The sequence below is a fragment of the Nocardia sp. NBC_01377 genome (assembly GCF_045040005.1).
GTDB lineage: Bacteria > Actinomycetota > Actinomycetes > Mycobacteriales > Mycobacteriaceae > Nocardia > Nocardia noduli.
In genome coordinates this window covers 400,930-458,600 of record NZ_CP109567.1, presented here as the reverse complement: position 1 = coordinate 458,600, position 57,671 = coordinate 400,930, and the positions used below count along the sequence as shown (strand labels likewise).

Below are 57,671 nucleotides of genomic sequence, written 5' to 3'. Positions count from 1 at the left end.
AGCAATTACGCCAGTTTCCGCATCAATCCACGGTCCACAAGACGGCGGACGTGACTCCTAATATTTCCCGGTACTGGTCCACCCGTGAGCAGAAGCCCGCACTCCAAGTTTCGTTCGAGTGCAGCACCAGTCACGTTGGCGCTGCCAATGAGAGCGGACGTTTCGTCGACCACCAGCACCTTCGCGTGCAGAGACGCTCCTGCTGGGCGTTCGCCGGCCGGCCAGCTGAGACGTTGTGCCACAAGCCCGGGGAACGCTGCACCTGTGCCCGAGAAGTGCACGTTGTCGGCGTGACGTTCAAGCAGGAGCGTGATGGCCACATTTCGGTCGCTGGCGCGTGTCAGTGCCGCAGCGACCGAAGGTTCGGTGTGTACGGCATACCCGACAAGCAGTATTTCGGTTACTGCTTGGTCGATGAGGTCGACCACGACGGCTGAGGTCAGCCTGCTGGTTGCCAGGCCGCTGTCAGGACCAGTCCAGACGACATCGATCGCAGCGACTCGCGGATCGGCCTCGAGTGCACCGAGCATGGCGCCGGCGGCGAGATCACAGTCCTTGGCCGACAACGCCGCTGCCATCAGGCGCTGGCAGGCATCGCGGACAGCGACACCCGCCGAACCGGCCGAGTACTTCTGCAGTGCCGCTGGGCCCCCACGCACCGCGATCGCGAGCCGACGCACGTCCTGCGCCGGCAGCTCACGGCTCAGCTGCACCGCCAGGCGAATGACATCTGCCGTGGTCATGGCTGAAACGCAAGCCCGTCGCCAGTCAGGTCGACGATTACCGCGCGGTCGAGCCACCGATTGTTGGATTCGCAGCTGGTCTCGGAGGCGAACAGGCAGGCGTGACAGGCCGCGGCATGCAAGGTCTCCGACGGATCGACCGGCACGTGCTCCGCGCACAGCGGGTCGGAGGAGCAGCGGCGGGCGTCGGCGAACGCCTGATCCAGCAGGCGTTTGAGGTGCACGGGCTTGCCCAGGGCTACAAGGCCGCCGAGGGTTCCTTCGCTGTCGCTGGCCGCAGTCGAGAGCAGGATTCCGGTGGCGGGCTCGGTGGGTGTGCCGACGTAGAGCCGTTCACGGATGCTCGATGAGCCGTAACCGCACTCCAGCGACACCTGACGGATCAGGAGGTGGCTGAGAGTGTGCAACAGGATGAAGCGTGCCACCGGAAAGTCGTTGTCGACGGGCCGGTCTCGGTTGGCTGACCACCGAACGAACGCGGTTCGCAGCGCCATGATGCGGGGGTGGTCGGCCACCCGGGTCTCCCATTCGCGCACCTTCGCTTCGTGGAGCTGCAGGAAGACCCCTTCGCCGCGCTGTTCGAATGCCGGAACCCATGTCGGATTCGTTCGGCTCAGGCTCAGCCGATTGGCGGGGTCGAGCTCGCGCCGGTCTGGCGCAGTGACTCGGGTGAACCCCAGCAGCGCCTGAACCTCACGCAGCCGGCTGACCAGGACGACCTGGTCGATGAGGTTCTTATACCCGGTGGGCGTTTCGGATGGCGTGGCACGGAAGTCGTCGTCTTCACGTTCGGTGGTGGGGCGCGACAGCAGTCGCCACTCGGCCGCAAGCAGATCAGTTTCGGCCTCCTCAGTACTCGGACCACCGGATGCGCGCAGATCTTCGATGGCGGCCCACACCTCTTCCGCTGAGACCCCACGCAGCCCGCGCAGTGAGTCGATTCCGTTGATGATCATCTGCACCAGGGTCGAGTTGGGCTGTTGCCCAAGCAATTCCCAGTTTGCGGTAACGAGATCGGTCACGGTCTGGCCCTGAGGTAGATGCAGGGCGCTGGCGGTGACGCTGAACCACAGGTTGGAGGCACCCAGTACGGTGAGCTTCAGCGGTCGCCCGCAGGGCTCGAAGCGCTGCAGATGGGGGTGGCGCCCTCGGCACGCCGGCAGGCTTTCCCACCCATCACGGCCCGCCGCATCGGCGATGTTGCGGGACGCCGAGCATTCGAGGCAGCGCACCGTGACACGCGGGCCCAGGGTGCTTGAGCTGTCGCGCATGGTCAGCTTGGGGCCGAGGCACGGATGCTCCTGCCCATGGTGCACGAAGGTGACGTAGGGGAATTCGTCGAGGTGACCCGCTTCGCAGACGGTCAGGAATCGGGCGGGCAGGCAAGCGCGCTTGCGGGCATCTCGATTTTGCGTTTGCTGCTGGCACGTGGTGTGCACCCACTTGGCGAGGTCGGGCCGCCGGCCGCTGCGGTGCACGAGTTCGAACTGGCCGGGGGGGTCGATCGGTCCCAGGCGGTGGCAGCGTGGGCACCGCAGCCAGCGGGGGAACGGTGAGACCGGGACTCCGGTGCGGGTCCAGGGATCATCGCTGTCTTGCGGGTCCCAGGGTGCTGTCCGCAAGACCTTGATCTGCGGTCCAAGGGTGGTGCGGACCTTCTCCAACAGTCGCGGCTCGTCGATGGCTTCGGCGCGTTCAAGGGCCCAGGTATCTGTGCTCCGCACGACCACGCTCATGCTGGGCAGGTCGACCACAGACCCGACGCCGCCGCTGGTGATGAGGTGACTCGGCCGGGCACCGCCGACTCGCGTGGGCTGCCCCTTCTTCGACGGGGTGCGTGCGGGGATGGTCATCGCGGGGGCTCCGGGGAACGGTCGTAGGTCCAGGTTGGTGCGTCGTCGGTGCTGTTGTCGCGCTTGTCGAGCTGCAGGAGAACCTCGGGTTCTACCTCGCGCAGACTCATCGGCGCTGTCCAGCGTTCCCAGGTGCCGTCATCGGGCTTCTTCAGCAGGCCGGTGATGTCGGCGCCCTTGTCGTAGCCGAGTACGCCGGTCTGCAGGTGGGATCGAAGGTACTGCCAGTTGTCGAGTCGGTTCTGCACCTGTTGACCAACGATCTCGACCTGTGCCTGGTCGTGGGTCACGCGACCGGCCCGAGTCTTGAACGCGTCCAGCAGTTTAGCTGCGGCCGCTCCGCTCAACGGGACGATTCCCGCCGCTGTGTTCGACAAGGCGCTGGGGCCGGTCTGCCGCACCGCTGCGGCCAGCACAGCGCTGAGCCCACGGTCGAGTGCCCGATCGCTGAACGGTGTGGTGGTGAGCCCTTCGACCCGCATCCCGAACGTCGCGTGGTCGTAGGAGAAGCTCTCGTAGTGGGCGAGGTCACGCGGTCGGCTCCACTGGTAGAGCGTGATCACCAGACCGGGGCGCGACCTGTCTCGCCCCACTCGGGAAGTCGCCTGGATGTACTCCGCAGTGCTCTTAGGTTGCCCGGTCACCATCATCAGCCCGAGTCGCTGGACGTCGACACCGACCTGCAGCATCGAGGTCGCCAGCAGCACGTCGAGCGCAGGGACCCGATCGCCCATCTCGGCGCGGATGGCGTCCCGCTCGGGACCACGTAGGGCCTGCAAGGCCGCACTGGTGTCGAAGCGGCTGTCGAAGGGGCGCTCAAGGTCGGCCAGCGTGGTGGCGATCTTGCTGCTGGGCATGCGACTCGTCAGCTCGCTGATCATGGGGCGGCGCCGCCGTGTCGCGACGGCGAGGGACGCGAGCCGGTCCGCGATGTCGTCCTCGACGAGTCGGCGCATACCCGCGAGTTCACGGGTGGAAGTGAAGTAGTCGACCAGAGTCATGTACGGGTCGGCGGCGTCACCGTGGCGGTCGTAGAGGAACTGGGCGTGCTCCATGATCGCTGCAGCCACTCGGATCTCGATGGCCTTGAACCGTTCCCCTGTGGCGCAGATTCCTCTGTAACGTCGGCTCGGCGTGGCCGCGGAGGGGTGCTTGACGGTGGAGAAGAAGGTCTCGCCGGCATCGAGTACCTGAGGGGGGAAGATCGCCAGGTCTCGCGCGAAGACTTGCTCGACCTGGTCCCGTGCCCGCCGCACGGTAGCGGTCGACGCCACCAGCACCGGCCGCACCGTCTGTCCGTCCTGCACTCGGCTGCACAGCTGGTCGATCGCCGTCTCGTAGAGGCCCACCATCGAGCCCAGCGCGTCTGAGATCAGGTGCAGCTCGTCCTGAATGATCAAGTCCGGTGGTCGCAGCCGCATCGCCGGCTGCGGCGTGGTCTTCGGCAGGACGCCGCTACGCTGGTGTGTTCCTGTACACCACTTCGCGTCCGGGTCCATCCAGCCGTGCCGGGGGCAGCGCTGGTCGACGATGCCGAACATGGAGCCTGTTGAGGCCTTCCACGGTAGCTGCGCGAACTTGTCGACTGTCCCGATGATCAATGCTGGTGTCAGCCGGTAGATCTCCTCGTCGGTGACCAGCACCGGCAGGCCCTCGTTGGGGGAGCGGCGTCGGCTGAAGACACAGTTGCCCTCGGGGTCGCTGCAGAAGATGAGCACGCGTCGGCGTTTGTCGTCCGTGCTCAGGTCGCGACCGGCCGAAAGCCTCGAGCCGCACCACGGGCAGGAGGCCAGTTGCAGCGGTCCACCCAGTGCGTCGTCGACTCCGCGGCTGTCCTCGATCGATCGGCGGGCCTCCTCGAAGCTGTTGGGGGTCACCGAGCTGCCGACCCACAGCCCGATGCGGAATGGTGTGCTGCCCCAACGGCCGTCGCCGGACTCGACTCGCTCCCGCCGAAGCTCCTCGCACGCGCAGATCAATGCCGCTGCGCGTTGGAACTGCTGTGCGGTGAGCAAGCGGAGTGTGTACCGCATCAGGACCGCGACGCCGTCGCTTCCGTCGCGGGCGTTGCTGCCCTCGCCGACGACGCCCTGCAGGCGCCGCAGCGCCAGGGTGAACGCGGTAAGCCCTAGGTACGCCTCGGTCTTTCCGCCGCCGGTGGGGAAAAACAACAGTTGCGCCTCTCCCACCTCGTCACGGTGGGCATCGGGATGCTGCGGGTCCGTGAGACCGGGCAGGCACAGCAGGACGAACGCGAGCTGGAACGGCCGCCAACTGCGCTGGCCTGGCACGTCGTAACGCCGCAGGAGATCCCCGAGTTCGGCCCCCGGCGTGTTCGTCCGGGCTCGGGTGACCTCGCTGCGCACGCGCTGCAATGCCATGGCCTGGTTGGCGAACCGGAAAGCTTCCCGTGCGGTGGCGTCGTTGCCGAGTAGGTCGACTGCTCGGTCCAGCCGGTCGGCGAGGGTGTACGCCAAACGGAGCGCGTGGGCGCCAGCCGGTTCGTACCGTGCGATCTCGTTGTCCTGCAGCCGATCCTGCTGCTTGGTGAGCCAGACGCGGTAGCCGGTGGCGAGAGGACGAAGGGCGCGGACCAGGTCGTCTCGAGCCAGCTCGGGACTGCCCAGTCTGGCCATGTCGAGTATCAGGCCGGGCATCGAGGCCGTCGAGCCTGCCACCGTCAGTGGCACGTCGGCGGCCGGAAAGCTCGTCGTCCGCAATCGCCAAGCCCGCCGGTCCTCGTCGTGAACGTCGGCGTCCACCGCGCATTGGCGACCGTGGGCGTACTCACGGTGATTGCGGTAAAGCAGCGCCAGGTGCAGTCGTTCACTGTCGTGCGCCGCGGGCGGAGCACTGAGTTCGGGGTCGTTGTGGCCGAGGAAGATCGCCGACGTTCCGTCGAGGGCCGTGACGGTCAATGAGGTCTGGTACGTGCGGTTCAGGTCAGGGTTTCCGGTGGACACGCCCTGGTCGTTGATCAACGCGAGGTCGACTACCCGGACGCCCTCCCGCTCACGGACGGTCGCGCGCAGCACCACCTGTTCCTGGTCGCGGTCCACCACCACTGGAGTTTCGTTGGCAGCGAGTAGGTCGAGTTCGACGGTCCCGCCGGCGGGGGTGCGCCGCCACACCGTCCGCGGTCGGCCCTGCTCGGTGACCTGGATCTCCGACTGGGCCGGGGCGTAACGGCCCCACAACGCAGTCACGACGATCCGCTTGACCTCGAGGGGGACTCGGAATGACAGTCCGAGCGCGGACGCGGCCATCGTCCCGGTGCGCGTCACTTGACCGGTCTCGAGGTCGTCGCCTTGTACCTCGCTGGCGCCGGTCATTTCACGGTCGACGAGGTCTGGGTCGTCCCCGTCCTCGGCCTGCGGATTTGACGGCGGCTCGCTCGGCCGGGTTCGGGGGACGAGCCGACCGACCAGGTAGCGCTCCGCCGGAGCCGTCCCTGGCGGCAACTCTTCCTGTTGGCCATCGCGCGGGCCGCGGAGGTCACGCTCAAGTCGGTCCTCTAGGGCAGCCCGCACGTCGTACGAAGTCAATGGCGCAGCGTCAGTGGTCATAGAAAACTGACGCTACCGGCCTAGACCGACAATCCCCGGCGCACACCACGCATGCGGTGCCTCCGTCCACCCCTCGCCCATCGCATGCGCGGTCGTTCTCCCACACATCACCGCGCCACGGCCCGGGCTGCTGCGTTCGTTCGGTGTCACGTTCATGCCTGGATCACGTCGGGAGGTGAATAGCCTGCGCGGCGATGGTTTTCCTCAAGCAGAAGGTCGAGCAGCTCAAACCGCGCCTGGGGGCTGACGGTCCAGCGGATGCCGATCTTCGTCTGGTGGTGACCGACCTCGAGATTGAGGTCCCAGCCGTAGGCGGTCATCACAGCCTGGTCGATGTCGGTATGCAGATCGCGCAGCGCGACCACCTCCGGGTCGCGGTCGGTCGGTTCGTGCACATGGTTGTAGGTCGTCGTCAGCCCCCACCCGCGCGCGAGCATGAGCGAGCGCCGTTCCTCGTTCAGACGCTTTCCGAGCATTTCGAGTTCAGGTGTTGCAGGTGGCCGCGGCAGGGTGAGAAACACATCTGACGGGGCATAACGAATCCTTGTTTCCAGCGTCGAGGTGTATCGAACCACCCAAGTCGTATGAATGCTCGACGACAGGACTGCAAGACTGGCGTAGTCATCGAGCGCAAAGACACCACAGGCGTGGGAGAAGACCGGTCCAGTCGGGATCCGCACAGGCATCACCACGCTGCCATGCAGCGAGATGGCCAGGACGTGGTCGAGTTTTGCGGCCTCACGATACAAACCAACGCGACGATCCGCATACTGCCACCAGTTGAGTCGGTGGACGTCTCGCTTCTTCTTATCGCGCTCTGGCTTGACCAGCCGCTCAACGATCTCCAACGCGTCGGGGAGATCTTTCGCCCGCTCAAGGGACCAGTCTCGGAAGTTAATGATCCAGCGGCTGGCCGAGCAGTCCGGCCGCTGGTTGAGATCCTTGCCGATGACGTAGGGCTGGAGGACGTCGGCGTTGTTCGGGTCATGGTCGATGAGCGAAAGCGCCTGGTCCTCCGTCATGGTGAAGCCGAGTCCAAGAACATAGGAGCCGATAAAGGCAAGATTATCGTTCTCCGGCAGCGGTTGGGGCCGCCCACGGACGCGTCCAACTGGTTCGAGGTCCGGACCGATTTCCGGCACCTCTTCACCAGCCAGCCAGCGCACGCCATCGGGCGCGACGGGCGCGCGGGTGGCCCAGATGTCGATGATCTCGAGGTTGGCGCTGGCACTGGGCCAGCGATGGCTCGGCCGGCCGCGGCGGATCACAAGGCCGCGTCCGACTGTCTGAGCGAGACCGATCACCAGGGTTTCGCCCTGAACGAGGGTGTTCGTGGCGATGTAGCCGAGCTGCCCGCGGGAGGAGAGGAGCCGCTCGGCGCGAAGGACGAACCGAGCGGCGAGATCGGCGCTGCCCTTGATGCCGCGACCATCCCAGCGTTGGAGCCAGCCTAGGTAGTCGTCGCCGAGCGCGCCGCTGATCTTCTTGCCGCCGAGAAAGGGCGGGTTGCCGATGATGGCGTCGAAGCCGCGGGCTTCGGTGTCGGCGAAGACCTCGGGGAAGGCGAGAGGCCAGTGCAGTGGCGTACGCGGCACTACACCATCGGGCCGTCCCGCCTGGATTGCTTCAATATGCTCCTTGAGCCCAGTCTTATAGTCCGGTGCCGCATTGCCGACACTGATCGACAGCGCCGCGAACTTGGCGTCTGACTTCTTGGCGGGGAGCTTCATTGCGAGTAGACCCACCCCAGTGACGGCGTCGGCGACGGTGCCGAGCTGTGTCGTGAGCGTGCGAGCCTCGGCGAGCAGGGTGCTCTTGAACGCAACGTCTCGACCTGTAGTCACGGGCTGTGCGGTGATTCGTCGACGCAGGTCGGCGGCCTGGGCAAGCTGGTCCTCCCAGCTGTCGGCATAGCCCAATTCGGCCGGACCCCCGTCCGGATGCGCGTGCAGCGTGGTGAGCTGCGTCAACGATGCGAGCCCGAGCAGGCTGTCACCGGCGACCAGCCGGTCGTCGAGGAACCCGAAGGGCCGCTCGCGGTCCATCGTCACCAACCACAAGGACAGCTTGGCCATCTCGACGGCAAGCGGGTTGATATCTACGCCGTAGAGGCAGTGTTCGGTAACCAGTCGGCGCGCCTCAAGCGCGATCTGCTCGACCTCCGCATCCGCCGCGAGCCGGGCCTGGCCACTATGCCGTGCGACAAGCAGCGCCTCTGGTCGGCCCTCGGCCACCCACGCTTCGACGAGCCGGTCGGCCAGGTAGCGGCAGGCGGCCACCAGGAATGCACCGGAGCCCATCGCGATGTCGGCCACCCGCAGCTCCAGCAACTCCGTGGAGGGCCTGATGCGCCAGGTCGATCGGTCAGCGGTCTCCAACGGTCCCGGCCGATAGGCCAGTGGTTCGAGCGCATTACTGGCGACCTCCTCGGCGAGTGCCCGAGGGGTGTAGTGGGCCCCAGTGCTGGCGCGGCGGGCGCTCGGAGCGATCAACCGTCGGCCGGGCAGGGTCACCGACGGGCGATCGAGTTCGTCCCAGCGCAGCACACCGGCGTAGGGCTCGACCATTGAGGCGAGTTCCTCTTCACCGTTCAGGGCACGCAGAAGTCCTGATCGACGTTCGATCGGAAGGGGCTGTTCGAACGCCGCAGCGACGTTCTTCTCAGATAATCCGGTGCGAGCTTCTACCCAATTGGACATGGTCTTGCCGACCGGTATCTTCAATTGTTCGATCGCGTCGCTCAAGGTGACCTCCGCGGGCTTCTTGCCTTTGGGCCAGATAGATGGCCGGACCAGCGACAGCATGACCTCCGACGCGGTACGGACCTCCAGCTCCAGGAGGCCTTCGTAGACGTACCCGATTTGCTCAACGTCGAGGGCGCGGAAGGTCAATCGGCGTCGCTCGCCGCCGACCTCGACGTACTGCACCGCCCGCAGCAGCCGCAGCACAGTCCGATCGTCGACTGCGGGCGGCCTCGCGCCAGGGAGGTCATCGGCGGAGTGGCCTTCGAGCCAGGGGTAGCGGTCGGGGTCGAACAGTCCGCCGCCGTAGGCCGGCAGGCGGAGGTCTTCGTGTGCGACGCCGTAGTGCAGGGCGCGACTGACGGCGAGCAGCCGGTGCCAGGCGCCGGTGCGGTGCTCGAGGGCTTGCGCCCCGACGAGAGCTTCTGCGGCCTCAAGTTGCTCGACTAGGCGGCTGACGCTGTAGGCGGCGACGTAGACGTCGTCGTCGCTTGGCAGCAGCCGTCGTTCCTCGGCGAAGAGCAGGAAGACGATGCGCATCATGAGGGTGACAACCCCGTCGTATAGGTCGTCGTCACCGACCCCGTCGAGCACACCGCTCTCGGAATCGAGTTGATCGAGCGTCCTCACCAGCAGCTCGACAGCATCCCGGACCTGGCGGCCGAGGGTTTCGGTGACCTCTTCCTGCGCGCCGAGACTTTCCTTCAGCAGCTCGGGCAACCTGTCCTCGGCAGCGACACCGAGAAAACGGGGGCGATCGAGGAGGGCAACGAAGGCGCGCAGTGATTCCGGTTCCTCGGCCCACAGGCTGGCGTCCCACACCGCAGCGCCCATGGTGCCGCCGACCGGCGCCCACACCACCGCCCACCAACGGCCGTCGGTGACGAGGCCGATCGGCACGTCTCGGGCGCGCAGCAGCACGGCGAGGCGCTCGACGGGGCTGGCCGACCAGCCGTGAGCGGTGGTTCGGGCAAAGGGATGGGTGCCCCAGTCGGTGATCATGCCCAGCAATCGCCACGGCGAATCCGAGGCGTTGGTAGCAGCGGCGTCGTCTTCAGCGTCGCTGTCTTCCTCGTCTGCGGGCTCGTCGTCCGCCTCGATGAGGTCGTCGCCGCCGGGTTCGGCGTAGAACCCGAAGTCGGGCCGCAGAAGCAGGCCGTGCTCGGGGACGGGTTCGCTCAGCGAGGCGGGTAGATCGGTATCCACCCGCAGGTGATCTGCCCAGTCCAGTGCGTGATCGAGGACGGTGCGGATCGCCGTGTGCCGGGTGGCCCCTCGGGTAGCGAGCGCCTCTGCAACAGTGGACCGAACCTTGCTACGGAGGCGAGGGGCGACCTCGTACAGCCCGTTCGGAAATACACGGTTCACCACCGGCAGGGTGAGGAACGGGCCGGAGGTCTGCAGCAACTCGAGCCAACCGTGCCGACGTCGGGCGGCCTCGTCCGCGCTATAGCGGCGTCTGCGTCGTACAGCCATCACAATCCTTCCGGAACGGCGAGCACCACAGCGAACGGGAAGACCAACGCGCGGACGTCACCGTAGCGGCGCTCCAGCGACGCGATCTCGCGCTCACATGCCTCGTCGAGGGTGTCAAGGCGGTCCTGCCATGCTCGGCGGTCGCGTTCGAACTGCTGTGTTTCGGCTTGGTCGAAGCCGTCGAGGGTCAGCTGCACAGCGGTTGGTCCCTCCAAGGCGCCGGTCAATGTCGCACGCAGCTGGTCGAAGACGGCGGCGGTATGCGTGCGGGCGCGGTCGAGTTGGAGTGCAAGGTCGGCCGCGCGGGAGTCCTTCTGCACCTGCGCACGAAGGTTGATGTCCTCGACGAGGCGGGGGGTGATCTCGTCCCAGTGAGCCGCGAGCCGCTCCCGGGCGGCGGCGGGAGCGGGCTGGCAAGCGTCCGGTTCGAGCGCGGCCTCCACGGCGGTGCGCAGCGCACCGTAAGCCTTCTGCTCCAGGTCCATGCGCTTGCTGCGGCCGGCCTCGGGCAGCTCGCGGCCCGCCAGGACAATCTCCTCGTGGAGGCGGCCGCCGTCGGCGCCGACGACCACCAGCCGGGCGACGACCATGACGACCGGTCCGCGAAGGGCAACTTCCGGTGGGGGCGTAAATCGCACTCCGGTGACCCGGTGCAGATCCGTGCGGCCTCCCCACATGGCGCTGCGCAGCAGGCGGGTGGACTGCGCGACCAAGGGGTGTCCGAGGTGTCCGAGCACCACGTCGTCGCGTCCGCGCGCCACTTCGGCGTCGAAGGTCAGCGGACGTGGCTGTCCGGACAGAGGGTCCGCGAGGTCGGTGACGGTGCGCTCCCAGCCGGCCCGCAGGTCCGGTGGCGCGATCTCGCCTGGCGCACTGTCGGTTATGGGCGGCTGCAACGCCAGTGTTAGCGCGGTGTCGACAACACGGCGGACGTTGGCAGGCGCAACGTGTAGCCGCTCGATGGACCGGTCGAGCTGGCCTCGAAGGCGTTGCGCTTGCTTGCGTAGGTCTTGCTCCGCCTTCAACACGGTGGTGCTGGTCTTCGGGGTCACCGTGAGCGGATCGACGAAGACTGGTCGACCGAGCATGCGAGCCTCGACGGCTCCCGCGAGCACCGGGTTGACGCTGCCGAGGTCGCGGCGTTCCGCAGCCACCTTTTTCGCGACGCGGGAGAGGAACTCGAGGTCACCGTCGTAGGAGCCCGCCGCTGCGGACTGCCAGCCGGCACCGACGAAGTGCGCGACATCGACCTCGGTGTCCTGTCCGTAGCGGTCGACCCGGCCGATCCGCTGTTCGAGACGGTTGGGGTTGAAGGGGATGTCGTAGTGGATCACCGTGTGGCAGTGACGCTGTAGGTCGATGCCCTCGCTGGCGGCGTCGGTGGCGAGGAGGATCCGCAGCGGGTCGCGATCAGGTGCGGCCTGGAAGGCGTCCTTGAGATACTCGCGTTTTTCGGTGTCCATGCCGCCGTGCAGGAGCCCGAGCCGGTCGCCGCCGAGCCCGCGGGCGGCGAGGATCCCAGCCAGCCACACCTGGGTGTCGCGGTACTCGGTGAACACGATGACTCGAGTCATGCTGCCCTGCGGGCAGAGCCGTGTCAGTTCGGCGATGAGTGCGTCGGCTTTGCTGTCGGCGGGCTCGGCGCGTCGCTTCGCCCAGGTGCTCAGCTGCTCAAGCAGATCGACTTGGGTGCCCTCAAGGCCGCCCGTGGCGTTCGCGGCGCGCGTGAGCAGGTCCTGTTCGGCCTCCTCGGGGTCGGGTTCGTCCTCCCAGGCGAGGGCATCGACGAGCCAGTCGGGCATCTCATCGTCGACGACGGGGCCATCGGAGCGGGCGACCGTGTCGCGATGCGCCTGCAGCGTACGAGCAAAGGCGGCCGGGGAAGAGAACAGTCGCTTCTTCAGCAACAGGCTGATGAGGTCGCCCGCTCGCACGGCGGTGGTACCCGGAATGCGCTGCCTGCTGTGCGTGTAGGAGGTCAGCAGGTCGTGCCCGGCGCGCTCGTCATCGGTGTAGGTGACCTCGATCGCCCGCGCATTCCGGCCGGGGAACCGCCTGCTTCCGTCGGGGTTCTGCAATTCGTCCTTGAGGCGACGCACCATCACCTGCTGAACCACGGCGGGGTCCGGCTCGACACCACGGGCGAAACGCTGCGGATCCAACATCTCCAGCAGTGCTTGCCAGGATTCGGGGTAGCCGTTGTGCGGGGTCGCGGACAGAAAGAGCCGGTGCTGGGCAAAGTCACCCACACGACGGACCGCCTGGGTTTGCAGGCTGTCAATGGCATACTTCTTCCCGCTGGCGGGGGCAGGCGGGGCACAGTGGTGCGCCTCGTCCACGACCAATATGTCGAAGAAGCCTGGATGCCGGGCATCCGGGGTGAGGACCTCGTCGAGCAGGCGTTGGACCCGCGGGGTCCGCAACCACGGCAAACTGACAATCGTCCGCGGGAACACCGAGAACGGGTTCGCCTCGAGCCCGTGGCTTCGGCGTAACGCCTTCAATGCTGCGGCGTCGAGGATGGTGAAGTCGAGACCGAACTTCTCCAACAGCTCTTCGCGCCACTTTCCGGTCAACGGCGCCGGGCAGACCACCAGGACGCGGCGGGCGCGGTTGCGGAGCAACATCTCTTGGATGACGAGACCGGCCTCGATGGTCTTGCCGAGCCCGACATCGTCGGCGATGAGCAAATTAACGCGAGGCATGCTCAGTGCCTTCGCGACCGGCTCAAGCTGGTAATCCTCGATTGTGATGCCGGCACGGAACGGTGCCTGGAGCGTCTGGTCATCGGCGCTGGCGATGGTGCCCCAACGCACCGCGTCGAGAAACGCACCCAGCACCTGAGGGTCGTCCCACCCCGTCGCAGTCACGCTCGGCAACCGGGTCTCGGGCAACACTTCTCGGCCTGGCTCGACCTCCCATACCACTGTGAGCTCGTCGCCGAGGTCGTCGTCGCTCACACTCGTCAGCGTGACCAGGGTCCGTCCAGGCAAGTCGATTGCCAGCTCATCGCGAGGCTGGGTGCTGGTGTTGCGGCGGTTGACGATCCACTGCTGACCGCGAACCCGAACGAGCTCTCCGACCTCAGGCGCGGTATCGACGACGGACGTTTCCTGAGGCATACACAGACCATAGTGGGCCTGGTTCGGCCCGAGGGCCGCGACTACAGATCGATTCCGAGCCGAACAGCGCGGTCCGACAGCACCTGAACCGCAAGCCAACTCAGCAGTGGTCTCATCGCGGTGCGGTTGACGAGTGTGATTGATGCACGACTTGTGACATCGAGCGGTCGACACGGGGTGACAGAAGCCGGGCTGGTGTCCACGCCCGGCCTCAGACATCCGACGTCAGCCACACTCAGGCGGCGCGGCTGGCGGCCGTGGCCTTTCGAAGTGCAGCGCGTCTACGGGTTTCGGCTTTCGCCCGCTCTCCTCGGCGGAGCTCGGCGTCTTCAATCCTGATCCATCCTTGGGTTTCGAGCCAACGCTGTTGTGCGTGAGCATCCCAGGCGTTGAAGAACAGCGGCAGACCTCTGGCATCGGTTGCCAGTTCGGCGAGTTCTGGCCAGGACGGGCTGCAATTGTGGAGGCGCCGGTGGATTCCGATGTGGTGGGCAACTAGATAGCCGACGATCGATGCTGGCGCCTTGGATACGTGATCCCCGTGGAATCGAGTGTGAAACCGCCGCCCGGTGCACAACGAATGTGGGCTCCGGTTGTACGCGATCCATCCCGCTCGCTCGAGGATTGTGAACATCGGACCTCGTGCGATGCTGAACTCGGGCACACAGCCGTCTGCCAGTACCCACCAGGTGGTCAAAGCCTCGGATCGCCAGGTCTCCTGCCATGTCGGCCCTACGCCATAGCGCGCCCAGTGCAAGGCGATGACCTCCGAGACGAGCTCGCCGAACCCGTCTGGCTCAGCTCGAATAACCGATGTCAGTCGCTTCGTTTCCGCCAGTATTAGTGCTTTGCCCTCGACCGAGGCGTGAAGCATGGGCGGCCCGGTGACGGCTTTGGTTACCGCGTCAGGCGTGGGCACCTGCCCGGCTTCGAGTATCCACAGCACCAGCTCGGCCTTCTCGCCCGTGCACGTGGTGAGATCCAACGGTTCTCGCTTGCTGAAACCGCATCGTGCTGGGTCGACTGCACGCGACAACCTGTATGCGGCTTCGACGTCGGGTGCCTTCGGCGCTCGGCCGGGTCGCTGCTGGCTTGGAGTCCTCTGAAACGGTCTTTGTTGCAGCGCAACTTGAGACTTCCCTCCACGAGGGCCTCGGCCTTCGGTGGACCGACAGCCGAGCACGGCGTCTCGAGCGGAGGAGCAGAGAGATCGTTTCTTCCATGAGCCGTGCCGATCTTGTCGCCGCGGCGCTGGTCTACGACTTTCCCGACCCAAGGGAATTATCGGTCGTCTTCGACCTCACGGGGCTCTACTTCAGGACTGCCGACGGTACTCGCCAGGTCACCGTCTATCCCTGGGTAGTCCGCACCATGGCGCTGGCGCTGTATCCGGGCTTCGACGCAACGCTCGCTGCTGCGGGTGTCGAGGCGCCGGAGGTTGTGGCGCGATGGAAGAAGCGGTACAAGTGGCGAATTCTGCGGACCCTTGTCGAAGCTCGACGTGTGCGGGTGTACCAGGGACCTCCTCAACCATGGAAGCACCTGACTCCCGGATCACCGATCGATTCTCAAACGACGTCTAGCCTGCGTCCACCGCCGGCAGAGGCCCGGCTGTGGCCGCGCTAATACTTCAGCGGCTGTGCGGTTGCTCGAAATCTCGATGCGGCTCAGCGAACTGGCTGCCGAATGAGGCGCCAAATCGGCGGCTACTCGGGCGACAGCGGTAGTTCAACGCAGGCGATGAAGCTGCCGCACCGCACTCCGAGTCGAATGCCGGATCATCGTGCTGGGTCTAACGTTACGAATCAGTGTGACCAGTGCGGTTGATCAGCGATGTCGCCCGTGCCTTGGACTACGCCCACGCTCAGGGAGTCCTGCATCGCGATGTCAAACCGCATAACACCCTCATCGAGGACTTCCACGGCCAAGAGCGCGCCGTGCTGACCGACTTCGGGATCGCCCGCGCACTCGACGACACCATCACAGCCTCGGCGGTCAACATCACCTTCGCCTACGCCGCCCCGGAACGATTCACTGACGCACTCGGCGTCGACCATCGCGCTGACGTGTATTCGCTGGGCTGCACCCTATTTCAACTCCTGACCGGCCGCACACCCTTCACCACAGGCAGCCCGGCGGCCGTGATCTATGACCACCTGCACTCCCCGCCGCCTTCCCCGCGCGAACTTCGACCGATTCGATGACGTTTCACACCTACCAGCGCCACTCAATGTCGAGACCATCCCGCAAGTCGGCAGCGAGTGGCTCCGCCGATGGCCATGGACGAACTTCACGAGCGACGGTTTGGTGGGCGGCGCCACAGCCATGGATCGGGTCTCGTTCTCGGCAAGACGGGTCTGCACGCTGATGTTCGTGATGATGCCATCGCCAGGGTTATCGAGCGCTCGACGAAGTTGCGCCGTCTGTTGCTATCTGAATGACGCCTACGGCGACGGCGGCGGCTAAGCGGCTGATGCCGAAGGAGGTACCGACGCAATCGATCCAGCTCAAGAGGGACTCACCGGGCATCGGCCTGGGGCAGAACGAAATCGGCAGCCCAGAAGCGACAGCAGGAGATCTGTTGCCGAGGTGGCACACGCCGACCGATCCTGCCAGGCGCAACGCTAGTGAAATCTTCGCTGTCCTAGTGAAATCTCAAGTGAAATCTAGAGCGACTCAGTGAAATCTAGAATGAAGGCTCACACACCCTGACAGCGGGTTCGGGCTCGTCCGCCCTATTGTGTTGATTAGTAGCCACCCGATGCACCATTTTTTGCTACTAATCGGTGCTCGAGTTTGTCGGTCAGTGCTGTCATGCTGGGGGAGACGAACAGCATGGAGGTGGCTGGGCGATGGCGGATGCCGAGATGGTGTTCTCGCTCGACAGGTCAGGATTGGCCGCGGGTGAGGACGGGTGGGTGCAGCAGCGGCAATGGTTCGCGCGCTGGCTCGAGGGCAGGCTGTTCGCGCGCCGGTCGGTGGAGACCTATGTCGAGCGCACTGGTGCGTTCGCTCGATGGCTGTGGGCGAATCCCGACCACGGGCGGGAATTGGACACCGCGCTCGGTCGTGACGCGGCGGTCGCGGCGTTCGTGTCGCAACTGCGCGCGACCTCGACGGTGAATGTTTCGTTGGCGGCGTTGAACCTGTACTTCACCTGGCAGGGCTTGGATGAGCCCACGGTGGATTCGGTGAGCGTGGTACGGCGTGTCCTGGAGCCGTTGACCCCGGCGCAGCGCAGCCGTTGTCTGGATGTGGCGGCGCTGCGACGTTCGCGTGACTACGCGTTGTTCGTGATGGCGTTGTCGACCGGGCTCCGGGAATCGGAGCTGGCCGGATTGGAACTCGAGAAGGTGGAGCTGACCGCGCACGAGGGAACGGTGCGGGCGCCGGGTCCTGGTGGGGTGGAGCGGGTGTTGCCGTTGGACGAGAGCGCGCGGCGGGTGCAGTTGTGTTGGCTGGCCGAGCGGGGTCGGCTGCTGGGCACCACGCAGCGTCGTGGGTATTTCCTGCGCGCCGGGCTCGGTGGGACGATCTCGCCGCGGCGGGTGGATGGGATCGTGCGCTCGATCGGCGCGGAGGCGGGTGTGGCGGATCTGTCGCCGGGCAGAGTGCGGAATACCTTCGAGCAGGAGCTGCTCGATCAGGGCCGCGACGAGGGGGAGATCGACGATCTGATGGGACGTATTCGCACGGACTCGGTGCGAGCTCGCGCGCTACACGCCACCGCAGCGCCCGGCGCGGCTGCCAAGCGACCGGCATCGCCGCAGCGCGGGCGTGGCCGTCGGGTACCTGTAGTCGTCGGAGATCAGCTGTCGATCGAGTTCTGAACGCCTGCATTGGAATTGATAGTTAGGCGATTTTGAGCCGTATCAGCCGGTGGTCGAGGATCTGTGGGCGCGTGCGGCGGCGCGTTCGTTGTAGGTCGCTTCGTCGATCTTGCCGGTTATCCAGTCGACGAGGTCGGAGACCAGGTCGCGGTCGGGTTCCATGCCGTCGAGGGCGTGGCTGCCCAAGGTTTGGTCCAATGCCTGCTGTTGGGCGGGGGTGAGCTCGGCGTAGAGCTCGGGGTACGACTGTTGCCATTTGGTCGAGCGTTGGTCGGGCATGCGGCTCCGGTGCGGGCAGGTACCTCGAGGGGTGCCGGGTGGCTGGGTCACCCTCGAGTCTGCCTTGTGCGGGGCGTGGTGGACCAGCATGGGGAGGGCTCGCTGTGTCGGAAGGTTCGGCATGGCGGTGTCGCGGTCGGTGTCGGGTCGAGCACGTGTGGTGTTCACAGCGGGGTCCGGGCGTGATGGTGGGAGGGATCGAGTGGGTTTCGTCGGGTTCCGTTCCAGGCCAATGACAGGCAGGCGTCGGCGAGCAGGTCGAGGCTGTCGGGTACGTGCCGGAAGCTGGGGAAGTCGTTGATGTCGACGATGGTCGGGCCGTCTGGTCCCATGACGATGTCGATGCCGTACAGGTCGAGACCGTAGATGTCGCCGACGCGGTGTGCGAGGTCGCTGATCTCGGCGGTCAGGGGTACCGGGCGGTCGACTGTGGTGTGGGTGGACAGCGGTGAACTGCGTTCGGTACCGAACAGGCGTCCGTTGATGGCGTAGACCTTCAGGTCCACGCCGCGGTTGGGGATGTAGGGCTGGCCCAGGAGCAGATTTTCGCTGGTGTGGTGGGTGCGAAGGTTGTCGAGGTCTTCGGGTCCGTTGACCAGATGGACGAAGTGTCCGTCGCTGCCGTCAGCGGGTTTGACGACGAGCGGGAAGTGGTGTGCGGGGACGGTGGCGAAGGTCGCGGCGTCGGTGGCGGCCCAGGTGGGCGGGACGGGCAGCTGGTGGTGTCGGGCGAGTAGGTGTGCGCGGGCTTTGTCCCGGACGCCGCGGATGGCGCGCGCGTCGTTGATGGTGGTCAGTCCGGCGTGCGCGGCGGCTTCCAGGAGCCCGAGGCCGGGGCCGCCCGCGACTGTTTTCAGGATCCAGGCGTCGTGGTTGCCGCTGGTGATGAGGTCGGCGAGATCGAGCAGTTGTGCACCCGGGGCGACGATGTCGACGTGGTGTCCTCGGTGGCGCAGGCGGTCTGCCAAGGCCGTCGGCAGGCTGTGGTCTCGGTAGCGTTGCTCGAGCAGCAGGCACAGTCTCACGGTCACGGCGGGGGACTCCTCAGAGTGTGGATGGTGGCGAGCCGGACCCGGGTGGTGTCCGGCGGCGGGTGGGCGAGTTGGGCGTTGTGCAGGCGTTGCGGGGTGTGCCAGTCGGTGAGGATCAGCACGTAGAGCGCGTGCAGCGCCGCGGCCGCCGTGGCGGGCAACGGGGTCATCGTGTGTGCCCAGGGGTCGGTGACGAGAGGGTGTGGTGTGGTCTGGGATGGGTTTGTCCCGTTGCGGGGCGGGCGGCGGCCGGGAGTCAGCCACAGGTAGGCGGATCCGGCGTAGACGCGGGTGTCGGGCAGGCTCAGCACGGTGGCGTGGGCGGTGTCGGTGGTGGCGGTGTCGGGGATGGTCGGGGCGAGATGTACATGCAGGAACCACACCGGGTTTCGTGTAGCGGGTGGGTGCAGGCAGTCGTAGCCGAGGCTGATCGAACCGGTGACAGGTCCTTGGACACGGAGGACGGGATCACCGCGGATGTCGAACAGGGTTGTGGTGGACAGGGTTTGTGGTTCGGAGGGGGACATGGGTCTGAGGGGAGGAATCGGTGCGCACACGGCACCCGTCGATCGGTGGGAGCCGGAGACACTCAGCCGGAGGCTGCCGGGCCGATGGTGTAGTCGACGTCGATGCGGAAGAGGTCGTCCCACTGGCGGACTGCCTGGGGCGCGGCGGGGTCGTCGCTGAGAAAGGCGAGCCTGGTGCGGGTCGACCCGGGAAGGATCGCTTGCAGGGCGCGGGGAGCCAAGCCCGGTGAGACCGTCCAATGGTGGGGCTCGTCGACGTCGACGGCTCGACCGTGCTCCCGCGTCTGGGCCTGATAGCGGGCGGTCACGGTGACTGCGGGCAAGGCCGGGGCGGGCTCGGTGTATTGCCAGTGTCCTCCGGTGATGGCGGCGACGAATTGGTGTCGGCGTGCGCAGCGGGGCCAGATCCCATCGGAGGCGTCTTTGGCCCACAGCAGCGCGACCGCGGCCGACCATGCCTGAGTTTGGGTGAGGTTTCCGGATTCGGCGGCGGTGAGGGTCGCGTTGAGCTGCCACCACAGCGGGTAGTTGGGTTCGCTGCTGCCCGGGGCCATGTGGCGGACGCTGGGGATCTGGGTGGCCATCTGGTCGAGCAGGGTCCGCAGTTCCCGTAGCGCGGGAGCGGCCTCGAAGCTTTCGGTGTTGCGCAGCGATTCGAGGATGGTCGCGTTCAGAGCGACCAGGAACGATCTATCCGGGACGGACTCGGTCACGGCGATGTCGACGGTGCGGGTCAGCGACAGGGAGATGGCAGACCAGCTGTGCTGCTGCTCGCGCCAACGCAACGCAATCGGCACGATGACCTCGATAGCGGCGTCGATCAACGTGAGGTACCCGGTGAGGACGCCGGCGCCGACCGTGGTGGTGACGAGGTCGTGGGCGGCCCGGCGGGCGAGGTCGCGACGCACCTGTGTCAGGCAGGTCAGGCAGGTGAGGCCGGCGCCGGAGGAGGCGTAGATCGGTCGGGCCTCGATGGCAGGGAGCTCGCACAAGGTGCGGCGCCCGGAGTAGGTCGCGTGACAGTCGCTGCCGGTCTCGGACCAGCACAGTTGCATGGGTTCGTCCTTTGATCGGGTCTCCTGGGTGGGGTACTCGCCGAGTCCGCTCCCCGAGGTCGCGGCGGTAGATAGAGATGGCGCGCGCCAACGTCAGGGTTGTTGTCGCGGTGATCAGTCGGCGTCGTGGAGGGAGATCCTGCGCATGAACGGACCCGGCGTCGGATCGTCGAGCGGCAGGCGAAGTACGAGCGCGGCGGGGCTATCGGCGCGGGTTCGCGCGACGCGTTCGGCCCACCGGGTCAGCCAGTGCGCGGCGCGGCGCGCTGTGGGCGCTGTGGCCAGCGCGTGGGCGATGGCTTGCGGGGGCAGGAATTCGTGGACACCTGCGGTGGTGAGTACGACGTGCGTGGGCCGCCGCCAGAGGTCTGCGGCCCGGCACCAGTGCCGGTTCTCGGGTGCGTCGTTGCCGGCCAGCGACGGTGACCCGGTTTCGGTGAGGTGGTGATCGGTGGTGTGCTGGAGCAGTTCGCCGGTGCCGAAATACAGCCAGGCCCGGGAATTTCCGAGCCAGCCGAGGTGGACGTCACCGCTTGGCGTGACGAGCGCTACGACGAGGTCGGCGTCGGGGCGACGGTGTCCGCACTCACGGTCTTGGAAGGCCGACAGCGCGTGTTGTTGTGTCCCGGTCGCGAATTCGTTGTGCAGGGGCAAGGCGACTCTCGCCAGTTCGAACAGATACGCGGGGTCGTCGCGGTGGTCGAACGCGGCCCCGTACGCGGTGACCGCGCGAACGCCGGCTTGGGCGATGACCTCGGATCCCTCACCCGAGTTCGACGCGGCCGCCACGGCCGCGACCACGTACGCGTCGCCGGGGCCGTAGCGGTGTCCGGTGGCGCCGCGCTGGGCGGGGTGGGGGTCGGGCAGGGGAGCGGCACCGACATCGAATTCTGTACGGGAGCCGCGATAGTTTTGGCGGACCGAAGACATGAGTGTGCTCCTCCCGTAACGGGATCGATGACATGCGGGTGACCCGGTGGCAGTGTCGGCGGGTAGGCCCGCGCGGGGTGTGAGTCGCGGATCGTTGTGCGGCAGTGCTGTTCTGGTTCGGTCGTGACCGGGTGCGATCTAGTCGATGTGGGCTCCGGCGTCGGCGAGGCAGGCGCGCATGAGCCACGCGGTCTCGGTGCCGAGGGCGATCTCGAGCAGGTGGCACAGGATCGCGGTGAATGCCGCGCCGTGGCCCGGTTCGCTCGCGAAAGGTTGCAGGTGATGGGCTAGTTCGTGCAGGATCACCAGTTCCCGCAACTGGGCGCGGTTGTGCAGGGGAATGGCGATGGTCGCGGTGGCGGGCTCGTAGTGCGCGCGGGTCGGGCCGCGGCGGTCGCGGACGGTAACCGCGACCGCGGCACGGTCGTATCGGGCGCGGACCGCGGGCAGGGCCAGGACGGTGTCGGCGTAGGTCTTGATCGACTCGAGCGACACCACACGCCGCTCCTCGGGCAGGGTGAGGCGGGATCCGAAGATCTCGACTTGGCGGCCCGGTGTCCGGGCGGCCAGGTCGAAAATGGACCGCACCATCTGCTCGGCGGCGTAGACCCGGCTGCGCTGTGTGTCGCGGGTGGCGTGGCGGGTCATGAACGCAGCCGCGGGTGTGGTGCGGGGAGGGCGGGCTGGTCGGTGAGGCGGGCACGCTGCCCGGCTTGGCGCCCGGCGATGGCCGCCTTGGGTGCGGGGCGCCGACGCCGCCGTTTGTCGGGATTCCAGCTGCCTCGTGCGCGACTGTTTCGTTGGTAGAAGTCGGTGACTTCGATCTGTTTGTCGCGCAGCACCAGCGCTGCGGAGGGCCCGGATGCGCTGGCGTCGGTGGTGGTGGCGATCATGTGTGCGCGGGTGGCGTCGCGGGCCGTGGTGAGGCGTTCGCCGATTTTGTCCGCGAACGCGTTCTGGAACGCGATCCGTGCGGTGGTCCCGTGGACGGGTGTCCCGATCTTGGGTTTGGTGCGGTGTAGGCGTGAGCGCAGGTAGGCGCGTGAGGCTCGCACCATCTGCGTGAGCAGGCGGGTATAGAGCAGTTCGACTGTGGCGATGTCGGTTTCCATGCCGAAGGCCATCACCCAGGTCGAATCGTGGGCGATGTCCACACGTACGTCGTTGGCGCCGGAGATCGCGAGGAACAACTGCACGTAGGTGGCCAGGCCTCGGGTGCCGCGTTCACCGATGGTGATCTGACGTGCGATCGGTGTGCTGCGGGTGGGGCCGGTGTCGGTGGCTCGTGCCAGGGCGAGGTCGATCGAGTGGCGCGTGGCGAGTTCCTGCGCGCGGGTGAGGAACACGTGTGCTTCGTGGGGGTTGTCGGTGCCCTCGGACTGGCGCAGCAGCGCGGCGATGCGTTGCAGGTGGCGGTCGGAGGTCGTCACGGTCGCTCACCGCCGAACATCGCCGAGGTGATGAGGAGCAGTTTCAGCGGGTCGGTGCCGCTGGCGGGGTCCGCGGAGGCACGGATCCGGCGGACCCGATGCAGCAGTGACGGTGTGTGCACGTCGATGCCGGTGATCTCGGGGTTTGTGTCGGTCGCGGCGATGGTGAGGACGCGGTATTCGGTCAGCGGTAAATGGATGGCGTACCAGGCTTCGATCGGTCGCGGTGGCTGTGGTTCACGCGGTGGTGTCCGTGACCAGTGTCGGCAGTCGCATCGGGGATCGTCGCATTCGGTGCTCCGTACCTCCGGATGTGGGTTGTATCGGTGGATCCGTCCGGCCAGCACCGGGCAGGCCTGTGTGGTGTATTCGGCGCAGGCGGGATGGAGGCCGGGCTCGGAAGCGACTCCGAGGGCGTAGTCGTCGGGGCGTAGGAAGACCACGACCTGGTCGGTGAGCGGGGCGCCGCAGACCTGGCACAGTCGGCGGTTGAGGATTTTGTGCAGGCGCCGTGCGTCGATGCGGCCCCATACCGGCCGATAGGAGCGATCGCGGTGGGCCAAGGTGATGTAGGGCACGGTCATCCCGTGTGACTGGGGTGCGTCAGTGAGAGCGGCAGGAATAGCGAGGCGCTCGCTCGCGGGTGGCGGGGTGCGGTCGGGCAACGGGACTCCGTGGGCAACGGCGGTGACCAGGTCACCGGAATCGATCTCGATTCCGCCGTTGGGAGGGGCGGGGATCGACTGGGAGGAGAGCAGTCGTCTACTCGAGGTGGTGGCGTTCTGCGGCGGCGCGGCGGATTGTCACGCCGCCTGATGGCTTCGGTCCCTGTGGTCGACCGCAGGCGATGGCTGCCGATGTCGATCGGATGGGTCGTGTGCGTGGGGTGGCTATGGTGGTGGCGTGAGCTCTGGAACGGGTGAATTGCCGCGAGTGTCAGCGGGATCGAGGTCGCAGGTTGCCGCGGAGGTGCTGGGGGCGACATCGGATCACGAGCTCGTGGATGAGGTCTGTGACTTCGCCGCGGTGCCACGCCCGAACGGGCCAGTAGCGCGGGATCTGTTGAGTCAATGGCAGGTTCGGTTGGATCAGGTCCCGTTCGGGGCTCTGGCCACGGTGTCGGATCTGTGGGATGTGGCCTCGCAGAACGACGCCGACCCACCTATTTCGGATGCGGTGGTCGCGGCGCTGTTCGATATCAGTGGGCCGATCGCGCGATTGGGACCGGACCGGACCCGCGACGCGGTCGGACAGTTGGGTGTGGCTCGCGCGACGGTCGAGCTGGCGTGGCGGATGGCTTCTGCCGAGAGTGCGTTGAGGTTCGACGGTGATACCCGACCGTGGCTCGGCATCGAAGAGCTGGTCGCGGTCCTGACCGGCCGTCCGGCCCTGCAGTGGGGCTCGCGCGAGATGTCGGTGATGACGGTCGCGCTGCAATTGCATCTGGCACTGATCGGTGATGCTTTGCTGCGCATCAGCGAATGGCCCGCGCCGGCACTGTCGTGGCACCAGCACCAGGACGTGCTGGTCGCCTCGCAAGAACTGCTGACCTCACCAGACCCGCTGCGGGCGTTGGTCCGGGTCGTCGACGACCCGGACCGCGAACTGCTTGTCGCGTTGTTTCCCGCAGAAGCGCCGCGGCCCCGGCACTGGTGGGACTGGGAGGTAGGCCAGAGGACCAGCACAGGTTTCGTGTCGGCCGCGAACGGTCGGGAGCCATCGCTGCTCGCTGCGCGATTCGCCGCGCAGGGCTGGATCGCCGAGATATCGGGCCGGGCCGACGCGTTCTAGCCGGTGGCCTCCGGCGAGGGCTCCCCGTCGGTGAACAGGTCCTTGTATCTGAGGGTGAGTACAGCCCCGCCCGGAGTTTCTCCGTAGGTCATGAACTCTGTCGTGAGAATCTTTCTGGCCAAGGTCTCGACTTGCCCGATCGCGGTGTCGGCATTGCTGCCGTGCAGAACGCGGATGTGCGGGACCAGATGAGCTATCCACACCTCGAGTGGGGCCGGATCTTCAAGGGTGATGGTGATATTGGTGGGACCGAGGGTGTAGGAGAGCATCGGAGCTTCCCGGTGGCTGGTTGGGAGGTTCGCCGCGTTCGGGGCGGACGCGGCGAAGAAGCAGAACTCTCGAATGCCCGACGGGTGGCCGCCGTTCGACGGCGTGGGTGCGGGACTTGGGTGGCGGGCGGCAGGAAGGATCGACCCCTGTTCGGGTCGGTGTCGGTGCCTGCAATTCGTCGGAGTCGGGATCATTCGAGGTGGGTTCGGGCGCGTTCGACAGCATCGCGCAGCGCCTGATCGCGCAGAGGGTGCCGGTCGGCGAGTTCGACGGCGGTGGTAGCGACCGAGACGATGTCCCAGGCATCCAATGCCCGCAGAGTCTCCGGTGAGGCGTGGGCGAATTCGACCAGCCGGTGCAGGGTTTCGACCTGGGAACTGCTCAGGATGTCGTCGACGTCGCCGTATTCGCGGTACAGCTCGGCTGCGGCGGTGATGAGCAAGCCCAAGTCGGCGACGAGCGCCGCGGCGGTATCGCGGGGCGCGGAGTTCGCGGTGTGCCAGCCGTCGGTGAACAGGCTCATGATCTGTGCTGCTCCACCACCCACGGGCAGTCCCCGCAGCGCCTCGCTCACTCGGATATCGGTGGCCGGGATCAGGGGTTGTCCCCCCGCGTGTGCCTCGCGGCCGATCCGATGCCAGTCGACAGGATCGCCGTGAGGCGTCCATGCCGGGCCCGCGTGGTGGGTGCACGGGCAGTCGAATGCGCCGCAACGGACCGGATCGGTGCCGATCGCGTGTTCTGCGGTATGCCCGCACACGCACAGCGGAGTCGGTGAATGATCGTGCGGGATCGGTGTGTCGGCGCCGAGGCGGCTGCTGGCGTCGGACCACTGTCGTGGTGGCATCTTGCCGGTCAACCACGCGGGTTGCTCTGCGGTGATCGGTACGGCGCAGGTGGCGCACAGGGGCGGGGGTTGGTGTGGGTTCGCGATGATGGTGGTGTCCCTCGGTGAGGTCGGTCAGCGTGCCGATTGGCGCACTCGCCACCAGCTCGGGCCCAGCGCGGTGGCGAGGGCGGTGAGCTGGTCGACGAACGCTTCGGCGGACGGGCCCTCGACGGTAATCGTGGTGTAGTCGCCTCCGCCGCCGATGGAGCGTGCGTGGGCGCCGTCGGCGCCGCGCCATGCCACGGCCCGCAACCGGTCCAGGCGGGCGGTTTCGTCGTCGGTTTCGGGATAGCCGTGTTCGATGGTGAGGTGGCGTTCGCCGCGCATGACGGCCTCCGCTTCGCCGAGCAGGGCCGCGGCGGCTAGCCGGTGCAGCAGTTCCTCGATCGGTGTGCGGGGTCCTTCGCCTTCAGGGCAGGTCATAGACGGTCACCGCGATCCCGCGCCGACACAGATGGGTGTCGATGAGCGGTGCGATCTCCTCCCAGCGGCCTCCGGCGAGACCGGCGCCGATACGGGGCATATGAACCGAGGCACCCGCCGCGATCGCGTGTTCGGCGAGGGTGGCCAGACACCGGGCGACGGCGTCGTAACGGATCGGCGGTGTAGAGGTTCGGTTGTTGGCGATGCCGTGCTGGCCGATCATGTTGACCAACCGAGACGTTCTCCTCGACCGGGACGAGCTGTATCTCGCCGAGCTCGAACGGTTGCTCGCGAGATCTGTGCCACTGCCGGTAGGCGCGTTCGGGTCCTGGCCAGCGGTCGCTGACCGCGACAACGAAACCGCGACCCCACCGACCGGCGTCGTTGCACAGATGAACCACCAGGAGTGGTCCTTCGCCTTCGGGGGCGGTGGCGTCACCGGTCGTGTATCGGATCTCGGTGCCGGGCATGTGTTTCTCCTCGATCGATCGGATGCGGCCCGAGGTGTCGTACCGGTCAGGTGCCGTCGGTGCCGCAATCACTGCACAGTAGAAGGTTTCCGTCGAGGTACCAGTCCCCGCGCACGCAGACGCAGTCCTTCGGTTCGCGGGGCCACTGACGGCCCGCGAACACCGCTCGCCCGACCTGAATACGACCGCCGGTAACGCAGTCTCGGGCCGGTGCGACCGTCCAATGGCCGCCGATGCCGGAAATATCGGGGAGTTCGTTGACCAGAGTGCTCATGGCCGGAACCTTTCTGAGGGAAGCGGGGGGCAGGACCGACCTGACCACAGGGACAGGCGTAGACCGAGATCGCTGGCGTTGACCGCGTGCGTCCCCCCGGGTGACGGTGAGCGGGCATTCCCTACCCGAATTAGTCAGTCCTGCAACAGTTGCTGACGGATGACCGTGCGTCAGGTCGAACCTGTGCCCGCGGACCGGAGTGCTGAGGGGTAGGCGCGGTGGTGAGCGCGCAACGGGGACCTTGACGGCGGGCCGAGGGCAGCGGGTGGACACGCTCCGGTCTCAGCTTGAGATTTAACCTCTGAGCTGGGGTAGGTCGCCCCGGTTGATCATGGGTGAAGCCCTTGGTTGATGATTCATCTTGCTACAGAACGAATCTCATGAACCAAGGGCTTCGATGAACAGTGTGCACGATCCTGGTCGCGAGGGTGCGGCCGGGGAGTTGTCGGCGTTTCGGCAGGAGTTGTACCGGTGTGCGAGCGCGCGAGCGGATGCGTTGTTCGAGCTGTGTGAGGCGGTGTTGTGCGCGGACGGGCCGGTGACCACGCTGGTCGGGTTGTCTCTGGTGGCCGAGCATCGCCGTGGTCATGGCGGTATGTACGACGCGCTGGCGGCGGGCCGGCTCGATGTCACCAGGCTGCGGCGGGCGGTGACCGGATTGCCGGTCCCGTGTGAGCGCGGCGGCCGGATCAGGCTGGCGGTGGATGTGTCACCGTGGCTGCGGCCCGACGCTATGACCAGTGCCGACCGTTGTTTCTGTCATACCTATGGGCGCGGCAAGGGCAACGCGCAGCTGATCCCGGGCTGGCCGTACTCGTTCGTCGCCGCGCTCGAGTCCGGGGCGTCGAGCTGGTGCGCGCTGCTGGACGCGCAGCGTATCGGCCGTGACGAGGACCTCACCGCGGTGACCGCCGCCCAGGTCCGCGACGTGGTTGCCCGGCTGCGCGCGGCCGGGCATCATCGGCCCGGGGATCGCGACATCGTGATCGTGTTCGACGCCGGCTACGATATCTGCCGCTTGGCGTGGCTGTTGGCGGATCTGCCGGTTGAGCTGGTAGGTAGGGTGCGGTCGGATCGGGTGTTCTGCTTCCCCGCCGCCGCGCGGGCCCGCACGGGCCGCCCGCCGCGCCACGGCCCGGTGTTCACCCTCGCCGACCCGGCGACCCATCCCGAGCCCGCGGTCACGACCAGCACCGACACCCTTCGCTACGGCACCGCCCGCACCACTGCCTGGCACCGGTTGCATCCCCGGCTCACCCACCGCGGCCCCTGGGCCGACCTCGACGGTCCGCCACCGATCATCGAGGGCGCCCTGATCCGGTTGACCGTGGATCGGCTACCCGGCGACCGAAACCCGAAACCGGTGTGGCTGTGGACATCCCGTGCCGAAAGCGCCGCAGCGGACGTGGACCGCTACTGGCAGGCGTTCCTGCGCCGCTTCGACATCGAGCACACCTTCCGGTTCCTGAAACAAACCCTCGGCTGGACCCGGCCCCGGGTCCGTACCGCCGCCCAGGGCGACCGCTGGACCTGGCTGATCCTCACCGCCCACACCCAGCTGCGGCTCGCACGCGGCCTCACCACCGACCTGCGCCGCCCCTGGGAGAAACCCGTCACCGACCCGCACCGGCTCACCCCCGCCCGCGTCCGTCGCGGGTTTCGCCACCTCCGCCGGAAAACCCCCAATCCGGCCAGCGCGCCGAAACCCTCACGCCCCGGCCCCGGCCGCCCGAAAGGCAGCAAGAACCGGCACATCGCGCCACATCCAGAGGTCGGCAAAACCCGTGTGGCCCCGGCTACGCCGGGGCCACAACCTTAAATCTCAAGCTCAGTGGGACTCGTGATCGGTGCCGTGACCGGGTGCCGGATTGTGCATCGAGGTCGGTGCGGCGAATTCGGTGTCGGCGTCGGCACCGATGTGGGGCTGAAATGGACGACCAGCCACCACACCACTGCCACAACAGCCACGATCGTGACGACGGCCAGCACAGGGCACCGTTGCGGACGAGTGCGACCAGTTCGGGTGCGTTGACCTTGCGCCAGCGGCCTTGGGCGGCCTCGATCAGCTTGTAGGCCATGGCGATTCCGGCTGCACGAGAGCCTGGCCCCTTGGTGACCTTCGTGCGTAACCGCACGGTGGCGAAGGTGGATTCGATCGGGTTCGTGGTCCGCAGGTGGATCCAGTGCTCGGCCGGATATTTGAAGAACTCGAGCAGCACGTCGAGATCGTCGGTGATCTTCTTGACGGCTTTCGGGTATTTTGCGCCGTAGTCGATTTCGAAGGCTTTCACCGCGATTTGCGCTTTGTCGATATCCTCGGCGTTGTATATTTCTTTCATCGCCGAGATCGCAGCGGGATGCGCCGATTTCGGTATTGCGGCAAGGACATTCGCACTCTTGTGAACCTGTAACGTAATAACGTGTTGTGTTGGGTTGCAATGTATTTGGGTGTGCTATGGCGGTGGTGAGTGGAGTTCGTGGGCTGGTCGAGCGGTGGGCGGTGTTGTCTCCGCATCTGAACGAGCGGCAGCGGCGTTTGATGTTGGGCAGCGAAGCGCGGGCGTTGGGCCATGGCGGGGTGCGTGCGGTAGCGCGGGCGGTCGGCGTCAGCGAAACCACTGTCCGCAGAGGGATTTTCGAGTTGGAAGCCGGCGGGTCGCCGTTGTCCGGCGGGCGGGTGCGTCTGCCCGGAGGTGGCCGCAAACGGGTCGAGGAGACCGACCCGGGGGTTCGGGAGGCGTTGATGGCGCTGGTCGAGCCGGACGAGCGGGGTGACCCCTGCTCACCGTTGCGGTGGACGACGAAATCGCTGCGCAATCTCGCCGACGAGTTGACCGGACGGGGGTATCCGGTCTCGGCGATGACGGTCGGGCGGTTGTTGAAGGCCGAGGGCTTCAGCCTGCAAGGCGTCGCCAAGACCCTCGAAGGCGCCCAGCACCCGGACCGGGACGCCCAGTTCCGCTACATCAACGAGCAGGTGAAACGGCACGACCGCGAGCGGGCCGGTGATCAGCGTCGATACCAAGAAACGCGAGCAGATCGGGCGACTGCCGATGCCTGGACGCGAGTGGCGTCCCAAGGGTGACCCGGTGCGGGTCGAGGACCATCATTTCTTCTTCTCCGGTCCCGAGGTCGCCCAAGCCATCCCCTACGGGGTCTATGACCTCACCCGCAACACCGGCTGGGTCAACGTCGGCGTCGACCACGACACGAGCGTGTTCGCGGTGGAATCGATCCGCCGCTGGTGGACCGCGCACGGGAAACGCGACTATCCGAACGCGAAGAGCCTGTTGATCACCGCGGACTGCGGCGGCTCCAACGGCTACCGCCGCCAAGTCTGGAAGAGCGAACTGGCGGCGTTGGCCGCCGAGACCGGTCTGGCGATCACGGTCTGTCACTTCCCGCCGGGCACGTCGAAATGGAACAAGATCGAGCACCGAATGTTCTCCCACATCACCCACAACTGGCGCGGTCGCCCGCTGACCAGCCACGAGGTCGTCGTGCAAACGATCGCCTCCACCACCACCCGCACCGGACTGCGCATCGAGGCCGCACTCGACACAGGTGACTACCCGATCGGGATCGCTGTCAGCAAGCAGCGATTCGCCGCGCTGCCGCTACAACACCACGAGATTCACAGCTCATGGAATTACACGCTGCATCCCGAGGCCGACACTTCATCCTCGGGTGAGGGCGAGCCCGCGCAGGGCTCGACGGCGGCTCACCGACGCCGGCGGATGCTTCGGCGTCTCGACGATCCGCGACTGACCGGCCTGAACCCCGACCAACTCGCGCGGCTCTGCGAAATCCTGGCTCCCCGGCAGGCCGCACGCTCACAGGAGCGCTACAGCGAGCAGCGTGGTGGCCGGGCACGCCGCGCTACCGGCGCCCAACGCGTCAAGCCGCTTTTCGACGACTCGGCCCGCGTCCTGCTCACCCTCCTCTACCAGCGGCAGGTGTGTTCGCTGAACCTCCTGGGCGACTTGTTGGAAGTCACCGGCGTCTGCATCGGAGACCTCGTCAAACAAACCCGCCGAATCCTCGAAGACCACGACCACCCGTCCGGGACCGCCGCGGTCCGCTTCACCACCACCGCCGACCTGCTCGACTTCCTCGAACACGACACCACCCCGCGACGAACCGCGATCATCGACAAGTTGTCGGCACCGACCTTGACCGGCATGACCCGCGCACAACTGGAGGTCCTCGTCCGGGATCTGCACGCCCGCCAACTCGCCCGGACCGAGCGGCTGACCCACCAACGCCGCGGTGGACAACGCCAACAAGGCGCCCGCGGCGGGGTGTTCCCTCAGAAGATCGGAAACGCCGAACGCGTCGTCCTGACCATCCTCTACCAACGCCGACTCTGCACGATCGAAGTCCTCGCCGACGCCCTCGGCGACGTCAGCAGATCCGCCATCGGCAATGCGATCCGCGAAACCCGCCCCCTCCTCGAGCACCTCGGACACGCATTCACACCCGCCGACACCCGGTTCCGCACAGCACCGCAACTGCTCGCCGCCGCCGACACACCGACAGGTTGATTCTTTACAGGTTCTGTGGAACCAGCAGCGCTGCTCGTGGGTGGTCGGGAACACATCGCGTAGCGCTTTCCAGAATCCGAGGGCGCCGTCGCCGACCGCGAGCACGGGAGCGGTCATGCCGCGGCGGCGGCAATCACGCAACAGATCGGCCCACGACTCGGTCGATTCACGGTAGCCGTCGGCCAGCGCAACGAGCTCTTTGCGGCCGTCGGCGCGGACTCCGATCATCACCAGCAGGCACAGTTTCTCCTGCTCGAGCCGGACCTTGGTATGGATGCCGTCGACCCACAAGTACACGAAGTCGGTACCCGAGAGCTCGCGTGCGGCGAAGCCGCGGGCTTCGTCCTGCCACTGGCCGGTCAACCGGGTGATCGACGCTGGTGAGAGCCCGGCACCGGAGCCCAGGAACTGTTCCAGGGCTGGACCGAAGTCCCCGGTGGACAGCCCGTGCAGATACAGCAGCGGCAGTACCTCGGCGACCTGCGGCGACTTGCGCGCCCACGCGGGCAGGATCGCCGAGGAAAACCGCTGCCGCTCAACGGATTCCGGGTCTACCCGCTTGTCGTTGACCCGCGGTGCCTTCACCGTCACCGCACCCGCCGCGGTGAGGACCTCCCGTTCGGCGTGGTACCCGTTGCGGACCACCAGGCGGTGGCCGTTCTCGTCGAGTTGATCGGCGAACTGAGCGACATAGGCGGCGACCTCGGCCTTCAACGCGGCGGCGAGCATCTGCCGGGCACCGTCACGGACGATCTCATCGAGCAACGACCGGGGCGAACCGGCCTCCTCGCCAGCAGTGACGACGTTCTGAACTACCGTGAGCACGGACGTACCTTCCCGACCGGCGTTGGCGCGCCGGCATGATCAAGACTTCGGACTGATAGATCATCCGGGAAGGTGCGTCCTCCCCGTCATCCACAGGTCTTGATCATTTCTCTAAAACCGCTGGAGCCATATCCATGAGCTCTGAGCCAGGCTGATCGGCAGGTCCAGAGGTTGAGTCATCTGGCGGCACCCAACGGACTCTATACCGGCGGTCGGCCTGCCTCTATAGCATGCCGACAAAGAGTCGAACCCATGCTATGGAGTCGAGCCTGTACGGTCACAACAGATCCCGCCCGTCCGCGCGGAACTCCGGTTTGATCGACGGCTTGCGGCTGTCCGCGTACCCCTTCGAACTTGCCATGGTTGCAGTCCTCGACCGACTGAGGAATGGCGCAGTCAACTGTGCACCAACGGTATTTGAATCCTGGGAACATTCCCCGTTCGAGTACTCGAGCGTAGAGGTCACCTCCCGTGCGCGCCACCGTGCGGTGGCGAGGCCCGAGCCCGTAGCTGTGGGCGTGCTCGGCGGCCAAGGCGGTGGTCCCTTCCCACTGGGCGCGGCCCATATCGGCGTGCACGGTCCACACCCGATCGAGTACGCCCGCCGCGTTCGCGGCCTCGACGATGACGTCGAGGCTCGCCTGGCTGTCCTTCCCGCCGCTTCTTCTGCCAGTACGAGTGGAACCGAGGGCCAGCTTTCTGTGGGATTATTGCAGGCCACTTCGGTAGTTCCGGCGCGGGGGCGTCAACAGCCCTGTTGTATACGGATCTTCGGTAGATCGTTGATAGGGCAGAGGTTTTCGGGCCTATTGCACGGCTTGCTCAACGAGCGCGGGGCGTTGCGGCGCACGATCCACTCTTGGCCCCGGCAAGGGTGCCTGCCCGCTGCTGGCGTGTGGCACCGTGTTTGAAAGCATTGCCTCGCAGTGAGATCGGTCGCGCCCAGGTGTGGTCCTGGCGCGTGCTGCGCAAAATCCGTTGCTGCTCCTACAAGACCGGTGCGCTGGTCAAGGCCATACATGTCCTACATGACCGCGAACTCCGGGCAGCCGCACGAGGATGAAAAAGGCTCACTGTGGCTGTGGTCAGCATCGCTTCGAGGACGGCTATCCGATGGGAAGCTGCCACCAACAGCAGGTACGATGACCCCGTTATCGGTGAATCTCAAAGCAGGGGGGGCCTTGTCGGAACCTACAGAATCGTCCACGGACTTTGCCGTCGTACCCGCCGAGGTATCCGATGCAGGTCTCTTCGTGCAAATGACTGCCGAATCCTTGATAGGCGGACTTCTGTCTCTGGACGCCGACATAACAACTCTGCTCGAATCCTGGAAAGGAACGTCGGCTGAGGCCTACCGAGTCGGATGGGATGAGGTCAAGCAGGGAGCAGATACGGTAATGAATTCACTCTCGGCGATGGCCGAACTACTGGGAGTGACCAGCCGCACTCTGACAGAGCAGGACAGCGCAAGAGCTCAGCAGACAAGCTCACTAGATCTGCCATAGAGGGGGAAGAGATGGACAATACTCAGCCATTTCGGGTAAAACTGACAGAGCTGGATGATATAGCAGGGCGACTGAACAGCTTCGTCGGATTCCTGTCCGACAGCATGGCCGGACTGGAACAAAGAATCGGTCAGGTACAACAGAATTGGAACGGCGCAGCTGCGGATGCGCAAGCCGATGCATTCCGTCAGTGGATGGTCGGCGCCACAGATGTCTCCGAAGGGATTGCGGCAATGAAGAAGGCCGCTGTCGATGCTCAGGATCGTTACAGCGCCGCAGCAGCAGCCAACCTCCGCATGCTCGGCCGAACGTGAGGCACGAGGGTGACCGAGTTCAATGTCGATCCACTCGTATACGTGTCGACCGCAAGTAATCTCAATACCTATGCGGTCGATTTTCACAAGGCATTCGTCAGTGCGATGGAGCAGCTGGCCGATATCAGCGAGATGGGAGGAACGGTTGGCGCATGCAAGGACTGGACGAAGTCCTATGACACCACAGCCATCGACGTATATGCACTGTCCAGCAACCTGATTCAAGCGATCGACAATTATGCCGACATCCTGCAGGAGGCCGGCTACAACTACGCCCTTGCCGACTATGAAAAAGGCACCGGGCGACCCGAGCCGGGGAAGCCGACTCCTTTCCCCTTCGCATGGAGTACGTGCCCGATGCCACCGCCTTCCGCGGGCGGTCCCGGAAATGGCCTGCTGGACGATGGCTTCGAGCTGGCCAGTAAAGCTGGTGTACCCATACCCGACGGCGATCCCGACAAGCTCGCCAAAGCGGCTGCCGCATGGGACTCTCTTGCGAAAAATGGGGCTGTAGCGGGGCTGGCTGCCAAGTTGGAAAGTGCGGCCCAGAGCTTCGAGTCGGTAACCGCACCCGAAGCTTCTTTCATCGATGAAGACATTCGTGAGATGAAGGCGGCCGCCGAGGATGTCGTAACAATATTTTCTGATATCGCACAGTCATGTCGAGAGCAGAAGTCTGCCATCGATGAGATGCGAGCAAAGCTCATAGACTTGTTGGAGGATCTCGCAAAAGATATCGCGGCCGAAGTCGCAGTTACACTGGTCTGCTCGGCAGTCGCGGGCGCATTGTCTGCAGGTTTCGGGGCAGCCGCCGTAGCCGCACTGCGAGCGGGCAAGATCGTCCAGAAGGTCCAGAGATATGCGAGTCGGATCAGCGACATAATTTCCGCCGCCAAGCTCGCGATCAAAGTCAAGACACAGAAGTCCATATCGACAATTCGCGACAAGTTGCAGCGCATTGTCGATCTCGTCAAACGACGCGCCGACGATGCAGGCAAGAAGACCGATGATGACGTCGACGTCAACGTACCCAAGGGTGTTCCGAGGTTCAACACGACCGAGATGGACAGCCACTACGTGGGCGAAGAAGTTCCCGGAAACTCGATTTGGCCCGGCTCCAACGTCAAGTACCTGACCGACGAGGAGCGTGCGGCATATCAACTCACCGTCAAGGACGGCAAGATCTACGACGCCAATGGAAATCTTTTCGATACTTCATCGGCTGCCACTGCACATTCGGGAAATGGCAGAGCAATCTTCGTGATGGATGAGAACGGCAATCTGTACGCCTCCACCCGGCACGCCGTTGGCGAGTTCCATCACTCGAGCTTCCTCGGAGGGAAACCGGTGGCAGGCGCGGGCGAACTCCAAGTTGTCAACGGAGAGCTGCGGCTGATCACCGACCAGAGCGGTCATTACAAACCATCTCAGGACTACACAAGGCAAGTTATTGACAATCTCCAAGGCCAAGGAGTACAAGTAGGGCCATCGCAGGTTCAAATGTTGGCACCCAAGTAAAGAAGGAGATATAAGTGTCGGATAACTGGCGCCCTGTCGTGAATGCCGTCCTATATATATGCCAGTTCGCCTCGGAACTGAATGACGCCGAGGCCCGGCGTGTCGCAAACCTGCTGGTCACCAAACCGCTGGGCGATCTGACAATTGATCAGGAATACCAGGCTTTACAATCTTCGCTCGACTCCGGGGAAAAATTAGATACGACTGTAGGCGTAAAATTCTCCACCGGAGAGGTGAGAGGTTTTCTGGCGCGCGTGATTGCCGAATTGGATTCGCTACGTCCATGGATTGCCCCCGCTCTCCAAGAGGTTTCCATATCCCGCTGGCAGGAGTTCGCCGACAAGGAGCCGATAGCCCGAATCGCCGTGGGCTGGCCCGCGATAGAGGGCCGCGTCGATAAGACTTTCCAAAGGGTGGACAGCGGTCAAGGAGTACTTCTGCGGATGCGATCGGGAGCTGAGGTCGCTTTACGATGGCCGGGAAATTCCGGAAAGTCCAGCACCGACGTCATCTCGCTTGATCCATCATGTAGCACGGTCCCGCTCGTGCAGGAGCTGGCTGACGCGACAGCACTGGAAATCGACGACATCACGATCGCTTGACCACCAGCTGAAGCGTCACGGCGAGATCGAGGGCATCGACACTCCGTGGACACCTCCGATGGGAGCGATCCGGTTCCACCACTCGTTGTGCGGCGATTCAGCGGGCGGCACCTGCGCAGGTTGCCGAACCGGTGAGCACAGCCTGCGATCGTCGCGCTGTCCGCGATTTCGGCATGGTGGGGGTGCGGCGGGCCGGTTTCTGTACCAGAGCGGAACCGGTGTCGCTGGAAATGATGTCGAGTCGGTTGCCGACGCAGGGTTGCGGTGGCCCTCGGGTGCGGCTCGGTGGGGCGCGTCCGGGCGGAATGTTCGCAGTGTCAGGGAATTGGTCGACGTCCTCGCGGCAGCGTTCTGACTTTGGCGGCGTCGGCGTCGCGGTCGGTGAGGGCTGCGTTCTCCAATGCGAGTTGGTTGAGTGCGGCCGCGTACACTGCGAGGCGTCTTTCCAGGTCACGGCAGTGGCGGTTCAGGTCGGCGTGTTTGCGTTTGAGGTCTTCGTAGTCGTCGGCGGATCGGATGATCGCTGCCTGTTTGGTTTCGGCGTGCGTGATCTCGGCTTGGAACCGGTCTTTGAGGTCGGTGTGTTGATGGGTGAGGCGCCATCGTTTGACGTCGGCCTCGACGGCGAGTTGGGAGATGTTGAGTCGTCCTCGGGACCGTCGCGGAGTACCGGCCAGCAGGCGGTTGATGGCCGCGATGATGTCACGGCGAACCGGATCGGTCTCCCCGGCGAGGGACAGGGCGTTCACTGCGGGGCTCCGGTTCGGTGGTTGTCGATGATGGTGAGGAGTCGGTCGAGTTCGTGGCGTTCGCGGGCGTGGCGGATGGGTGGGGTCAGCCGATCGTTGACGATCTCGGCCAGTTCGTCGGCCGCTTCCTGGACGCGGGCGATGTCGCGGTCGGTGCGGGCGATGTTGCGGCAGCGGGGTCGACAGTCGTCGGTGTCCGGGGTGACCATGGGGTCATCCGCGGTGCCTCGGAGCTGGCAGGCCGCTTTGGCTGGGTCGAAGACGCAGGTGATCGCCTCGCCGTGATGGATCTGGAGGACAGGGTTGCCGAGCAGGTCGCGGACGTGGCGTTCGCGGTGCAGGACACGGCCCGCGAATTCGCGGGCCGCGGCGTGGACACGGTAGCGGTAGGTGTCGGCGGCTGGTCCGCTGACGTGTTCACCGGCGAGCAGGCGCTGTTCGTCCTCGGCGATGCCTTCCATGCGGAACAGCCAGTCCTCGAAGGCGTAGTCGTCGAGGAATCCGGCCTCGTAGGACCCCGTGTAGCCTTGCAGCATTCGGGTATGGGTGGGCCGTATTGAATCGAGGCGGCGATCAGTCCCCGCGGCCTACGTCGGATGAACCACGCCAATGTGCGCCGGAAACGACTGGCGGCGATCGGCCCGCCCGGGTCGGCCGGGATGAGATCGGTGCGGTCCCTGCCGTGGCAGTACTCGTTGACCCAGGCCGTGAACTCGGCGAGATCGACTGCGATGAGTCGGTCTGAGCGGGCCTCGCCCCGTCGTTTGACCTCTGGGCCCATGTTTCTCGGCTTGAGCCGGTTGGGGAACAGCAGATGGCTCTCGTGCAGCCGTTCGAGGACTTCGACGGCGTGGGCGACGAGTTCGATGACCACCCAGGGTTCTTCGCGTATCGCGCCGTGTGGGATCTTGTTTCCGTCCTCGGCGCCTTTGAAGTAGAGCCCTTCCATCAGCCACAGCCCTGCGGCGGGGTCGAAGCTGACGCAGCCACGCCGCAGGTTGAGGACCTCTCCGACCCTGGCGCCGGAGAGATAGGCCACGATCACGAAACAGGCGGTTTGCAGGAGCCGGGCCAGCAGAGACACCTGATCGACGGTGATCCGGGGATGCCACAGGTGCCCGTCCAGGTCAGCGGTGATGGCAGTGTCGAGATAGATGTGTTCATCGACGGGCAACCCGGAGTCGGTGATCATGCGGCCCGAGGGAGTGGACTGGAACGCGTGCGCGCAGCGCAGTTGGGCGGCGATGTGGCGCCAGGCCGGTTCCAGGGTTCCGTCGGCGCGGCGTTTGCCGGGTAGGGGCTCGCCGCGTTCTCGCAGCCGGTCGAGGTAGTTCGCGACCGCGTCTTGGAGCCCGCCGCGCGGGCGTCGGGAGTGTTTGCCGCGAAGGTGTTCCGGGCGCAGGTTCAACAGTCTGCGGTGCTCGTCCCACGCGGGCACGATGTCGTGGCTGAAGTTCTCGACGAAACGCACCGCCCAGCCCAGCAAAGCCTGCATCGTGTGCTCGCTGATCCGCTTGGTGCGGTTCTCGCGGTCCGCGCGACGTTGTTCGAGCAGGTCCTGGGTGTCCTCACCATCCCAAGGCGGCGCCTGCGGCAGCCGCAGCAAGGGCGGCAGGATCTGCCGATGCATCCAGAGCCGCCGGACCTCGGTGATGCGTCGGTAGCGTTGAGCGACCGCGACGCGGTCTTGGTCGAGTGCCTTGAGGTAGTCCCACAGCATCTCGTCGGTGACCTGGCAGAACTGGGTGACTCCTTGATCGGCGAACCAGTTCAGAACGTGCTGCAACGCCCCGTAGAACAGGATCTCGATCGTATGGATCGCGATGCGGCTGCCCGACTGGCGCAGGGTGCGGGCTCGGGAATGGTTGATCAGCTGCCAGGTGTAGTGCTTGGTAGCCTGGCGTAGCGGTTCGGCGACGACCTCGAAATTGAGGGACTGCGAGCGTGCGTGGTCCTCGAAGATCGCGGGATTGAGGTCCCAACGGTCATCGGCGAAGCGCGACAGCCGCGCCGGGTCGGCGCCTGGTCTGATCTGCCGATTCGCCAGCACCAGTGTGTGCGCGTCAGGCCATGTCGTGCCGTCGGGCAGTCCGTGGGCAAACCCGGTCGGTTCATCGAAGGTGATGAGTTCCGCAGAGGTCATCGGATGTCGAGCTCCCTGTTCAGCAGGCGGTCCGCGAGTGCGTGTTCGGCGGCGCCTGCGCTGGTGCGGGCGTCCTCTACGGCGACGCGGTCGTGTTGTTCGAGCAGATCGGCCAGTTGGGCGTGCGGCCCGGCGAAACGTTGCGCCCAGTGCAGCGCGTTCATCTGCTCGCGTCGTTGCGCAAGCCGGTCATGGACGATCACCTGCAACGGCAGATGGCGAGGCAGCGCCCTGGCGCATTCGCAGTCCAAGCAGAGCAGAAACGACGCTCGGCACGGCTCCTGCGGGGTGTAGGGGCCGTTGTCGTTGTCGGTGCACGCGGCCAGCACGGTATCCAGTTCGCCGGCGAGCATCCGCTCGAGTACGACAGGCTCCAAACCCATCTCTGCGGCGGCCCGGTCCAGGTTTTCGTTGGCATGAGCGACTTGCTCGGTGCTCATCGTGGCGATCGTCGAGCGGGCTCGTGCCTTGGCCACTTCACTGGTCAGCGTCTCGGCGACGACCTTGCGGTATTCGTTGATGTTGCCGCGATCGCGGACCAGATAGCGAGTCGCCGCGGTCCGTTCGGTATGGGCGACCGGCTTCTGGTGCAGCTCGATATAGGTCATCCGCAGCGTTTCCAACCGCAGCGGACGCATCGGCACCGGGCGACCGTCCGCGTCCACCTCATCCGACGGCAGATTCCAGGTTCTGCCGAGAGCACTGACCAAGGTCCCGTTGAGCGGCATGTCGCGCCAGCCACGGCCTTTGAGGCTGCGTCCACCACCGGACGACATGTACGCGACCAGCAGGCGGTCGCCGCCGGCGAACTGCCGGGCCCGCGCGGTCAGTTCATGGACCAGGACGTAGAGGCCGAACGGCGTGTGCAGGGTGTCGCGGGTCGACAGATCGGTCGGCTGGTCCGGGATGCTGATCCAGTCCGGGACCTCCGACAACGCCAGATCCATGTAGGCGCGGTGCCCGCGGCGCGGTTTGCGCAGACCCACGATCGCCGTGCCCGCCCCGGTGCCGCCGTCGGCGCGGTGATGCGCCGCGTTCATCGTGCGGATCACATCCGGGTTCTGCCCCGTCATGACACCGAACAGCACCGCAGCCGCCGCGATCTCCTCCGGCATCAGATAGAGCCAGCCGACGACGTCCTTGATCCTGCCGCGCAGCATCACCCATACCTCGGGCGCGTCGTAGACGCGGTTGCCGCAATAGCGTGTGCGGCGCGGGATGTCGCCGACCCGGTCCAGATGGTCGAGGATCTCCAGGCGGCGCCGCAAGTCGAGATCGGTGCTGACGTGGAGGTTCCCGGCCCGGAACCGGTCCAGCAACTCGCTGTTGGCGCGGATGCGTCGTTCCGCCGAACGCAGGGTAGCTCTCGCCGCTTCGGCGATCCGTTTCAGCTCGGTCCTGGTGTAGCTGTGCGTGGGCTTGCTCGGGGGCAGGGGCGGGAGGGGTTGTGCCAGCCGAGCCGCCAGGGCGGCGCTGATGCCGTTCGCGCGCAACAGAAGCCGACGTAGCTCGGCCAGTTGCCACCGAATCGACTTGACACCCGCGGCTTCGCGGTCGTCATGGAATCCGTCGAATTGCTCGGAGCCGACCTCGGCCAAACTCTGCGGGACCGCGGCAAGTCCGGCGAGGTAACGATCGAAGGACACCAGAACTCGATAGCTGCTCTCGAACGAATGCGTGGTCGTGAGTCCAGCATCGGGTGCCGTGCGCGCGACGAGCGCCGCGATCATCGCCTCCCGCAGAGCTTTCGGCGTCGTCAGTATCGACATGTCGAGGTCTTTGTGGTCCCGGCCGTCCTGGCTGTAGCAGCGCACGATCCGACGCCCGTCCTCGGCGGTCACCAGTCCATGACGAGTCCGAGCAACTGGCGACGGGAGGGCTGCGCGACGTCCGCGGCTCACCGCGTGACCGCGAGCGGGTCGGTGCGAACCCACGGGTTGTCGGCAAAGACATCGGCCATGAACGCCTTGACCAGAGAGTCGTCGGCATGGGCCAGCAACGCCTCGACCTCCAGGCTTCGAAACGGTTCCAGGACCTCGTCGGTGGCCACGGTGGGATCGAGGCCGGCCAGGCGGACCTCCGAGAGCACCAGCACCACCGCGCGTGGCGGCAGTTGCGGTACTCGAGTGAGGCTGTCGGCGATGAACCTGCCGGGATCGGGAAAACTCGACACAGGCTGCTGTCCTTTCGGGAGTAGGCACGGATGCGGTGGTGTCATGCAGCGGGATCATGGCGGAGTCGCTGTCGCGGTGGGCCGTTGGCCCTCGTGGTCATGCTGGGGCGCGCTGACTCTCACGTCGTGGAGGCGGGGAGCAGGGTAGTCATGGGCGCTGCGGGCCACGAGCTGGTCTCGGTCGATGTCCTCGACCGGTGGTTGCTGTATCGCCGGAGGTCGACGACGCTGGCCTGGGGGGTCTATCGCATGCGTCTGGTCCGCGGGATGTCCCGTTCGCCGACGAACTCGAGTTCGTTGTCGCGGTAGGACCACTCGACGGGGCCTTCGTCGCCCTCGATGCGCCAACGCTGGTCCGGGCCGCGTACGGCCCGCCACAGCGAAACGTCGCCCTCGTCACGATCGCAGAAGCGGATCAGCGCCGGCAGGCCCTCGTGCTCGATGTATTCGAGGACCACGTCGTGGCCCTCGGTGATCCCGAGTCCTCTGGGCCAGGGGAATACGCCGTCGAGGTGGTTGATGTTGAGTTGGTGCACGACCCGTTGCCCGTCGCTGGTCTCGGTGACCTTTCCGAGGGTGTATTCGGCGTTGGATATCACGGGCAGGCACAAGATCGGGTCTATCGCCTGGAACGCGTCCACATCGCGATGCAGCGCAGTGTGGTAGGTGCCCACGATTCGCATCATGGCCGACTCGCCTCGGTCGGCGGGGAGGGACCGGGGGAAGGGTGAACCCACGAACGTGCATCCAGACCCGAACCTCGAACGGCGTGCGGAACCCAGTGTGCGGGATCTGCGCGTCGGTGACGGTGTACCAGTATCCGTAGGTGCGTTCGTGCATTTCCGGGGTCAGGGCCTTCAGATCCAACCGGTCGTGGGTCCGGTGCCAGGCATTCGGCCACATCTGTTGGAGCTCTTCGGTATCGGTCATTTCCATCCTTATTGCCGGACTCGCAGGTCTTGGGCACTGATCGCACGTAGCAGCGGCAGGAGATTGGCTAGCACCGCGTCGTGTCAGCGATGTCGTCGTGGGTCGGTGACGGCGGCACCGATCTCATGGCCTTGTGGTCAGAGGTGAGCGCCTGAGAGTTGCCGCGACGGTGCTCGGTGGATGGTTCAAGTGGGCCCACCGGAAATACGAGCGACGCTCGCTCACCGAGGCGCGACACAACTTCGGTCGAGTGGACTTCTCGCCAGCCTGCCTCGTACGCGCTGGGTGAGCGGGCCGAAGACGTTGCGCTGCAACGGAATTGGCCGGACTCGCGCTGGTGGCCGATCGCGCACCGTCGGTCGAAGGCGCCGCAGAGGCGGTGTTCCCGGGGTCAACGGTTAGGTTCGAACCTCCGAGAGGCAGTGGATCATCGGTGCGGGACTTCTTCCTGTTCTATCGTCGGTCAGACGGGGTGATACCGAGGCATGGCTCGGCAGTGTTCGCGAGCGATGGAATACCATGGCGTACCTGCGATTACATCCTTGAAAGTGGCAGATTCGAAGTGTGTCAACACATTTGCGATCATGATGGTGTTGGGTTCACGAGTGCGACCACGTTTGCTGCTAGGCTGCGGTAGTCGGAAAAATGGTTGATACCGCCGGTATAGTCGCGCGTGTCCTTTGCGGTGCGGTAGGGACTGCCCCGGCTTTGGTTGACTCGCGGGGTGTGGTGTTTCAGGCCGCGAGTGCGGGCTGATTGATTGTCTCAAACTCGATCGGGGTCAGTCGCCCGAGTCGGCGTTGTCGACGCTTTCGGTGGTAGGTCTTCTCGATCCAGACCACGATGGCCAGGCGCAGTTCCTGCCGGGTCGACCAGCGTTGGCGGTCCAGCACATTGCGTTGCAGCAACGCGAAGAACGATTCCATCGCAGCATTGTCGCCACATGCCCCGACCTTGCCCATAGACCCTCGTAAACTGTTGTCCGCCAACACTTTAACAAACCTCCGAGACCGGAACTGGCTACCACGATCGGAATGAACGATCGTGTCTTGCGGACCCCGCAGCGCGATCGCGTTCACCAGCGCCGCCACCGCCAGGGACGCCTTCATCCGCGAATCGATCGAATAGCCGACGATCCGGTTGGAGTGCACGTCCTTGATCGCGCACAGATAGAGCTTGCCCTCATCGGTCCAATGTTCGGTAATGTCGGTGAGCCACAACGCATTCGGTGTGTCCGCGGTGAACTTGCGCTGTACCAGATCGTCATGGACCGGGGGTCCGGACTTGCGGGTCAGGCCCCGCTTCTTGGCGAACACACTCCAGATCCGCTGCTGCGAGCACAACCGGGCGACCCGGTTCTCCCCGGCGGTGATCCCGCGTGCCGGCAGCTCGTCAGCGATGAAACGGTACCCGAACGCGGGATCCTCGGCATGGATCCCCAGGGCTGCGTTGATCAGGTGCGCGTCATCCCAGTCACGTTGTGAGACAGGGTGTTTCTTCCACTTGTAGAACCCTTGTCGAGAGAATTCCAGTACCCGGCAGGTCACCGCGACGGGGATGCCGTCGGTGGCGAGGTCAAGGACCAGCGGGTACATCATTTTGGGTTGACGCCCCGGGAGAAATAGGCCACCGCGCGGCGCATGACCTCGGCTTCTTGTTCGAGTTCGCGAATCCTCTTCTTGGCCTCGCGCAGCTCTGCTGACTCCTGGCCGGTCACACCGGGCCGGTGACCCTCTTCGATATCGGCCTTGCGCAGCCAGTTCTGCAGGCAACTCACCGAGATCCCGAAATCCTTGGCGATTTTCGGCAACGGGATCTCGCCCTTGCGGGCGAGCGCGACCACGTCGCGACGGAACTCCACGGGATAGGGCTTGGGCATGGTGACATCCTTCCAGCGAGGACCAGGTCCTCACAGGTCAGGAGTCAACCGAACCGGGGGCAGTCCCGTACAGCGCGTTGTCGTACTGCGTCCCGTGGTTGTGATCGGTGCTCACGTAGACAGTTCTGCCGGTAAACGGATTGACCACGAACCCCGAGCAGCCGAACGAAACGCCGTTTACACCAACGTTGCGTAGTTCGATTTTCAGTGTCGGATCAATCGCGCGGATTCGGTTTGCCAGCTTGCGGCATAGGTACGATTTCATCTCAGATCTCCATTCCCAGTGCGGCATATGCGCCACGTTGGACGTACGCGATATCGAATGCCAGTTGGAGGCCAACTGGAGGACACACACGAAAACGGCCGATCGGCTGGTTTCGGATGGTTGCGAGATCCGGCGATGCATGTACGGCACTTTCATCTCGGCCGGAACCGGTCCCGGTCCGGCAGTGATCGCGAAGGGCGTGGGGAGCCATCTGGCCGTCGGCTCAGTGAGCACGAAGTTCACCGGAGATCGACCGGGCATTTTGCGTGCCATCGTCGGGCAAAACGTGCCGACAGTTACTGTGGCGGCACGATGTGATGGTCATGGATTGCGGTATCGAGGGGACGATTGACGGACTCGGGTGAGGATCAGGTCATGTGGGGACCTGGTCTCGCACAGGTGTATTCGGCTGCGCGCGAGATCGTGAATGCGGGATTGGAAGCCGACGACTCCGCTTTCACACCGGGACGGCCTGTATGGTCCGCGGTGACCGCTGAAGATCTCTTGCAGCGCCTGGTGAGCAGTCCTCAGCTGGGGGCGGAAGTTCATCGAGAAGCTGGGCCGTCAACTCCAGGACGCTCCGCCGCTGACGGTGCCACTGGCGGCAGAGTTACGGCTGCGTTGAACAGCGGTTTCGCGAATGCGGGCATGGCGTACAAGATGCGCCGTGATCGGCAACTGCCACTACCAGCGGGCACCTCATCTACGCGTCCGGACCACGCGCCGGACCTACACCATCCGCCGGGCCGGTATCGAAATCAGCGTATGGGCACTCGACCTCGAACAGCCACCAGACCAAATCCGGCAGCAAATCGGCCGCATCGCCACAGCGGTCAGCGAGGGGCCCTGAAAGACTCAACTGGAGTGTCGGATAGCCGCTAGTGACTCCACGCCGGGGTGGTTAGAGGCACCCCGGTCAGGCCGCGTCGCGGCCTGGTCGGGTAATGAATTGCGCGATCTCGGCGAGGCCGGGGCGGTATCCGTCGGTGGTATCGACGGTCAGCTCCGCGCAGTCCATCCTTACCGGCACGAAGGGTTGAGCGGTGGGTGCCCCGGCGGTGATCGCTGCGAGGAAATCGCGGTCGTTGTGTGCCTCGCGGTGAGGGTCGGTTTCGGCGCGATGGGCGACCCGGGTATGCAAGATCGCTTGCGGGGCAGTGCAATGAATGACCCGGATGTCGGCGAACCCGGCGAGCGGGATCAGGTTGGGACGCCAGAGTTTGTCCTGGAACGCGGCTTCGGCGACGACGCTCACGCCCGCTCGGGCGAGCACGGTCAGAACGTCGAAGAAGGCACGCAGTGTGGGGATGTTGAGGTCGTCGTACCCGGTGTCGTGGGGTGATGTGGACGCGGAGACCATGCCCTGTTTGATTTCGTCGCGGATGATCGCGGGCAGGCCGGTGCGGGTGGCGAGGGCGTGGGCGAGTGTGGATTTACCCGCTCCGGGTGGGCCGCTGACGACGGCGATCACTGGAGAACCCGGGGTGTTTGCCATGCCGCATTCTGGCATGTCAGGCATCGTTGTCGGTCTTGTGACCGGTGTTGGTCGGTTTGGTGAGGCGGTAGGCGATGAAGCCCGGCTTTCGGGTGAGGGTTTCGTGGTCGCGGGGGTGGGTGTGGGCCATGTCGGCGGTGGGCTGGTGTTCGGTGATCGCGCTGATCGCGAAGCCTGCCGCGGTGAACTCCGCGCACCATGCGTGCAGCGGCTGGCGCCAGAAACGGTGTCCGATGCCGCAGGCCCATTTCTGCTCGACCCAGCCGACATCGAAATAGCTCCCCTCGGCGGTGAGCCAGTCGGCGGTGGGGTGGCTGGTCGAAATGATCAGGTGCCCACCGGGGCGCAGGACCCGGTGCAGTTCGCGCAGTAGCGCGATCCGGTCGTCGATGTAGTGGATGACCAAAGCGAGCAGGCCGATGTCGACGCTGTCCGACGCCAGCCAGTACAGCGGTCGGGTGAGGTCGTGCTGGCGCAGGGTGATCTGTCCGGCGGCGTGGCGGCGGGCCAGATCGATCATGTTCGCGCTGGCGTCGACGGCGATGACGTGGGCGCCGCGGGCGAGAAGTTCGGTGACATAGAGGCCGGGTCCGCATCCGGCGTCGAGAACGACGCGGTCGGTGAGGTCGCCGAGCAGTTCGAGCACGGCGGGCCGGTCGTAGTGGGCGTTGTAGGGGCTGTGAGCTGCTTCGGCGGCGAACGCGGCAGCGAACCGGTCGTAGGAGGTGGTGACAGCGTCATCGGCGGACATCGGATACCTGACTCGAGGGGGTTGTCTTCGGGGTGAAGCGGTATTCGGGCAGGATCGAATCCAGGACGCTGCGGTCGGCGGGCGCACCGTCGACGAAGCTGCGGTGCAGTGCCCGTACGGCGGATTCGTAGATATGGGCGGGTGCCGGTCGGCCTCGATCGATGAGCCGGTCGAGGCGGGTGTCGAATTCGGTGAACCAGGCGCGGTAGTCGCTGATCTGCGGGTCGGTGCTGGGCCAGGTGCGGAACAGGTGTCGACGGGCCAGGGTGAACGGGGTCGGGCTTGACAGGTAGGCCGCCGAGACCGCGCTACCGGACCGCGGGACCTGGTGGTAGACGCTGGTGGTCTCGCCGAGGTAGGCGAACCGGTATCCGAGGCTGTGGTGCAGCCTCAGCCACAGGTCCCAGTCCTCGCAATGGGTCATCGATTCGGTGAACCGGGCCGCGGTGTCGGCGAAGTTGCGGCACACGAGTGAGCCGGTGTGAATGTAGTTGGCGGTCAACAGGAACCGGCTGTCGAAGTCGTAGTCCTTTCGTGGCAGCCAGCGCACGTCGCGGGGCGTGGATTCGATCCAGCGGGAGCTGACGAGCGCGCCACCGTAGACGGCGTCGGCGCTGCCGCGGTCCAACACGGTGTGTGCGGCGCGCAGATGGCGGGGCAACATGATGTCGTCGTCGTCGAGGAACGCGACGAATTCACCGGCTGCTGTCGCCAATCCGGTATTGCGGGCGGCGGAGACGCCGCGACGATCGGTCTCGATCAGGCGGATCGGCAACGTGGTGCGCCACCCCTCGACGACAGGACGGGCGGGCAGCGTTCCGCCGTCGTCGATGACGACGACCTCGAAGTCGGGGTGTTCCTGGCGGACCAGGCTGCGTAGCGCCCGGTGCAGGGGCCCGGGCCGGTTGTAGGTGGGGATGATGACGGTGATCATCGTGTCCGCCTCGCAGGGGTGAGAAGTTCGCATCGGATCTGGTCGCGGGCCGATCGGGTCTGCGGGTGATCGGTGTGCCCGAACACCGAGGCTGCGGTGGTGGCGGGGACTGCCGCCATCCGATAGAACTGGGCAGGTTCGCCGGTCGCGGTCCGGGTCCGCACAGCCCATACCGTGTGGCCGTCGCGGGTCACCTCGAAAGCCCGGCCTGCCTGGGCGTCGCTGATGACAACGTTGCCGCCGTCGAGCGGTTCGGCTCCACCGGCTAAGGCACAGAACAGGTTTCGTGGCGGGTCGCCATGGTGTTGCCAGACGATCGCGCCGCTGGCCGGGTCGACCTCGAGGACTCGGGAGTATCTGTTGCGTCGGCCGTTGTCGAACACCAACAGGTGGCCGTCGGGCAGCATCGTCGGCTGATGCTGGCCCGACAGCTCACCGGGTCCCCACCACCACCGCACCGTGCCGGTGAGCAGGTCCACGACCGCGACGCAGTCCAACTCCCGCATCGACACGAGCACATCCCGGTCGCTCCACAGCCCTGCCGGGTGTGCGGTCAGGACCTCGATGGTGTTGGCGTGCAGAACATCTGACGGGGATCCGGGGAGGTCGCGCAGTGGCCGCGACGTCTCACGCCCCGGCCGTACGGGTCCTATCGCGGCGAGGTCGTGATGGATCGCCAGGGCGGTGTGATGGTGCGAGGAGCGGCGGCGGTCCTCGATATGGCCGGTGATCAGCGCGGACAGATCCGGGTCGCTCGTGAGCAGGTCGAACAGGGAGTGGGTCGCGGTGGCTGTGCCGGTGTCGTCGAGGATGGTGATCGAGTTGTCGAGCAGCACGAACGGTCCGTCCCGACCGTCGAGGAGCCGGGGTTCTTCGGTGAGGACGTAGACCTGCCCGGAGTCGGTGAGGTCGAGGTCGTGGTGGACGGGCAGTTCGGCGCGCCAGATCAGCGAGGAGTCCGGCGCCAGTTTCAGCAACGAGTGCAGTGGCACTGTGGCGTACAGGCTGCCGTCGGTGGCGAGTTCTATGTGGTTCCAGCCCCGCAGGTATCCGGGAGGCCGGGTGCAGGGATCGGGTTGGTCGAGATCGTTGCTCCAGGCGTGGACGATCTCGGCGTCGCGGTCGATCAGACACGCCACCGGCCGGGGGTAGGTCGATGAGGGGGAGAACAGGAAGTGTGTCGAGTCGGGTGCGGGCACGGTGATCACGGCCTCGGTGCGTCGATGTCGAACTCGAGTCGGACCGCGGCCGCGAGTTCGCGGGCGACCTGGTCGGCGACGCGGCCGCCGATCTCGGCGCTGGCTTTGCGGGCGGTGTAGACGATCCCCGACGGTGTCGCCGCATCCTGCGGCAGCGGGAACACGTGGTAGCGCAACCGGCGCGGGCCGGGGCCGGGTTGGTCGGGGGCGATGAGTTCGGGGCGGGTGGTGTCGGGGGCGATGTGCATGACCAGGCTGGATTCGACCATCCCGGCGTGGTGGTCGTCGCTGCGGGCGACGCCGGTTTCGCGGGCGAGGGTGTCGCGGAAGGGTTCGCCGACGACGTCCCACCAGTTGAGGACCATGATCCTGGTGTCGGGGAACATAACGTTGATATGGCGGGCGGCTTCGCACAGGAAGCTGATGTTGTCGATGGCCGAGTTGAGCAGGACGTGGTGGCGCACACCGTGTTCGGTCAGGGACCTCAGCACGTCGGTGACGAGTCGGGTGAAGGTCGATCCGGTGATCGCGATGACGCCGGGAAAGTCGCCGCCGAGCCGTTGTGGCGGGGTGGCCACGCCGTAGCCGATCGTCGGGGAGATCCAGGCGTCGATGTCGACGGCCAGGCGGCGGGCGAAGTAGTCGCTGATGATCGTGTCCGCACCCAGCGGTAGGTGTGGCCCGTGGGGTTCGACGGCCCCGACCGGGATGATCGCGCACCTCTGTGGTGCGCGGGCGTGGAAGGCGGACGATGTCATGTCGGCGAGGCGCATCGGTGGTTCTCCTGTGCAGGGGCGGTGCCGGGTGGTGAAAGGGTCGGTCAGGCGTCGGTCCAGCCGAGGCTGGGTACGGCCGAAGGGCGAAGGTGCTCGGCCATGCGCAGGTTGAGGAAGTCTTCCTTGTTGGCGCAGCCGGAGGCGGCTTCGCAGGGGGCCCAGAGGTTCTCGCGCAGTTCGAGCTCGAAGTCGGGATCGAGGACGTTGCCGTAGCGGTGTTTCCCGAGGGTGGCGTAGCGCGAGCATCGGTAGAGGTCGCCGTGGATGTCGAGGAATACGTAGTCCGCGCCTGCCCGGCAGGCCCGGTGCGCAGGCGAGGTCAGTGCGAGCAAGGCGGTCTTGGTGAGTTCGGGATCGCCACCGCAGGCCGCGACAGTGCCGAGAACGTCGGTGTCGGCCCGCAGCACAGGTACCGCGGCCGCCGCGTCTGTGGTCGTGCGGGGATCCGACGGCACTGTCGGGTCGTAGCCCAGGTCGAGGTTGAATCGCAGCCCAGCCTGCTCCGCTGCGGCTCTGACCTGGGTGATCGTGGTGATGTCGTGGTCGGCGAACAGCAGGGTGTTCACGACGACGAAGCAGCCGTAGATGTCCTGAGCGAACGCGGCGGCGGCGATGAACCTGTCCAACGGCATCTGCCCGGCGTGCCAGGTGAGCCAGAGTGAGAGCTTGCCGAGGTTGGCGGCCGGTTCCAGTGTCGGCAGGCGTCGTTGCAGCAGTGACGCGTTCGACAGCAGTTCCACGAACCGCACCCCGGGCTGGCGGGTGAGCCAGGCGGCCCGGTCGAGGAACACCGGTGAGGTGAAAGGTTCACCGAGGGTGCCGAGCCGAACATCGACAGGGAACGGGCGGGTGCCGATCCAGTCGACGACACCGGCGAAGGTGTCGCGGTCATGGTCCGCGCGCCAGTCGTCGCGGGCGCTTTTGGCCCACTCACCCGTCGACACACAGTAGGTACACCCGAAATTGCACAGTCGTTGCGCCGCGACATACCAGATCCGGACCGGGCGGGTCGTCATGACAGGTCCTCTCGTTCGAATGTGGCGATCGGCCGGAATTCACGGCCGGGGTAGTCCAGCGCTTGGTTGTGGCAGCGCCGACACACGAAGTCGGTGGCGGATTCGGCGACGCCGAACACTTTCTGCCGCAACAACACCGCGGCTTCACTGCTCATGAGGTCGTGAATCGAACCGTCGCCGATATTGCCGAAGCGTTCGCGCTGGTAGTAGTCGTTGCAGCACAGGAACAGCTCGCCGGTGACGCTGATGTTGGCGTGGTGGACCGGCCAGCCGCAGCCGGTGAGCCTTCCCCGGGTGTGCATGTTCTGGAAGTACTCGCCGCCGATCTCACCGGCGCGGTCGCAGGTGGCCGAGGCGGTGACCTCGACACCGAGAGGCAGGTAGCGGCGCTGTATCTGGGCGAGGTTGTGTGTGAGCTGTTCGCCGAGCCCGTTGACCACGATCTGCACCCGGAACCCGGCGTCGATCGCGGTCCGCAGATTTGCGGTGGTGGCTTCGTAACTGCGTGAACCGGTCAAGGCCGCGAATTGCTCGGGGTCCACGCTGGGCAGATTGACGATCAGGTGCCGCAGCACTCCACGGTCGCGCAGTGCCGCGATCTTGGTGGGAGTCAGCGCCGAGGCGTTGGTGTAGAGCGCTAGCTCGAGGCCGTGGTCGGCCAGGACCGTCAGGCGGTCGGTGAAGTGTCGATCCAGCGTGGGTTCGTTGAAGAACTGGAAAGTGACGTAGTCGATGGTGCCGTGAGCGGCGAGTTTGGCGACGATCTCACCGAACAGCGGCATATCCATCGTCCGGTGGGGCTTCGGGTCGGTAGCGACCGGGCAGAACCGACACCCCCAGTTGCAGTGCGCGGTCACCTCGATCTCCCCGGACACCAACCGGTAGTCCCGACACAGATCCTGGGGAACCTCGAGCCAACCGCGGCGGACCAGGTCCGAAACCCGTGCCTGACCGAACCGATGTGTCAGCGCCCTGGCGTCTCGCGGTCGCGGCGCGGCCTCGACAAGCAGCTCCAACACGACAGGGTCGCTCTGCCACACGATCCGACGATCCAGACCGACGATCCCGAAAACCGTTTCGGCGCAAGGGGGATCGCCTCGGGGGTAGGTCGGCCCGAATGTGTCGGTCAAGTACATCACCGGCGATGCGATGCCCGGGCGGACCCGCGTCAGATAGGGCGAGGTTTGAAGTGAGCGGGAATGTTGTGCCATGAGGGCGCACCTGTCTGGTTGTGCCGACACCGAGATGTGCCGCGACTACGATCGACACGGCGTGGCTACTGGATCGGCGAATGTTCAATTTCCCCACGGATGCAGGGTGTTTCGGCAGAGTGGGCGCATACTCACGGAGTACTCACGCACACGCACACCCCCGCGAACAGGAGCGCCCGACAGTGACCCCGGCCGACGCCTCGCCTCCCAACGATCCCGTGGGGGCCCAGGTAAATGTCTTCGCGCTCGAGTTGCGCCGCTGGCGCGACGTTCGTGGGTTGTCGCGCAAAGCGTTGGCGGCCAAACTGGGCTATAGCCGCCCCTACGTTTCCAAGATCGAATCAGGCACCGAGAATCCCTCCCGGGGATTCGCCGCCTGCGCCGAATCGGCATTGCAGGCCGGCGGTGCCCTGCGGGCGGCGTTCACCGAATTCGATGCTGCCCGAACCGCTTCCGTTCGTCTGCCTGTCGTGGTCGAACCGAACGAGGCAACAGGGTCACTCGTGGTCGGCCACGACGACGCGACGCTGTCCTTCGACGGGCACACCTACCGGCTGCGTCAGCGCCGACGTCTGATCAACGAAGGCCCCGAACCGATCACCCGGTATCTGATCAGGATCTCGGTGGACCGCTACCCCGGCGACCCGGAACGATCCAACCAGCTCTACCAGGAACACCCACTGACCTGGGAGGAAATCGACCTGCACGCCTGGTACGGCGAGGACCGCTCCGAGCCGATGGCGTGGACGGCCCACCATGACCGCGACGCGTTCAAAGAAGTCTGGTTGGTGTTCAGCGAACCTGACAGCGGACGCCGCTTCCCGCTCTACCCCGGCCGTGCCTGCTGGATCGACTACGAGTACACCGTCTCGGCCGCTCACTGGGGCAACTGGTTTCAGCGCGCGGTCCGTCTGCCTACCAATCGTCTCTCGGTCCGATTGGATTTCCCCGCCACGCTCGAACCCTCGGTGTGGGGACTACAGACCTCGATGACCGCCGAAGGGCAACCGTTCCGTACGCCCATCTCCCACCAGGCCGACCAGGGACGACATATCTATTCCTGGTCCACCGACAATCCACCTCTGCACGCACGCTACCGCCTCGAATGGGACTTCCGTGGGCGCGGCGACGACGAGCGAACCCCGCCGAGCAAAGTCATGGCCGGTCTGGGGATCGCGCAGGAAGGTGACGAGATCCTGCGCCAGGTCGCGCGCCCGTTCGCTCTACCTGCCGAAGCCGAAGAGGCCCGCCGCGTCATCGCCGAACTCGACGCCGCCGCCCGACGTGTCGCCCGAGCCCACGTGTTCGGCAAAGGCATGGGCATCGCCGCACCACAGATAGGTATCGGCAGAGCCGCGGCGATCGTCCGTACCCCCACCGGGGACGTGATCACCCTGTTCAACCCGCGCATCGTGGAGACCGGCGGCGGCGAAGACGAACAATACGAAGGATGTTTGAGCTTCTTCGACCTGCGCGGACGAGTGCCGCGCCCGTTGACGATCCATGTCGAGCACACCGATATCGACGGCAACACCCGAATCACTGTGTTCGACCGCGGAGTCGCTCGTCTGGTCGCACACGAAATCGACCACCTGCACGGAAAGCTCTACCTCGACCACATGAAGGCCGGGACAGAGCCGATTTCGATCGAGCAGTACAGGGGAACGGGCACGAACTGGACTTACTGAGGTCGCCGGTTCACAGGACCGACAACCTCAGTAAGTCGGGCTGATCAGCGGGCCGCTGGCCAACTGTCGATGAGAATCACACACTCGACTTGGTCGAGTGTTAGACGACCTTGGCGGCAATGAGCGCATTCCAGATTTGGCCCTGATCGACGACCTCGACGCCGAGTTTCTCCGCCTTGGTCAGTTTGCTCTCCCCGACCCCGGCGCCGGTGATGAGCATGTCGGTATTCGCCGACACCGACGACGCCGCCGTCGCACCCGCCTTCTCGCACAGACGCTGGAACGTCGGGCGAGCCACCTTCTCTCCGGAGCGCGGGTCACTGAGCGCGCCGGTGATCACCACCGTCTTGCCCGCCAGGGGCGCACCTGCCGCGACGACGGGCGGTAGGTCCTCCGCGCGGACGTCGAGACTGACACCCCGCTCGCGCAGCCGTTCCAGTTCCGGGCGCAGGCGCGTGAGGTGCGCGACCAGCGAGGCAGCGACCTTCGGTCCTATGTCTTCCACCGCGACGAGTCGTTCCTCACCCGCGTCGGCGACCTCCTCCAGCGAGCCGAATCCCGCCCGGGCCAGCCGGGCGGCGGTGCCGTCGGAGGCCATCGGGATCGCCAGCCCGATCAGCGCACGGCGCAGACCGACCTGGCGGCTGGCGTCGATCGAGTCGATCATCCGCGCGGCCGAGACTTCGCCGACGCGGTCGAATTCGAGCAGGCGTTCCTTGGTGAGGGTGTAGAAGTCCGACGGGTGTTCCAGGATGCCCGCCTCGGCGAGGCGTTCGATCCACACTCCGCCGATGGCGTCGATGTCGGCCGCCGCGCGCGAGGCCCAGTGGATGAGTCTGCGGACCGTCTGCGCGGGACAGGAGACATTGGTGCAGAAAAGTTCTCGGCTGTTGCCCTGTTCGGTCACCGGCTGCGCGCACGAGGGGCAGGCGGTGGGCGGCACGATCTCGACTTCCTCGCCGGTGCGTTGGGAGGCGTCGAGTACGCCCGCCACGAACGGGATCACATCACCGGCGCGACGTACCAGGACGGTGTCAGCGACCTTGATATCGCGGGCGCGGATCACCTCCTGGTTGGCCAGCGTCGCCTTGGTGACGGTCGTGCCACCGACGAACACCGGCTCGAGCCACGCGACCGGCACGATCTTGCCGGTCTTGCCGACATCCCAGATCACCTCGCGCAGCAGCGTGGTTTTCTCCTCGGCGGCGAATTTGAACGCCAGCGCGCCACGCGGCGAGTTCGACCGGGTCCCGGCCGCCGCGTAGGCGTCACGGTCGGCCAGTCTCAGTACCGCGCCGTCGAGGTCGTAGTCGAGATCGTTGCGGCCCTGTTCGATCGCGGTGATCGCCGCTTGGGCCTGTTCGGCGTCGGCGCAGATCTGCATCTGCGCGCCCGCGACTCCGAGGGCGGCGAGCCCGTCTCCGAGATCGCGCGCGGCGCCGCCGTCGGAGGTATCGAGGTCGAAGCCGAAGAATTGCAGGCGGCGTTCGGCGACCGTGGCGGGATCTTTCGCGCGGAGCGTGCCCGCGGCGGCATTGCGGGGATTGATCAGGGGTTTGTCCGGATGTGCGGTGTTGTAGGCGAGGAAGGTGGAGCGCAGCATGACCGCCTCGCCGCGCACTTCGACCCGTCCGGCGACGGAGATCCGTTGCGGGACGCCGTCGACCAACGCGCGGACGAGCTTCGTCACGTCGTCGCCGGTGGTGCCGTCGCCTCGGGTGATCGCGCGCGCCAAGCGGCCTTCCTCGTAGACCAGCGCCAGCGACAGGCCGTCGAGTTTGGGCATCACCACCACCGGCTGGCCGGGGAAACGGTCGAAGAACGCCGCCACCTGCTCGGGCGTTGTCGACTTCTCCAGCGACAGCATCGGCCGCGAGTGCCGGATCGGGGCGTGCAGCACCGCGGGCGCGCCGACCTGCTCGAGCGGGTTCGGGTCCGGCGTGAGCTCGGGGTGCGCCGCGATCAGGCCGCGCAGCTCGTCCTCGATCAGGTCGTACTCGGCGTCGGCGACCAGCGGCGAGCCCTGGTAGTAGGCCTCGTGCAGCGCCACGATGCGGTCAGCGAGCTCTCGGATGTGTTCCCCAGTTTCCACGGGGGTGACGGTACCGATACCCACCGACGTCGGACGCGAGCGAGAGTGTGGAGGTTGGGTCTTATCGCTGCCTGCTCGGGTGTGGGCGGAGCGGATTCCGTTTTCGGTGGTCATGGTCCTGCCGGTGTTCGTGGTGGTCGGTCGGGGGCGGGCGTTGGTCATCAGGCGCCCGCCGGTTCGGCGGTGTCGTGTCGGGTGTAGTCGTGTGGGCTGGTCTCGTTGAAGTCGCCGGGGCGCAGTTCGTGGAGAGGGTCGCCTACCCAACTTGAGGGCGAGCCCGGGGATTTCTTCTGACCGTCGAGCCACCGACTCAAACCGTGTCCGACCTCGTAGAAGCGACCCGTCTCGGGGTCTTCGAAAGCCAGGAAGGTGGTGTCGAGGTCGCGAAAACGGACGATCCGCAGGCCACAGAACTGTGACAGTGCCGAGAGAGCGGAGCTGATCGTGCCGGTGGGAATTGCGGTGAGCGAGGGCCATTCGCTCAAGGCTCCGGCCAGGCTGGGGGCGGAGCCAGCGACGGCATCGCCGCGGCGAGGACCTCTCGTCGAGCCTCGGTGTTCGCGAACACGGTCTCGCGGACTGCGTCACGGACACTCGAATTCGGGAGCTGTTCGCGGAATTGATCGACCTCGGTCGGACTGAGTGGGCCGGGTAGCATCCTGTTCAGGCCCGCGACCGACAGCACTGTGTTTCCGGACAATTCGGCGAGGGTCGTGTCGAGCACCGGCGTCAGATCGGCGAACATCAGCGGCGATCGTGCGGCGGCAGCGCCACTCACTGCCTCGAGGATTGCCTCGAGGATTCCGATCGCGCTCTCGAATCGGGGCTGGTTCCACGCCGCGAAGGCTAGATGCGCGTCGATCTCTGCCAGCTGTTCCGGGGTCAGTGCGGCCGAGCCGATTTGGTCGGCAGCCCTGAGCAGCTTCTTCAGCCAAGTCCTGGTGTGGTCGAAATCGACCGGCGGCGGACCCTCCGGCCCGCGCAGAGTGTGACCTGCGGGCGGGTCGGCCTCGCAGATGGGGATGGCGCGGGGATCGGTGCTGTGTTCTTCCATCTGTAATGGTCCTTCTGATAGTCGGTTTCGGGATCTGGGTGGGATTGGTCGGGGGAGAGTCCGCCGACGCCGGTGCTCGTGGAGTTCACCGGACCGGCATGGCTGCGCAGCGAGCCGTGGCGGATGACACGGCTGCGACATAAGCGCCGAACCGGGAAGGCGAACGCTCGTCGGCGCGCAACAGGGTTGGCCTGGTCGAGATCGGGTGTGGTCGAGGCGTGCGCGTTCGCGCGGAGGCGGTCCGGGCCGCGTCTCTTGCACTGCCACCCCGGATCTGCCGCGAGCGTCGTGCCAAGGCACGATCACGCGGTCCGGAGTCCGGTGGGTCGGCGTCGTGGAAGCCGCCGCAGCGCGGGCGTCGTCAGTGTCGGGGGCCGGTGCGGCGTTCGAGCCAGAAGCCGACACGGTGGTCGGCGCGGCCGATGGCCCAGCCGTGCAAACGTACGAGTTCCTCCCAGGCCCATGCGGTGGAGTGGGTGTGGCGCCCGGTGGCCGGATCGTGATCGAGATGTGGGGTGTCGATGGATTCGGTGGCCCACAGTTGCCCGATCGTGCGGGTGGTGACGTGGACCAGTACCCGGTCGGCGTCGGTGTCGAGAGTGGTCGGTGACGCGGTGAGGATTGGGCAGCTCCGGCAATCCGGGCCGGTGAGTTGCCCCCATCGACGTGGCCGGATGCATCGGTTGTAGGGACCCCACTGGGCCAGGCGGGTGTCGCGCCTCGTGTCGTACAACGCGGGGTAGCGACGTGGGCGTAGAGCACATTGCGCTGGAGGGGTGCTGTAGTGGGCGGCCAGGCTCAGCCGGTTCCAGCCCAGTCCATCAGGGCCGCGTGGGTCGGGTTCGGGCGCAGGAAGGTAGAGAGGCATGTGATCGTTGCTGTTCCGGGTGTCGATTCGGGTCTGTCCGAGGCCTTCGCGCCGCCTCGTGTGAGCAGCGTTGTTCACCGATGTCGAACACGAGGGGACACAGACGTGTCGTACACGGTTTGGGAGGTAGCGGTGGCCGTCGGCCACGATGCACGGGAGGGCGATTTACTTGTTCGGCTCATGCGCTTTCGAGCGAGCGGTCATGGAACTTCCAGGACTGTTGTCTGCGTGGCGTGCTCGGCCGTGGTCTTCGAGAGTCGTCCGCCAGGATCTTGCCGGGCTCGGTTGTCCGGCTTGGGTCCGGTCACTGGTCGGGGCCGGGCCCGTCCTCCAGGACAGGAGTGGTGCTCGGATCGGCCGGTGTCGGCGGATCGGTGGTCGGCGCTGTGGTGGGCGCAGCATCGTTGATCCGGGCGTCTCGGATCGTGGCGCCGATATCG

Annotated in this window: 52 protein-coding genes and 4 pseudogenes (1 of these 56 running past the window's edge); 16 read left to right on the top strand and 40 right to left on the bottom strand. The window is 65.9% G+C overall.

The features are described from left to right. Nucleotides 1–5: 5 nt before the first annotated feature. The 6 genes from drmC to OG225_RS42510 form a co-directional block, all read right to left on the bottom strand. Nucleotides 6–743, bottom strand: coding sequence for a DISARM system phospholipase D-like protein DrmC (gene drmC, locus OG225_RS42535; protein ID WP_331758108.1), 738 nt, complete (start codon nt 741–743; stop codon nt 6–8). Then, complete coding sequence (locus tag OG225_RS42530) at nt 740–2,596, bottom strand: DUF1998 domain-containing protein (protein WP_331758106.1); 1,857 nt, start codon at nt 2,594–2,596, stop codon at nt 740–742. Before OG225_RS42530 ends, drmC begins: the two co-directional genes overlap by 4 nt. Then, a complete protein-coding gene (drmA, locus tag OG225_RS42525; RefSeq protein ID WP_331758103.1) occupies nt 2,593–6,162 on the bottom strand; it encodes a DISARM system helicase DrmA in 3,570 nt (1,189 codons plus the stop codon). Before drmA ends, OG225_RS42530 begins: the two co-directional genes overlap by 4 nt. Nucleotides 6,163–6,314: 152 nt before the next feature. Beyond that, nucleotides 6,315–10,310, bottom strand: coding sequence for an Eco57I restriction-modification methylase domain-containing protein (locus tag OG225_RS42520; RefSeq protein WP_405183601.1), 3,996 nt, complete (start codon nt 10,308–10,310; stop codon nt 6,315–6,317). Nucleotides 10,311–10,378: 68 nt separating this feature from the next. Next, nucleotides 10,379–13,501, bottom strand: coding sequence for a DISARM system SNF2-like helicase DrmD (gene drmD, locus OG225_RS42515; RefSeq protein ID WP_331758098.1), 3,123 nt, complete (start codon nt 13,499–13,501; stop codon nt 10,379–10,381). Between the two features lie 235 nt (nt 13,502–13,736). Next, nucleotides 13,737–14,486 (bottom strand): hypothetical protein, encoded by a 750-nt coding sequence (locus tag OG225_RS42510; protein ID WP_331758096.1) that lies wholly within the window; start codon nt 14,484–14,486, stop codon nt 13,737–13,739. A 236-nt stretch (nt 14,487–14,722) separates the two neighbouring features. Between OG225_RS42510 and OG225_RS42505 the strand changes: the two genes are divergently transcribed. The 4 genes from OG225_RS42505 (at nt 14,723) to OG225_RS42490 (ending at nt 17,331) form a co-directional block, all read left to right on the top strand. Continuing rightward, the gene (locus tag OG225_RS42505; RefSeq protein WP_331758093.1) at nt 14,723–15,127 is read left to right on the top strand and encodes a hypothetical protein; all 405 of its coding nucleotides are present in this window, start codon (nt 14,723–14,725) and stop codon (nt 15,125–15,127) included. Nucleotides 15,128–15,318: 191 nt separating this feature from the next. Continuing rightward, entirely contained in the window at nt 15,319–15,705 is a 387-nt protein-coding gene (locus OG225_RS42500; protein ID WP_405183600.1) for a serine/threonine-protein kinase, read from the top strand. A gap of 69 nt (nt 15,706–15,774) precedes the next feature. Further along, on the top strand, nt 15,775–15,942 hold the full coding sequence (locus OG225_RS42495) for a hypothetical protein (protein ID WP_405183599.1): 168 nt from the start codon (nt 15,775–15,777) through the stop codon (nt 15,940–15,942). A gap of 411 nt (nt 15,943–16,353) precedes the next feature. After that, nucleotides 16,354–17,331, top strand: a complete 978-nt coding sequence (locus tag OG225_RS42490) for a tyrosine-type recombinase/integrase (RefSeq protein ID WP_331758086.1) — start codon at nt 16,354–16,356, stop codon at nt 17,329–17,331. Between the two features lie 42 nt (nt 17,332–17,373). Here the strand turns inward: OG225_RS42490 and OG225_RS42485 are convergent, their stop codons facing one another. The 8 genes from OG225_RS42485 to OG225_RS42450 form a co-directional block, all read right to left on the bottom strand. Then, nucleotides 17,374–17,610, bottom strand: coding sequence for a hypothetical protein (locus tag OG225_RS42485; RefSeq protein WP_405183598.1), 237 nt, complete (start codon nt 17,608–17,610; stop codon nt 17,374–17,376). 164 nt (nt 17,611–17,774) lie between these two features. Further along, nucleotides 17,775–18,641: an ATP-grasp domain-containing protein gene (locus OG225_RS42480; RefSeq protein ID WP_331758081.1), complete on the bottom strand. Its 867-nt coding sequence runs from the start codon at nt 18,639–18,641 to the stop codon at nt 17,775–17,777. Then, entirely contained in the window at nt 18,638–19,168 is a 531-nt protein-coding gene (locus tag OG225_RS42475) for a hypothetical protein (protein ID WP_331758080.1), read from the bottom strand. Before OG225_RS42475 ends, OG225_RS42480 begins: the two co-directional genes overlap by 4 nt. Before the next feature lie 62 nt (nt 19,169–19,230). Beyond that, a complete protein-coding gene (locus OG225_RS42470; protein WP_331758079.1) occupies nt 19,231–20,223 on the bottom strand; it encodes a hypothetical protein in 993 nt (330 codons plus the stop codon). A 114-nt stretch (nt 20,224–20,337) separates the two neighbouring features. Then, a complete protein-coding gene (locus OG225_RS42465; protein ID WP_331758078.1) occupies nt 20,338–21,153 on the bottom strand; it encodes a protein phosphatase 2C domain-containing protein in 816 nt (271 codons plus the stop codon). A 138-nt stretch (nt 21,154–21,291) separates the two neighbouring features. Next, nucleotides 21,292–21,801, bottom strand: coding sequence for a TIGR04338 family metallohydrolase (locus OG225_RS42460; protein ID WP_331758076.1), 510 nt, complete (start codon nt 21,799–21,801; stop codon nt 21,292–21,294). Next, entirely contained in the window at nt 21,798–22,583 is a 786-nt protein-coding gene (locus OG225_RS42455; protein ID WP_331758074.1) for a DUF2786 domain-containing protein, read from the bottom strand. Before OG225_RS42455 ends, OG225_RS42460 begins: the two co-directional genes overlap by 4 nt. Continuing rightward, a complete protein-coding gene (locus OG225_RS42450) occupies nt 22,580–23,167 on the bottom strand; it encodes a hypothetical protein (protein ID WP_331758072.1) in 588 nt (195 codons plus the stop codon). Before OG225_RS42450 ends, OG225_RS42455 begins: the two co-directional genes overlap by 4 nt. A 22-nt stretch (nt 23,168–23,189) precedes the next feature. Here OG225_RS42450 and OG225_RS42445 point away from each other — a divergent pair, with 22 nt between their 5' ends. Further along, nucleotides 23,190–23,399, top strand: coding sequence for a hypothetical protein (locus tag OG225_RS42445; RefSeq protein WP_405183597.1), 210 nt, complete (start codon nt 23,190–23,192; stop codon nt 23,397–23,399). A gap of 183 nt (nt 23,400–23,582) precedes the next feature. Further along, nucleotides 23,583–24,374 (top strand): hypothetical protein, encoded by a 792-nt coding sequence (locus OG225_RS42440; protein WP_331758070.1) that lies wholly within the window; start codon nt 23,583–23,585, stop codon nt 24,372–24,374. On the opposite strand, the gene OG225_RS42435 is transcribed toward OG225_RS42440, so the two are convergent. From OG225_RS42435 to OG225_RS42415, 5 genes and pseudogenes are all read right to left on the bottom strand, one after another. Then, nucleotides 24,371–24,643: a hypothetical protein gene (locus OG225_RS42435; RefSeq protein WP_405183596.1), complete on the bottom strand. Its 273-nt coding sequence runs from the start codon at nt 24,641–24,643 to the stop codon at nt 24,371–24,373. The two genes, OG225_RS42440 and OG225_RS42435, sit on opposite strands and share 4 nt — an antisense overlap. A gap of 191 nt (nt 24,644–24,834) precedes the next feature. Then, a complete protein-coding gene (locus tag OG225_RS42430; RefSeq protein ID WP_405183595.1) occupies nt 24,835–25,491 on the bottom strand; it encodes a hypothetical protein in 657 nt (218 codons plus the stop codon). A gap of 114 nt (nt 25,492–25,605) precedes the next feature. Continuing rightward, nucleotides 25,606–25,956: a hypothetical protein gene (locus OG225_RS42425; protein ID WP_331758063.1), complete on the bottom strand. Its 351-nt coding sequence runs from the start codon at nt 25,954–25,956 to the stop codon at nt 25,606–25,608. After that, a pseudogene (locus tag OG225_RS42420) lies at nt 25,943–26,426 on the bottom strand (macro domain-containing protein). The gene OG225_RS42425 and the pseudogene OG225_RS42420 overlap by 14 nt, the downstream one beginning before the upstream one ends. Before the next feature lie 46 nt (nt 26,427–26,472). Next, on the bottom strand, nt 26,473–26,700 hold the full coding sequence (locus OG225_RS42415) for a hypothetical protein (protein ID WP_331758061.1): 228 nt from the start codon (nt 26,698–26,700) through the stop codon (nt 26,473–26,475). Between the two features lie 397 nt (nt 26,701–27,097). On the opposite strand from OG225_RS42415, the gene OG225_RS42410 reads away from it, so the two are divergent. Further along, nucleotides 27,098–28,519, top strand: coding sequence for an NF041680 family putative transposase (locus OG225_RS42410; protein WP_331758060.1), 1,422 nt, complete (start codon nt 27,098–27,100; stop codon nt 28,517–28,519). A 169-nt stretch (nt 28,520–28,688) separates the two neighbouring features. On the opposite strand, the pseudogene OG225_RS42405 reads toward OG225_RS42410, so the two are convergent. Then, nucleotides 28,689–29,144 (bottom strand): annotated as a pseudogene (locus OG225_RS42405) (transposase); the annotation flags it as partial. Between the two features lie 11 nt (nt 29,145–29,155). Between OG225_RS42405 and OG225_RS42400 the strand changes: the two are divergent. Then, nucleotides 29,156–31,244, top strand: a pseudogene (locus OG225_RS42400) (ISAzo13 family transposase). A 12-nt stretch (nt 31,245–31,256) separates the two neighbouring features. Here OG225_RS42400 and OG225_RS42395 read toward each other — a convergent pair. After that, nucleotides 31,257–31,997: pseudogene (locus tag OG225_RS42395) on the bottom strand (IS256 family transposase); the annotation flags it as partial. Between OG225_RS42395 and OG225_RS42390 the strand changes: the two are divergent. The 5 genes from OG225_RS42390 to OG225_RS42370 all read left to right on the top strand — a co-directional run bounded on the left by OG225_RS42390 (nt 31,896) and on the right by OG225_RS42370 (nt 36,008). Further along, nucleotides 31,896–32,108: a hypothetical protein gene (locus tag OG225_RS42390; RefSeq protein ID WP_405183594.1), complete on the top strand. Its 213-nt coding sequence runs from the start codon at nt 31,896–31,898 to the stop codon at nt 32,106–32,108. The pseudogene OG225_RS42395 and the gene OG225_RS42390 overlap by 102 nt on opposite strands. A gap of 980 nt (nt 32,109–33,088) precedes the next feature. Continuing rightward, nucleotides 33,089–33,574: a WXG100 family type VII secretion target gene (locus OG225_RS42385; protein ID WP_331758058.1), complete on the top strand. Its 486-nt coding sequence runs from the start codon at nt 33,089–33,091 to the stop codon at nt 33,572–33,574. Nucleotides 33,575–33,585: 11 nt separating this feature from the next. Beyond that, entirely contained in the window at nt 33,586–33,888 is a 303-nt protein-coding gene (locus OG225_RS42380) for a WXG100 family type VII secretion target (protein ID WP_331758057.1), read from the top strand. Between the two features lie 9 nt (nt 33,889–33,897). Next, complete coding sequence (locus tag OG225_RS42375; RefSeq protein ID WP_331758056.1) at nt 33,898–35,406, top strand: hypothetical protein; 1,509 nt, start codon at nt 33,898–33,900, stop codon at nt 35,404–35,406. A 14-nt stretch (nt 35,407–35,420) separates the two neighbouring features. After that, entirely contained in the window at nt 35,421–36,008 is a 588-nt protein-coding gene (locus OG225_RS42370) for a hypothetical protein (protein WP_331758054.1), read from the top strand. A gap of 317 nt (nt 36,009–36,325) precedes the next feature. Here the strand turns inward: OG225_RS42370 and OG225_RS42365 are convergent, their stop codons facing one another. Both OG225_RS42365 and OG225_RS42360 read right to left on the bottom strand, forming a co-directional pair. Further along, a complete protein-coding gene (locus tag OG225_RS42365; protein ID WP_331758052.1) occupies nt 36,326–36,757 on the bottom strand; it encodes a hypothetical protein in 432 nt (143 codons plus the stop codon). Further along, nucleotides 36,754–37,293: a hypothetical protein gene (locus OG225_RS42360; RefSeq protein WP_405183593.1), complete on the bottom strand. Its 540-nt coding sequence runs from the start codon at nt 37,291–37,293 to the stop codon at nt 36,754–36,756. The genes OG225_RS42365 and OG225_RS42360 overlap by 4 nt, the downstream gene beginning before the upstream one ends. A gap of 278 nt (nt 37,294–37,571) precedes the next feature. Here OG225_RS42360 and OG225_RS42355 point away from each other — a divergent pair, with 278 nt between their 5' ends. Together OG225_RS42355 and OG225_RS42350 are read left to right on the top strand one after the other, a co-directional pair. Next, the gene (locus OG225_RS42355; protein ID WP_405183592.1) at nt 37,572–38,054 is read left to right on the top strand and encodes a hypothetical protein; all 483 of its coding nucleotides are present in this window, start codon (nt 37,572–37,574) and stop codon (nt 38,052–38,054) included. Nucleotides 38,055–38,129: 75 nt separating this feature from the next. Next, on the top strand, nt 38,130–38,663 hold the full coding sequence (locus tag OG225_RS42350; RefSeq protein ID WP_405183591.1) for a hypothetical protein: 534 nt from the start codon (nt 38,130–38,132) through the stop codon (nt 38,661–38,663). Between the two features lie 233 nt (nt 38,664–38,896). Here the strand turns inward: OG225_RS42350 and OG225_RS42345 are convergent, their stop codons facing one another. The 12 genes from OG225_RS42345 to OG225_RS42290 all read right to left on the bottom strand — a co-directional run bounded on the left by OG225_RS42345 (nt 38,897) and on the right by OG225_RS42290 (nt 51,454). Beyond that, complete coding sequence (locus OG225_RS42345; RefSeq protein WP_331758048.1) at nt 38,897–40,741, bottom strand: hypothetical protein; 1,845 nt, start codon at nt 40,739–40,741, stop codon at nt 38,897–38,899. Between the two features lie 56 nt (nt 40,742–40,797). Beyond that, nucleotides 40,798–41,073, bottom strand: coding sequence for a hypothetical protein (locus OG225_RS42340; protein WP_405183590.1), 276 nt, complete (start codon nt 41,071–41,073; stop codon nt 40,798–40,800). 242 nt (nt 41,074–41,315) lie between these two features. Then, nucleotides 41,316–41,759: a hypothetical protein gene (locus OG225_RS42335; RefSeq protein WP_331758044.1), complete on the bottom strand. Its 444-nt coding sequence runs from the start codon at nt 41,757–41,759 to the stop codon at nt 41,316–41,318. Nucleotides 41,760–42,737: 978 nt separating this feature from the next. Further along, nucleotides 42,738–43,882, bottom strand: a protein-coding gene (locus OG225_RS42330) for an IS3 family transposase (protein WP_331758043.1) whose coding sequence is annotated in 2 segments (ribosomal slippage) — nt 42,738–43,603 and nt 43,603–43,882 — 1,146 coding nt in all. Because the reading frame shifts where the segments join, the coding sequence is not laid out codon by codon here. Nucleotides 43,883–43,919: 37 nt separating this feature from the next. Further along, entirely contained in the window at nt 43,920–44,390 is a 471-nt protein-coding gene (locus OG225_RS42325; protein ID WP_405183589.1) for a hypothetical protein, read from the bottom strand. A 673-nt stretch (nt 44,391–45,063) separates the two neighbouring features. After that, nucleotides 45,064–45,642, bottom strand: coding sequence for an AAA family ATPase (locus tag OG225_RS42320; protein WP_405183588.1), 579 nt, complete (start codon nt 45,640–45,642; stop codon nt 45,064–45,066). 16 nt (nt 45,643–45,658) lie between these two features. Beyond that, the gene (locus OG225_RS42315; protein ID WP_331758039.1) at nt 45,659–46,393 is read right to left on the bottom strand and encodes a class I SAM-dependent methyltransferase; all 735 of its coding nucleotides are present in this window, start codon (nt 46,391–46,393) and stop codon (nt 45,659–45,661) included. After that, nucleotides 46,380–47,327 (bottom strand): glycosyltransferase family 2 protein, encoded by a 948-nt coding sequence (locus OG225_RS42310; RefSeq protein ID WP_405183587.1) that lies wholly within the window; start codon nt 47,325–47,327, stop codon nt 46,380–46,382. Before OG225_RS42310 ends, OG225_RS42315 begins: the two co-directional genes overlap by 14 nt. Further along, nucleotides 47,324–48,535, bottom strand: a complete 1,212-nt coding sequence (locus tag OG225_RS42305; RefSeq protein WP_331758037.1) for an arylsulfotransferase family protein — start codon at nt 48,533–48,535, stop codon at nt 47,324–47,326. The genes OG225_RS42310 and OG225_RS42305 overlap by 4 nt, the downstream gene beginning before the upstream one ends. Continuing rightward, nucleotides 48,532–49,299, bottom strand: a complete 768-nt coding sequence (locus OG225_RS42300) for a creatininase family protein (RefSeq protein ID WP_405183586.1) — start codon at nt 49,297–49,299, stop codon at nt 48,532–48,534. Before OG225_RS42300 ends, OG225_RS42305 begins: the two co-directional genes overlap by 4 nt. A gap of 47 nt (nt 49,300–49,346) precedes the next feature. Next, the gene (locus tag OG225_RS42295) at nt 49,347–50,318 is read right to left on the bottom strand and encodes a hypothetical protein (RefSeq protein ID WP_331758035.1); all 972 of its coding nucleotides are present in this window, start codon (nt 50,316–50,318) and stop codon (nt 49,347–49,349) included. Beyond that, entirely contained in the window at nt 50,315–51,454 is a 1,140-nt protein-coding gene (locus OG225_RS42290; protein ID WP_405183677.1) for a radical SAM/SPASM domain-containing protein, read from the bottom strand. Before OG225_RS42290 ends, OG225_RS42295 begins: the two co-directional genes overlap by 4 nt. 257 nt (nt 51,455–51,711) lie before the next feature. On the opposite strand from OG225_RS42290, the gene OG225_RS42285 reads away from it, so the two are divergent. Continuing rightward, a complete protein-coding gene (locus tag OG225_RS42285) occupies nt 51,712–53,217 on the top strand; it encodes a peptide deformylase (protein WP_331758033.1) in 1,506 nt (501 codons plus the stop codon). Between the two features lie 100 nt (nt 53,218–53,317). On the opposite strand, the gene ligA is transcribed toward OG225_RS42285, so the two are convergent. The 5 genes from ligA to OG225_RS42260 form a co-directional block, all read right to left on the bottom strand. Then, nucleotides 53,318–55,309: an NAD-dependent DNA ligase LigA gene (ligA, locus tag OG225_RS42280; protein ID WP_331758841.1), complete on the bottom strand. Its 1,992-nt coding sequence runs from the start codon at nt 55,307–55,309 to the stop codon at nt 53,318–53,320. 161 nt (nt 55,310–55,470) lie between these two features. Continuing rightward, the gene (locus OG225_RS42275) at nt 55,471–55,794 is read right to left on the bottom strand and encodes a hypothetical protein (protein WP_331758032.1); all 324 of its coding nucleotides are present in this window, start codon (nt 55,792–55,794) and stop codon (nt 55,471–55,473) included. Continuing rightward, nucleotides 55,791–56,363, bottom strand: a complete 573-nt coding sequence (locus OG225_RS42270; RefSeq protein ID WP_331758031.1) for a hypothetical protein — start codon at nt 56,361–56,363, stop codon at nt 55,791–55,793. The genes OG225_RS42275 and OG225_RS42270 overlap by 4 nt, the downstream gene beginning before the upstream one ends. Nucleotides 56,364–56,724: 361 nt before the next feature. Next, nucleotides 56,725–57,231: a hypothetical protein gene (locus tag OG225_RS42265; RefSeq protein ID WP_405183585.1), complete on the bottom strand. Its 507-nt coding sequence runs from the start codon at nt 57,229–57,231 to the stop codon at nt 56,725–56,727. Between the two features lie 304 nt (nt 57,232–57,535). Further along, nucleotides 57,536–57,671: the 3' end of a Fic family protein gene (locus OG225_RS42260; RefSeq protein WP_331758029.1), read on the bottom strand. It continues 740 nt past the right edge of the window; the window shows 136 of its 876 coding nt (coding positions 741–876); the start codon falls outside the window, past its right edge; its stop codon occupies nt 57,536–57,538.

Coding starts and splice junctions, on each gene's coding strand:
- OG225_RS42300 (WP_405183586.1), bottom strand. CDS start 49,299: ATGCGCCTCGCCGACATGACATCGTCCGCCTTCCACGCCCGCGCACCA.
- drmA (WP_331758103.1), bottom strand. CDS start 6,162: ATGACCACTGACGCTGCGCCATTGACTTCGTACGACGTGCGGGCTGCC.
- OG225_RS42295 (WP_331758035.1), bottom strand. CDS start 50,318: ATGACGACCCGCCCGGTCCGGATCTGGTATGTCGCGGCGCAACGACTG.
- OG225_RS42290 (WP_405183677.1), bottom strand. CDS start 51,454: ATGTACTTGACCGACACATTCGGGCCGACCTACCCCCGAGGCGATCCC.
- OG225_RS42530 (WP_331758106.1), bottom strand. CDS start 2,596: ATGACCATCCCCGCACGCACCCCGTCGAAGAAGGGGCAGCCCACGCGA.
- OG225_RS42360 (WP_405183593.1), bottom strand. CDS start 37,293: ATGCTGCAAGGCTACACGGGGTCCTACGAGGCCGGATTCCTCGACGAC.
- OG225_RS42310 (WP_405183587.1), bottom strand. CDS start 47,327: ATGATCACCGTCATCATCCCCACCTACAACCGGCCCGGGCCCCTGCAC.
- OG225_RS42435 (WP_405183596.1), bottom strand. CDS start 24,643: ATGCTCTCCTACACCCTCGGTCCCACCAATATCACCATCACCCTTGAA.
- OG225_RS42315 (WP_331758039.1), bottom strand. CDS start 46,393: ATGTCCGCCGATGACGCTGTCACCACCTCCTACGACCGGTTCGCTGCC.
- OG225_RS42495 (WP_405183599.1), top strand. CDS start 15,775: ATGGCCATGGACGAACTTCACGAGCGACGGTTTGGTGGGCGGCGCCAC.
- OG225_RS42380 (WP_331758057.1), top strand. CDS start 33,586: ATGGACAATACTCAGCCATTTCGGGTAAAACTGACAGAGCTGGATGAT.
- OG225_RS42460 (WP_331758076.1), bottom strand. CDS start 21,801: ATGACCCGCCACGCCACCCGCGACACACAGCGCAGCCGGGTCTACGCC.
- drmD (WP_331758098.1), bottom strand. CDS start 13,501: ATGCCTCAGGAAACGTCCGTCGTCGATACCGCGCCTGAGGTCGGAGAG.
- OG225_RS42265 (WP_405183585.1), bottom strand. CDS start 57,231: ATGCCTCTCTACCTTCCTGCGCCCGAACCCGACCCACGCGGCCCTGAT.
- OG225_RS42470 (WP_331758079.1), bottom strand. CDS start 20,223: ATGCAACTGTGCTGGTCCGAGACCGGCAGCGACTGTCACGCGACCTAC.
- OG225_RS42450 (WP_331758072.1), bottom strand. CDS start 23,167: ATGACCGTGCCCTACATCACCTTGGCCCACCGCGATCGCTCCTATCGG.
- drmC (WP_331758108.1), bottom strand. CDS start 743: ATGACCACGGCAGATGTCATTCGCCTGGCGGTGCAGCTGAGCCGTGAG.
- OG225_RS42335 (WP_331758044.1), bottom strand. CDS start 41,759: ATGATGCGAATCGTGGGCACCTACCACACTGCGCTGCATCGCGATGTG.
- OG225_RS42505 (WP_331758093.1), top strand. CDS start 14,723: ATGAGCCGTGCCGATCTTGTCGCCGCGGCGCTGGTCTACGACTTTCCC.
- OG225_RS42270 (WP_331758031.1), bottom strand. CDS start 56,363: ATGGAAGAACACAGCACCGATCCCCGCGCCATCCCCATCTGCGAGGCC.
- OG225_RS42490 (WP_331758086.1), top strand. CDS start 16,354: ATGGCGGATGCCGAGATGGTGTTCTCGCTCGACAGGTCAGGATTGGCC.
- OG225_RS42485 (WP_405183598.1), bottom strand. CDS start 17,610: ATGCCCGACCAACGCTCGACCAAATGGCAACAGTCGTACCCCGAGCTC.
- OG225_RS42415 (WP_331758061.1), bottom strand. CDS start 26,700: ATGAGCACTCTGGTCAACGAACTCCCCGATATTTCCGGCATCGGCGGC.
- OG225_RS42320 (WP_405183588.1), bottom strand. CDS start 45,642: ATGGCAAACACCCCGGGTTCTCCAGTGATCGCCGTCGTCAGCGGCCCA.
- OG225_RS42475 (WP_331758080.1), bottom strand. CDS start 19,168: ATGTCCCCCTCCGAACCACAAACCCTGTCCACCACAACCCTGTTCGAC.
- OG225_RS42465 (WP_331758078.1), bottom strand. CDS start 21,153: ATGTCTTCGGTCCGCCAAAACTATCGCGGCTCCCGTACAGAATTCGAT.
- OG225_RS42355 (WP_405183592.1), top strand. CDS start 37,572: ATGGCTCTCGTGCAGCCGTTCGAGGACTTCGACGGCGTGGGCGACGAG.
- OG225_RS42425 (WP_331758063.1), bottom strand. CDS start 25,956: ATGACCTGCCCTGAAGGCGAAGGACCCCGCACACCGATCGAGGAACTG.
- OG225_RS42385 (WP_331758058.1), top strand. CDS start 33,089: ATGTCCTACATGACCGCGAACTCCGGGCAGCCGCACGAGGATGAAAAA.
- OG225_RS42430 (WP_405183595.1), bottom strand. CDS start 25,491: ATGCCACCACGACAGTGGTCCGACGCCAGCAGCCGCCTCGGCGCCGAC.
- OG225_RS42410 (WP_331758060.1), top strand. CDS start 27,098: ATGAACAGTGTGCACGATCCTGGTCGCGAGGGTGCGGCCGGGGAGTTG.